The 55,130-nt window shown below is 74.4% G+C and carries 56 protein-coding genes and 1 pseudogene (2 of these 57 only partly in view); 18 read left to right on the top strand and 39 right to left on the bottom strand.

Going from position 1 to position 55,130, the window contains the following annotated elements; translation table 11 throughout:
- From hppD to hisC, 3 genes are all read left to right on the top strand, one after another.
- A protein-coding gene (gene hppD, locus OG994_RS27070; protein ID WP_328851405.1) for a 4-hydroxyphenylpyruvate dioxygenase crosses the window boundary here: on the top strand, positions 1-835 show its 3' portion. The gene continues 371 nt to the left of window position 1, outside the view; 835 of the gene's 1,206 nt are visible here — the last part of the coding sequence; its start codon lies beyond the left edge, outside the window; it ends in the stop codon at positions 833-835.
- 136 nt (positions 836-971) lie between these two features.
- Positions 972-1,910 (top strand): RDD family protein, encoded by a 939-nt coding sequence (locus tag OG994_RS27065; RefSeq protein ID WP_120329903.1) that lies wholly within the window; start codon positions 972-974, stop codon positions 1,908-1,910.
- A complete protein-coding gene (gene hisC, locus OG994_RS27060; RefSeq protein WP_120329902.1) occupies positions 1,907-3,010 on the top strand; it encodes a histidinol-phosphate transaminase in 1,104 nt (367 codons plus the stop codon). The genes OG994_RS27065 and hisC overlap by 4 nt, the downstream gene beginning before the upstream one ends.
- Before the next feature lie 130 nt (positions 3,011-3,140).
- On the opposite strand, the gene OG994_RS27055 is transcribed toward hisC, so the two are convergent.
- The 6 genes and pseudogenes from OG994_RS27055 to OG994_RS27030 all read right to left on the bottom strand — a co-directional run.
- Positions 3,141-3,308 carry a hypothetical protein gene (locus OG994_RS27055; protein WP_158610114.1) on the bottom strand — a complete coding sequence of 56 codons (168 nt, stop codon included), beginning with the start codon at positions 3,306-3,308 and terminating at the stop codon, positions 3,141-3,143.
- Between the two features lie 78 nt (positions 3,309-3,386).
- Entirely contained in the window at positions 3,387-4,640 is a 1,254-nt protein-coding gene (locus OG994_RS27050; RefSeq protein ID WP_328851404.1) for an outer membrane protein assembly factor BamB family protein, read from the bottom strand.
- 59 nt (positions 4,641-4,699) lie between these two features.
- Positions 4,700-5,176, bottom strand: a complete 477-nt coding sequence (locus OG994_RS27045) for an SRPBCC family protein (RefSeq protein WP_120329900.1) — start codon at positions 5,174-5,176, stop codon at positions 4,700-4,702.
- 113 nt (positions 5,177-5,289) lie between these two features.
- On the bottom strand, positions 5,290-5,499 hold the full coding sequence (locus OG994_RS27040; protein WP_120329899.1) for a DUF397 domain-containing protein: 210 nt from the start codon (positions 5,497-5,499) through the stop codon (positions 5,290-5,292).
- A gap of 196 nt (positions 5,500-5,695) precedes the next feature.
- Positions 5,696-6,892: a fumarylacetoacetase gene (fahA, locus tag OG994_RS27035; protein ID WP_328851403.1), complete on the bottom strand. Its 1,197-nt coding sequence runs from the start codon at positions 6,890-6,892 to the stop codon at positions 5,696-5,698.
- A gap of 125 nt (positions 6,893-7,017) precedes the next feature.
- Positions 7,018-7,872: pseudogene (locus OG994_RS27030) on the bottom strand (hypothetical protein); the annotation flags it as partial.
- Between the two features lie 94 nt (positions 7,873-7,966).
- On the opposite strand from OG994_RS27030, the gene OG994_RS27025 reads away from it, so the two are divergent.
- The gene (locus OG994_RS27025; protein ID WP_328851402.1) at positions 7,967-9,133 is read left to right on the top strand and encodes a homogentisate 1,2-dioxygenase; all 1,167 of its coding nucleotides are present in this window, start codon (positions 7,967-7,969) and stop codon (positions 9,131-9,133) included.
- A 111-nt stretch (positions 9,134-9,244) separates the two neighbouring features.
- On the opposite strand, the gene OG994_RS27020 is transcribed toward OG994_RS27025, so the two are convergent.
- Genes OG994_RS27020 through OG994_RS27005 form a run of 4 tightly spaced genes read right to left on the bottom strand, consistent with a single transcriptional unit; the run spans position 9,245 to position 12,017 of the window.
- Complete coding sequence (locus OG994_RS27020; protein ID WP_328851401.1) at positions 9,245-10,270, bottom strand: tetratricopeptide repeat protein; 1,026 nt, start codon at positions 10,268-10,270, stop codon at positions 9,245-9,247.
- 10 nt (positions 10,271-10,280) lie between these two features.
- Positions 10,281-10,763 carry a 2-C-methyl-D-erythritol 2,4-cyclodiphosphate synthase gene (ispF, locus tag OG994_RS27015; RefSeq protein ID WP_120329895.1) on the bottom strand — a complete coding sequence of 161 codons (483 nt, stop codon included), beginning with the start codon at positions 10,761-10,763 and terminating at the stop codon, positions 10,281-10,283.
- A 16-nt stretch (positions 10,764-10,779) separates the two neighbouring features.
- A complete protein-coding gene (gene ispD / locus OG994_RS27010; RefSeq protein ID WP_328851400.1) occupies positions 10,780-11,475 on the bottom strand; it encodes a 2-C-methyl-D-erythritol 4-phosphate cytidylyltransferase in 696 nt (231 codons plus the stop codon).
- A gap of 56 nt (positions 11,476-11,531) precedes the next feature.
- Complete coding sequence (locus tag OG994_RS27005) at positions 11,532-12,017, bottom strand: CarD family transcriptional regulator (protein WP_012015454.1); 486 nt, start codon at positions 12,015-12,017, stop codon at positions 11,532-11,534.
- Positions 12,018-12,346: 329 nt separating this feature from the next.
- Between OG994_RS27005 and OG994_RS27000 the strand changes: the two genes are divergently transcribed.
- Positions 12,347-13,045: a hypothetical protein gene (locus OG994_RS27000; RefSeq protein ID WP_120329893.1), complete on the top strand. Its 699-nt coding sequence runs from the start codon at positions 12,347-12,349 to the stop codon at positions 13,043-13,045.
- 81 nt (positions 13,046-13,126) lie between these two features.
- Here OG994_RS27000 and OG994_RS26995 read toward each other — a convergent pair whose 3' ends face one another.
- The 4 genes from OG994_RS26995 to OG994_RS26980 form a co-directional block, all read right to left on the bottom strand.
- Entirely contained in the window at positions 13,127-13,759 is a 633-nt protein-coding gene (locus OG994_RS26995) for a hypothetical protein (RefSeq protein ID WP_328851399.1), read from the bottom strand.
- 23 nt (positions 13,760-13,782) lie between these two features.
- A complete protein-coding gene (locus tag OG994_RS26990; protein WP_120329891.1) occupies positions 13,783-14,841 on the bottom strand; it encodes a type III polyketide synthase in 1,059 nt (352 codons plus the stop codon).
- 66 nt (positions 14,842-14,907) lie between these two features.
- Positions 14,908-16,074, bottom strand: coding sequence for an acyl-CoA dehydrogenase family protein (locus OG994_RS26985; protein WP_328851398.1), 1,167 nt, complete (start codon positions 16,072-16,074; stop codon positions 14,908-14,910).
- Positions 16,075-16,115: 41 nt separating this feature from the next.
- Positions 16,116-16,877 carry a class I SAM-dependent methyltransferase gene (locus tag OG994_RS26980; protein WP_328851397.1) on the bottom strand — a complete coding sequence of 254 codons (762 nt, stop codon included), beginning with the start codon at positions 16,875-16,877 and terminating at the stop codon, positions 16,116-16,118.
- Between OG994_RS26980 and OG994_RS26975 the strand changes: the two genes are divergently transcribed.
- The 4 genes from OG994_RS26975 (at position 16,876) to disA (ending at position 21,537) form a co-directional block, all read left to right on the top strand.
- Positions 16,876-17,763 carry a UbiA family prenyltransferase gene (locus OG994_RS26975; protein WP_407942550.1) on the top strand — a complete coding sequence of 296 codons (888 nt, stop codon included), beginning with the start codon at positions 16,876-16,878 and terminating at the stop codon, positions 17,761-17,763. The two genes, OG994_RS26980 and OG994_RS26975, sit on opposite strands and share 2 nt — an antisense overlap.
- A 139-nt stretch (positions 17,764-17,902) precedes the next feature.
- Entirely contained in the window at positions 17,903-18,634 is a 732-nt protein-coding gene (locus tag OG994_RS26970; RefSeq protein WP_328851395.1) for a hypothetical protein, read from the top strand.
- A gap of 123 nt (positions 18,635-18,757) precedes the next feature.
- On the top strand, positions 18,758-20,230 hold the full coding sequence (gene radA, locus OG994_RS26965) for a DNA repair protein RadA (RefSeq protein WP_328851394.1): 1,473 nt from the start codon (positions 18,758-18,760) through the stop codon (positions 20,228-20,230).
- A 131-nt stretch (positions 20,231-20,361) separates the two neighbouring features.
- Entirely contained in the window at positions 20,362-21,537 is a 1,176-nt protein-coding gene (gene disA / locus OG994_RS26960) for a DNA integrity scanning diadenylate cyclase DisA (RefSeq protein ID WP_120329939.1), read from the top strand.
- Positions 21,538-21,577: 40 nt separating this feature from the next.
- Here the strand turns inward: disA and OG994_RS26955 are convergent, their stop codons facing one another.
- From OG994_RS26955 to OG994_RS26945, 3 genes are all read right to left on the bottom strand, one after another.
- On the bottom strand, positions 21,578-22,297 hold the full coding sequence (locus tag OG994_RS26955; protein WP_120329885.1) for a hypothetical protein: 720 nt from the start codon (positions 22,295-22,297) through the stop codon (positions 21,578-21,580).
- Positions 22,298-22,460: 163 nt separating this feature from the next.
- Entirely contained in the window at positions 22,461-23,057 is a 597-nt protein-coding gene (locus OG994_RS26950; protein WP_328851393.1) for a peptide deformylase, read from the bottom strand.
- Positions 23,054-23,566, bottom strand: a complete 513-nt coding sequence (locus OG994_RS26945) for a glycine cleavage system protein R (protein WP_328851392.1) — start codon at positions 23,564-23,566, stop codon at positions 23,054-23,056. Before OG994_RS26945 ends, OG994_RS26950 begins: the two co-directional genes overlap by 4 nt.
- Positions 23,567-23,661: 95 nt before the next feature.
- Here OG994_RS26945 and OG994_RS26940 point away from each other — a divergent pair, with 95 nt between their 5' ends.
- Positions 23,662-24,582, top strand: a complete 921-nt coding sequence (locus tag OG994_RS26940) for an HhH-GPD family protein (RefSeq protein ID WP_328851391.1) — start codon at positions 23,662-23,664, stop codon at positions 24,580-24,582.
- Between the two features lie 118 nt (positions 24,583-24,700).
- Here the strand turns inward: OG994_RS26940 and OG994_RS26935 are convergent, their stop codons facing one another.
- From OG994_RS26935 to lysS, 3 genes are all read right to left on the bottom strand, one after another.
- Positions 24,701-27,238: an ATP-dependent Clp protease ATP-binding subunit gene (locus OG994_RS26935; protein WP_120329881.1), complete on the bottom strand. Its 2,538-nt coding sequence runs from the start codon at positions 27,236-27,238 to the stop codon at positions 24,701-24,703.
- 464 nt (positions 27,239-27,702) lie between these two features.
- Positions 27,703-28,047 (bottom strand): histone-like nucleoid-structuring protein Lsr2, encoded by a 345-nt coding sequence (locus tag OG994_RS26930; protein WP_192902198.1) that lies wholly within the window; start codon positions 28,045-28,047, stop codon positions 27,703-27,705.
- 111 nt (positions 28,048-28,158) lie between these two features.
- Entirely contained in the window at positions 28,159-29,667 is a 1,509-nt protein-coding gene (gene lysS, locus OG994_RS26925) for a lysine--tRNA ligase (RefSeq protein ID WP_328851390.1), read from the bottom strand.
- An 88-nt stretch (positions 29,668-29,755) separates the two neighbouring features.
- Between lysS and OG994_RS26920 the strand changes: the two genes are divergently transcribed.
- A complete protein-coding gene (locus OG994_RS26920) occupies positions 29,756-30,499 on the top strand; it encodes a class I SAM-dependent methyltransferase (protein WP_328851389.1) in 744 nt (247 codons plus the stop codon).
- Between the two features lie 21 nt (positions 30,500-30,520).
- On the opposite strand, the gene OG994_RS26915 is transcribed toward OG994_RS26920, so the two are convergent.
- Entirely contained in the window at positions 30,521-31,279 is a 759-nt protein-coding gene (locus OG994_RS26915) for a type III pantothenate kinase (RefSeq protein ID WP_120329877.1), read from the bottom strand.
- A gap of 117 nt (positions 31,280-31,396) precedes the next feature.
- On the opposite strand from OG994_RS26915, the gene OG994_RS26910 reads away from it, so the two are divergent.
- Positions 31,397-32,488, top strand: a complete 1,092-nt coding sequence (locus OG994_RS26910) for a hypothetical protein (protein WP_328851388.1) — start codon at positions 31,397-31,399, stop codon at positions 32,486-32,488.
- A 25-nt stretch (positions 32,489-32,513) separates the two neighbouring features.
- On the opposite strand, the gene nadC is transcribed toward OG994_RS26910, so the two are convergent.
- The 7 genes from nadC to OG994_RS26875 form a co-directional block, all read right to left on the bottom strand.
- The gene (nadC, locus tag OG994_RS26905; protein ID WP_328851387.1) at positions 32,514-33,410 is read right to left on the bottom strand and encodes a carboxylating nicotinate-nucleotide diphosphorylase; all 897 of its coding nucleotides are present in this window, start codon (positions 33,408-33,410) and stop codon (positions 32,514-32,516) included.
- Positions 33,407-35,101: an L-aspartate oxidase gene (locus OG994_RS26900; protein ID WP_328851386.1), complete on the bottom strand. Its 1,695-nt coding sequence runs from the start codon at positions 35,099-35,101 to the stop codon at positions 33,407-33,409. Before OG994_RS26900 ends, nadC begins: the two co-directional genes overlap by 4 nt.
- A gap of 115 nt (positions 35,102-35,216) precedes the next feature.
- Positions 35,217-36,107, bottom strand: a complete 891-nt coding sequence (locus tag OG994_RS26895; protein ID WP_328851385.1) for a septum formation family protein — start codon at positions 36,105-36,107, stop codon at positions 35,217-35,219.
- Between the two features lie 176 nt (positions 36,108-36,283).
- On the bottom strand, positions 36,284-36,706 hold the full coding sequence (panD, locus tag OG994_RS26890) for an aspartate 1-decarboxylase (protein WP_328851384.1): 423 nt from the start codon (positions 36,704-36,706) through the stop codon (positions 36,284-36,286).
- A gap of 29 nt (positions 36,707-36,735) precedes the next feature.
- Positions 36,736-37,581: a pantoate--beta-alanine ligase gene (gene panC, locus OG994_RS26885; protein WP_120329871.1), complete on the bottom strand. Its 846-nt coding sequence runs from the start codon at positions 37,579-37,581 to the stop codon at positions 36,736-36,738.
- Positions 37,582-37,636: 55 nt separating this feature from the next.
- The gene (locus tag OG994_RS26880; RefSeq protein WP_328851383.1) at positions 37,637-38,614 is read right to left on the bottom strand and encodes a Rossmann-like and DUF2520 domain-containing protein; all 978 of its coding nucleotides are present in this window, start codon (positions 38,612-38,614) and stop codon (positions 37,637-37,639) included.
- A 162-nt stretch (positions 38,615-38,776) separates the two neighbouring features.
- On the bottom strand, positions 38,777-40,063 hold the full coding sequence (locus tag OG994_RS26875) for a phytase (protein ID WP_328851382.1): 1,287 nt from the start codon (positions 40,061-40,063) through the stop codon (positions 38,777-38,779).
- Positions 40,064-40,117: 54 nt separating this feature from the next.
- Here OG994_RS26875 and OG994_RS26870 point away from each other — a divergent pair, with 54 nt between their 5' ends.
- Together OG994_RS26870 and OG994_RS26865 are read left to right on the top strand one after the other, a co-directional pair.
- Entirely contained in the window at positions 40,118-41,335 is a 1,218-nt protein-coding gene (locus OG994_RS26870) for an SAM-dependent methyltransferase (protein WP_328851381.1), read from the top strand.
- Positions 41,332-42,519, top strand: a complete 1,188-nt coding sequence (locus OG994_RS26865) for an NADH-quinone oxidoreductase subunit D (protein WP_192902197.1) — start codon at positions 41,332-41,334, stop codon at positions 42,517-42,519. Before OG994_RS26870 ends, OG994_RS26865 begins: the two co-directional genes overlap by 4 nt.
- A gap of 62 nt (positions 42,520-42,581) precedes the next feature.
- Here the strand turns inward: OG994_RS26865 and OG994_RS26860 are convergent, their stop codons facing one another.
- The 4 genes from OG994_RS26860 to OG994_RS26845 form a co-directional block, all read right to left on the bottom strand.
- The gene (locus OG994_RS26860) at positions 42,582-44,333 is read right to left on the bottom strand and encodes a hypothetical protein (RefSeq protein ID WP_328851380.1); all 1,752 of its coding nucleotides are present in this window, start codon (positions 44,331-44,333) and stop codon (positions 42,582-42,584) included.
- Positions 44,334-44,495: 162 nt separating this feature from the next.
- Positions 44,496-45,500 carry a glycine betaine ABC transporter substrate-binding protein gene (locus tag OG994_RS26855; RefSeq protein ID WP_328851379.1) on the bottom strand — a complete coding sequence of 335 codons (1,005 nt, stop codon included), beginning with the start codon at positions 45,498-45,500 and terminating at the stop codon, positions 44,496-44,498.
- A 199-nt stretch (positions 45,501-45,699) separates the two neighbouring features.
- Complete coding sequence (locus OG994_RS26850) at positions 45,700-46,422, bottom strand: ABC transporter permease (RefSeq protein WP_328851378.1); 723 nt, start codon at positions 46,420-46,422, stop codon at positions 45,700-45,702.
- A complete protein-coding gene (locus OG994_RS26845; protein ID WP_328851377.1) occupies positions 46,419-47,105 on the bottom strand; it encodes an ABC transporter permease in 687 nt (228 codons plus the stop codon). Before OG994_RS26845 ends, OG994_RS26850 begins: the two co-directional genes overlap by 4 nt.
- Positions 47,106-47,107: 2 nt before the next feature.
- Here OG994_RS26845 and OG994_RS26840 point away from each other — a divergent pair, with 2 nt between their 5' ends.
- Positions 47,108-48,115 (top strand): ABC transporter ATP-binding protein, encoded by a 1,008-nt coding sequence (locus tag OG994_RS26840; protein WP_328851376.1) that lies wholly within the window; start codon positions 47,108-47,110, stop codon positions 48,113-48,115.
- 95 nt (positions 48,116-48,210) lie between these two features.
- Here the strand turns inward: OG994_RS26840 and OG994_RS26835 are convergent, their stop codons facing one another.
- From OG994_RS26835 to folP, 7 genes are all read right to left on the bottom strand, one after another.
- On the bottom strand, positions 48,211-48,711 hold the full coding sequence (locus tag OG994_RS26835; RefSeq protein WP_328851375.1) for a hypothetical protein: 501 nt from the start codon (positions 48,709-48,711) through the stop codon (positions 48,211-48,213).
- 58 nt (positions 48,712-48,769) lie between these two features.
- Positions 48,770-49,078 carry a hypothetical protein gene (locus OG994_RS26830; RefSeq protein ID WP_120329861.1) on the bottom strand — a complete coding sequence of 103 codons (309 nt, stop codon included), beginning with the start codon at positions 49,076-49,078 and terminating at the stop codon, positions 48,770-48,772.
- A 55-nt stretch (positions 49,079-49,133) separates the two neighbouring features.
- Positions 49,134-50,345: an ABC transporter permease gene (locus OG994_RS26825; RefSeq protein WP_328851374.1), complete on the bottom strand. Its 1,212-nt coding sequence runs from the start codon at positions 50,343-50,345 to the stop codon at positions 49,134-49,136.
- 139 nt (positions 50,346-50,484) lie between these two features.
- Complete coding sequence (locus OG994_RS26820; RefSeq protein ID WP_120329859.1) at positions 50,485-51,024, bottom strand: DUF3180 domain-containing protein; 540 nt, start codon at positions 51,022-51,024, stop codon at positions 50,485-50,487.
- 19 nt (positions 51,025-51,043) lie between these two features.
- The gene (folK, locus tag OG994_RS26815; RefSeq protein WP_120329858.1) at positions 51,044-51,571 is read right to left on the bottom strand and encodes a 2-amino-4-hydroxy-6-hydroxymethyldihydropteridine diphosphokinase; all 528 of its coding nucleotides are present in this window, start codon (positions 51,569-51,571) and stop codon (positions 51,044-51,046) included.
- Entirely contained in the window at positions 51,568-51,933 is a 366-nt protein-coding gene (gene folB, locus OG994_RS26810) for a dihydroneopterin aldolase (protein WP_328851373.1), read from the bottom strand. The genes folK and folB overlap by 4 nt, the downstream gene beginning before the upstream one ends.
- Positions 51,930-52,811 carry a dihydropteroate synthase gene (gene folP / locus OG994_RS26805; protein WP_328851372.1) on the bottom strand — a complete coding sequence of 294 codons (882 nt, stop codon included), beginning with the start codon at positions 52,809-52,811 and terminating at the stop codon, positions 51,930-51,932. Before folP ends, folB begins: the two co-directional genes overlap by 4 nt.
- Positions 52,812-53,167: 356 nt before the next feature.
- Between folP and OG994_RS26800 the strand changes: the two genes are divergently transcribed.
- The 3 genes in view from OG994_RS26800 to OG994_RS26790 are tightly spaced (at most 49 nt apart) and all read left to right on the top strand, a layout consistent with a single transcriptional unit that may run on beyond the window.
- Positions 53,168-53,482: a hypothetical protein gene (locus tag OG994_RS26800; protein WP_120329855.1), complete on the top strand. Its 315-nt coding sequence runs from the start codon at positions 53,168-53,170 to the stop codon at positions 53,480-53,482.
- Between the two features lie 14 nt (positions 53,483-53,496).
- The gene (locus OG994_RS26795) at positions 53,497-53,859 is read left to right on the top strand and encodes a hypothetical protein (protein ID WP_328851371.1); all 363 of its coding nucleotides are present in this window, start codon (positions 53,497-53,499) and stop codon (positions 53,857-53,859) included.
- A gap of 49 nt (positions 53,860-53,908) precedes the next feature.
- Positions 53,909-55,130, top strand: the 5' portion of a protein-coding gene (locus tag OG994_RS26790) for an ATP-binding protein (protein WP_328851370.1). Its footprint extends 2,096 nt past the window's final position; the window shows 1,222 of its 3,318 coding nt (coding positions 1-1,222); the start codon lies at positions 53,909-53,911; the stop codon falls past the right edge of the window.

Below are 55,130 nucleotides of genomic sequence, written 5' to 3'. Positions count from 1 at the left end.
CGCGCACGCCACCGCCCAGGGCGCCACGGGCCTGGTCGAGCCGCACGACGTCAGCGACGAGCACGGCACCGTCCGGATGGCGGCCATCGCCACGTACGGCGAGACCCGGCACACCCTCGTCGACCGGTCGCGCTACACCGGGCCGTTCCTGCCCGGGTTCGTGGCCCGCGAGCCGATCGTGGACCGGCAGCCGATGATCGACGCCGGCATCCAGCCGAAGCGCTTCTTCCAGGCCATCGACCACATCGTCGGCAACGTCGAGCTCGGCCGGATGGACGAGTGGGTCGAGTTCTACAAGCGCGTCATGGGCTTCACCAACATGGCGGAGTTCATCGGCGACGACATCGCCACCGACTACTCGGCCCTCATGAGCAAGGTGGTCGCCAACGGCACCCGACGCGTGAAGTTCCCGCTCAACGAGCCGGCGATCGCCCGCAAGAAGTCGCAGATCGACGAGTACCTGGAGTTCTACCAGGGCCCGGGTGCCCAGCACATCGCGGTGGCCACCAACGACATCCTGGCCAGCGTCGACGCGATGCGGGCGGCCGGCGTCGAGTTCCTCGACACCCCGGACTCGTACTACGACGACCCGGAGCTGCGCGCCCGCATCGGTGAGGTGCGGGTGCCGATCGAGGAGCTGAAGGCCCGCAAGATCCTCGTCGACCGCGACGAGGACGGCTACCTGCTCCAGATCTTCACCAAGCCGGTGCAGGACCGCCCGACGGTCTTCTTCGAGCTGATCGAGCGGCACGGCTCGCTCGGCTTCGGCAAGGGCAACTTCAAGGCCCTGTTCGAGGCGATCGAACGTGAGCAGGAGAAGCGCGGCAACCTGTAACACTTGCGAGCGTGATCTCACCCTCGTACCCGACGCCGCCGGCCGGTGGGCCCCCGCCCACCGCCGGCGGCTTCGCTTCCCCGCCGGCCCCGCCTCACCACGGGTTCGCGGAAACGGTCGTCGTTAAGGTGTCTGCGTGAGCGTGCAACCCGGCTGGTACGTCGACCCCGCCGATCCCGAGACCCGGCGGTACTGGGACGGCGAGGGCTGGATCGGTGCGCCCATCCCCGTGGACGCCACCCCACCGGAGGGTCCGCCACCGGTGGAGGCGCCCCCGCCCGCCCCTGTGCCGCAGCCCGTCACCTCGCCCGGGGCTCCGCCGGCACCGGCGCCGCCCGGCGCTCCCGCGTCGGCCCCGCCCGCCGTGCCCGGCTCCGCGCCACCGGCCGCCGGGCCGCCGCCCGGCTGGCAACCCCCGCCGGGGTACGGCCACCCGGGCCTGCCTCCCGGCTGGACGCCCCCGGGCTGGGCGGCGCGCATGCCCGAGCCCCGACCGCACGGCCTCCCGCTGGCGGGCCTCGGTGCCCGGCTCATCGCCCGGCTCATCGACTTCGGCATCGTCCTCGCGCTGAACGTCGTGGTGAACGGCTGGTTCGTCTGGCGGCTCGTGCAGGAGATGGCCCCGTACTGGCGGGAGGTGTTCCGGCGGGCGATGGCCGGCAACTCCTCGACCGAGGGGTTGCCGCAGATCGGTGAACAGGCCGGCGGCCTCCAGGTGGCCATCCTGCTGATCGCCACCGCGCTCTGGCTCGCCTACGAGGTGCCGACCATGGCGTCGAGCGGCCAGACGTTCGGCAAGCGGGTGATGGGGATCAGGGCCGTGCCGCTGACCGCGGACCAGCCCCTCGGGTTCGGCCGGGCGCTACGCCGGTGGAACACGCTCGGCCTGCCGACCCTGCTCTGGTACTGCTGCGGCCTGGGCCTGCTGCTCCAGCTCATCGACGCGATCTCCCCCCTCTTCGACCACCCGCTGCGCCAGGCGCTGCACGACAAGCGTGCCCAGACCGTCGTCGTGCAGGTGCCCCGCCACACCCCCACCGCCACCCGTTCCGAACCCCCGGGAGACACCCCATGACCGACACCGGACGACCCGACCCGGCGGTGCGGCTCACCCGCGCCGACCTCGACGCCCTGCCCAGCTACGTGCCCGGCCGCAGCCCCGCCGACCTGGCCCGGGAACTCGGGCTCCCCGAGGCGATCAAGCTGGCCAGCAACGAGGTGCCGTACGGGCCGCTGCCCGGCGTCGTGGAGGCGGTCGCCGAGGCCGCCGCCGGGGTGCACCGCTACCCGGACATGGGCGTCGTCGCGCTCCGCGACGCGCTGGCGCAGCGGTACGGGGTGGACGCCGACCGCATCGCCACCGGCTGCGGCTCAGTGGCGCTCGCCGAGCACCTGGTCCGGGCCACCTCGCTACCCGGCGACGAGGTCGTCTACTCGTGGCGCTCGTTCGAGGCGTACCCGATCATCGCGGCGACCAGCGGCGCGACCAGCGTGCGGGTGCCGAACGACCCCGGCCACGGGCACGACCTCACGGCCATGGCGGCGGCGGTGACCGAACGGACCCGGCTGGTGCTGGTCTGCAACCCCAACAACCCGACGGGCACGGCCGTACGCCGGGCCGAGCTGGACCGGTTCCTGGACGCCATGCCCGACGACGTGCTCGTGGTGATCGACGAGGCGTACCGGGAGTTCGTCACCGACCCGGAGGTGCCCGACGGGCTGACCTACCTCGACCGGCCGAACGTGGCGGTGCTCCGCACCCTGTCGAAGGCGTGGGGCCTCGCCGGGCTCCGCGTCGGCTTCCTGGTCGCCCAGCCCGAGGTGGCGGCCGCGGTCCGCAAGGTGGTCACCCCGTTCTCCACGAGCATGGTGGCCCAGGCCGCCGCGCTCGCCGCGCTCGCACAGGCCGACGAGGTGGAGCGGCGGTGCGCCCTCGTCGTCGCCGAGCGGGACCGGGTCACCGAGGCGCTGCGCAAGTTCGTCCCGGACGTCCCCGCGAGCCAGGCGAACTTCGTCTGGCTGCCGCTGGGCGACCGGGCGGTGGAGTTCGGCAAGGCGTGCGAGTCGCGCGGCGTCATCGTCCGGCCGTTCGCCGGTGACGGCGTACGCGTCACCATCGGCACCCCGGCCGAGAACGACGCCTTCCTGGCCGCCGCCGAGGCGGCGCTGGCCTGACGGAGTGTCCGGTCCGGTCCGCCTTCCCCGTCGTGAGCGGACCGGACCGGACGATCAGGTGGCCGGCGCGGGACGCCGGACCCGGGCGCTGTGCCAGGCAGCCTGGCAGCCAGACCTCCGGGCCGGTCGCTCAGCGGGCGAACGTACCGCCGGCCGCCAGGTTCACCGCGGCCGGCACGGTGATGTCGACGCCGGGCGTCCGGGCCACCTGGAAGGTCCGGTGGGCCGGCGCCGCGTCGGCCGGAGCGGGGCTCATCAGGATGACGATCACGCCCACGAGGGCTGCCACAAGTCGCACAGGAGTGACTATAAGTAACTTATGTCCGATTTGTCGAGGCTGCTGCGAGGCGTGTCGACGGCTCGGGTCGGACGCGACTCAGGTCGCCGCGAGGACCACGGGCTCGGCGGACAGGAAGTAGCCCTGGTCGTCCGCATCCGGGTCGACCGGCCGGCGCAACCGTTCGACGGCCACGTAGCCACCCGACGCGTACACCGCCCCCGGCGCGTAGCCCGTGCCGTCCCTGCCGACGGTCAGCGGGAAGCGGGACCGCTCCGCGCCGGTCACGGGATCGAGCGTGACCAGCTCGTTGGCGTCGGTCAGCAGGTGCACGCGGTCGGGCTGGACGGCGATCACCCGTCCCGGCCCGAGGTCGGGGCGGCGCCACGACTCGGCGCCGGTGCGTGCGGAGCGCCCGACGAGCACGCCCCCGACGACCCCGACCGCCTGCTCACCGGCGAGCTGGGTGTCGAGCCGGTCGAGCGCTGGCGCGGCCACCGGCGCCCCGGGGCCGACCAGCCAGCCCCGGCCCGCCGCGTCACCGGGCCCCGCCGTACGCAGGGCGGAGCACTCCGACCGCCCGCTCCGGCAGCCCACCGGGGTGACCACCACGTCGTCACCGGCGCCGGGCGGCCGCCAGCGGTCGGTCACCGCGCCCGTCGCCACGTCCCGGAACTCGACCGCCGCCGGGCCGGCGCAGCGGTCCACACCCACCAGCCGCCCCGTCGAGGTGGTGCCGACGTCGCCGCGGCAGTCGCCGCCCAGCGGGACGCGCCAGAGTTCGCGTCCGGCGGCCAGGTCGACGCCCCGCGCCTCGCCGGCGCCGGTCGCCACCAGCACGTCCCGGCCGTCGCCGGTGCGGGCGAGGTAGAGCCCCGGCGGGTCCCATACGATCGCCGCTCCGGTGCGCCGGGCGTCCGGCTTCCGCGCCGGCTCCGGTCCGTCGGCGCGCCAGGCCACCCGCCCGTCCCGCGCGTCCAGCGCCACGAGCCGGCCGTCCGACCAGCGGCTCACCACGGTCGTACCGCTCGCCACCACGCCGACCAGTTCGGCCGGCCAGCGGCGGTACGACCAGAACGGCGTGGTGCGGTACCGCCCGTCGACCGGTCGGTCCGCGTACACCTGGCGGTGGCCCGCGTACACCCGCAGCCGGTCGTCCACGACGAGCGGGGCCACGGGCAGCCGCCCGATCACGCCGGCGGGTGGATCGGCGGGGGTCGGGTACGCGGCACGCGCGACAGTGCTGACCTCGGCGGGGGCGAGCACGCGGTAGACGATCGTCGCCACCGTGGCGACGGCGAGCAGGACCGCGACGACCAGCACGACCCGCCGCCGGCCGTTACGGAACCCCATGCGCACCTCCGCCCGGCACCCTACCCAGCGGCGCTCGGCGGGTGTCAGGTGGCGGGTGCTCAGGCCGCCCGGGCCGTCGGGCCCTCGACGGCGGCGGCGAGGTCCGCGAGGTCGCCCCGGAGGGCACGCTCCACGGCGCGGGCGGCCAGACCGCCGAGGAGCAGCGCGACCACCCGGCCGGACGCGGAGGACGGCAGCGCCTCCAGGCTGACGGTGACGGCCGTGCCGCCCGGGTGCCGGCGCGGCGCGCCACGCAGCGTCCAGGTGATCCGGTGGTCGACGGCGTCGCCGGGCGAGCAGAGCACGAGGCGGCGCGGTGGTATCGCCTCCACCACCCAGAACTCCTCCACGAGGACGGCGCCGTCCGGCCGCCTGCGGGGCTCGCTCCAGGCGGTGCCCGGGCCGAAGGGGCCGGAGGTGAGCAGTTCGAGCGGGCCGGCCAGGGCCCGCCCCGCCCGGCTGAGGGGATCGGTCAGGAGCCGCCAGACGTCCACGGCGGACGCCTCGATGAAACCGGAAACCGCCACCGTCGACATGCCACCTCCCGTGGCCTCGACGGTACGCGGCGTGAACACGGAGCGGGGGTCTCCGGGCGGAATTTCCACCGGAGACCCCGATCGGTGCGTCTGTGCCGGGGTTGGTCCGGCGGTCAGCGGTCGAACTGGCCCGCGCGGATCGCGTCGACGAAGGCCGTCCACCCCGGCGGGCTGACGGCGAGCGTGGGGCCCGCCGGGTCCTTCGAGTCGCGGACCGCGACGACGCCGATGACGTCGACCAGGTTGTCGGCCACCTCGACGCAGAGGCCCTGGTCGTTGGAACGGCTGCTGGTACGCCAGACGGCGCCGGCAAGATCGTGCATTGACTACCTCCCTGTGCGTTGGGACGCCCCGCCGGGACCGGCCGGGACCGGTCACGGGCCCGTCCGGCGCGACGGGGCGTCGGAATCCGGAGCGATCAACGCGGGAGGGTACGGGGGCGATCGCACAGATGGTGCGATCGGCTGATCACGATCGTCGGCGGCCGGTGACGCACCGGCCGCCGGGCATCGGCGCTGGTCAGCGGGCGGGCAGAATGGTGCCGGTGACCTCGCCGAGGGCGACGGTGGTGCCGTCGGGGCCGGGAGCGGTCGCCGTGATGGTGACCGTGTCGCCGTCCTCCAGGAAGGTGCGCGTACCGCCGTCGAGCTTCACCGGCTCGGCCCCGCCCCAGGTGAGTTCCAGGAACGAGCCGACCTGCCCGCGCTCCGGCCCCGAGACGGTGCCGGAGGCGTAGAGGTCCCCGGTCCGCAGCGAGGCTCCGTTGACGGTCAGGTGGGCGAGCTGCTGGGCCGGCGTCCAGTACATGGTGGCGAACGGCGGCTCGCTGACCCGCTCGCCGTTCCACTCGACCTGGAGCCGCAGGTCCAGCCCGAGGTGCGGCACGTCGCGCAGGTAGTCGGCGACCGGCGGGTCCTGCTTGGGGCCCGGCCGGAACGCGTCGGCGAGGGCGTCCAGCGGGGTCACCCACGCCGAGACCGAGGTGGCGAACGACTTGCCGAGGAACGGCCCGAGCGGCTGGTACTCCCAGGCCTGGATGTCGCGGGCCGACCAGTCGTTGACCAGCACCACGCCGAAGACGTGGTCGGCGAAGTCGTCGACGGAGACCCGGGAGCCCAGCGGGCTGGGTACGCCCACCACGAAGCCGACCTCGGCCTCGATGTCCAGCCGGGCCGACGGGCCGTACGTGGGGCCCTCGGGGCCCGGCCGCTGCCCGCAGGGGCGGGTCACCGGGGTGCCGGAGACGACCACCGTGCCGGCTCGGCCGTGGTAGCCGATCGGCAGGTGCCGCCAGTTGGGCAGCAGCGGCGGCTGCCCCGGTCGGAAGATCTGCCCGACGTTGGCCGCGTGGTGCTCGGACGAGTAGAAGTCGACGTAGTCGGCCACCTCGAACGGCAGCAGCAGCCGGACCTCGCCGAGCGGCACCAGCAGCGGTTCCACGGCGGCCCGGTGCGCCGGGTCGGTGAGCAGCTCGGTGAGGCGCTGCCGCACGGCCGTCCACTGCGGACGCCCGAGCGCCATGAACGCGTTGAGGGTGGGCCGGCCCAGCGCCCCGGCGGCCAGCACCAGACCGGCGGCCTCGGCGCCGGCCAGGTCGAGCACGAAGTCACCGACGCGTACGCCGATGCGCGGCTCCCGCTCGCCGTGCACGAACACCCCGTACGGCAGGTTCGTCACCCCGTACGCCGATCCGTCGGCACCCGTCACCCAGGTCATACGCCCTCGCCCCCGTCGGAGTCGTCGGTCCGGTTCCCGCCCTCGTGCCGCTCGACGCCGGTCCCGCCGCGTACGGCGACCGGATCCACGCCGGTCCCCTCGCGTACGGCGACCGGGTCGTCGCGTGTCGGCCCGGTCAGCAGGCCGAGGCGGACCAGGTCGGTCAGTGGTTCCCCGATGCTGCACGAGCCGTAGCCCACCCAGAGCGGGCGCGGCGTCTCCAGCCGGCCCTCGACCCAGCTCAGGAGCGGCCGCGGGTCGGCGGCCGTGAGCAGTTCGGTGACGCCCTCCCGGTCCGCGCCCGCCGCCGCGGCGAGCGTGGCGGCCAGCACGTTCACGAAGCCGTGGTGGGTGAACCCGGTCTCCGGGTCGAGGTGGCGGACCGCGTGGTGCAGCCCGGCGGTCAGCTTGAAGGGCAGGTCACGGTCCCGGCAGGCGCAGATCACGGCGGCCAGCTCGGCCGGCGTCGGGAACAGCTCGGCGGCCAGCCCGCCGGTGCGGAACTTCGCGGCGACCGGCGCCCCGTCGGCCCGGGCCGCGGCGAGCCGGTCCAGCGCGCCCATGAGCCCGAACGTCAGCGGGACCTCGGCGTAGACGGCGTCGACGCCGGCCAGGGTCGACTCCAGCAGGCCGGCGATCCCGGGCAGGGGGTCCTCACCCCGCTTCGCGACGGCCACCTCGACCTGCCGGGCCGTCACGCCGCGGGATGCCAGGACCGACAGCGCGGACGGCAGCCCCGGCACCCCGGTGTCGCCGATGACACCGACCACGAAGCCCTCGGCGGGGTCGACGAGGCCGTTGAGACGGCCCGCCACGACGGCCGAGGCCGGGACCAGGAGCGGCCCGACGAGGTCGGCGTACCAGGCACGGCGGTGACCGCGGTGCGCGACGACCGCGTCCGGGAGGGCGGCGCTGCCGGGCGGGAAGACGGCGGCGTCGTCCACCAGACCGTCGAGGAGCGCGGGCACCTGCGTTGACACGGAACAAGAATCTACGGGACGCTACGTGGAGCGGACAACAGCGTCCGATTATCGGACGTCATCGGCCGGTGACCGGGACCTATCGGGAGGCGAGATGCCGTACTACCGCAGCGTCGGCGAGGTGCCGCGCAAACGCCACACCCAGTTCCGTCAGCCCGACGGCAGCCTCTACGCCGAGGAACTCATGGGCCAGGAGGGCTTCTCCTCCGACTCGTCCCTGCTCTACCACCGCCACGCCCCCACGGCGATCGTGGCGGCCGAGGAGTTCACGCCGCCCGCCGTCACGCGGGTGCCGAACCTGCCGCTCAAGCCGCGGCACCTGCGCACGCACAAGCTCGACGGCGCCGGGGCCGATCCGGTGCTCGGCCGGCAGTACCTGCTCGCCAACGACGACGTGCGGATCGCGTACGTGCTCGCCGACCGCCCGTCCCCGCTCTTCCGCGACGCCACCGGCGACCACTGCCTCTACGTCGAGTCCGGCAGCATGCGGGTCGAGTCGACGTTCGGGGCGCTCGACGCGGTCGCCGGCGACTACGTCATCATCCCCACCTCGACCATCCACCGCCTCGTGCCGACCAGCGACGAGCCCGTCCGGCTGCTCGCCATCGAGGCGGCCGGCCACATCGGCCCACCCAAGCGCTACCTGTCCGTACGCGGCCAGTTCCTGGAGCACTCGCCGTACTGCGAACGCGACCTGCGCGGGCCGGACACGCCGCTGCTCATCGACGGCGAGGACGTCGACGTGCTCGTGCGGCACCGTCGCGGTTGGACCCGCTTCACGTACGCCCACCACCCGTTCGACGTGGTGGGCTGGGACGGGCACCTCTACCCGTGGGCGTTCTCCATCCACGACTTCGAGCCGATCACCGGCCGGATCCACCAGCCGCCGCCGGTGCACCAGACCTTCCAGGGCCCGAACTTCGTGATCTGCTCGTTCGTGCCGCGCAAGGTCGACTACCACCCGGACGCCATCCCGGTGCCGTACAACCACCACAACGTCGACTCCGACGAGATGCTCTTCTACACCGGCGGCAACTACGAGGCGCGGCGCGGCTCCGGCATCGAGCAGGGTTCGATCTCGCTGCACCCGTCCGGGTTCACCCACGGCCCCCAGCCGGGCGCCGCCGAACGCGCGATCGGGGTCGACTTCTTCGACGAGCTGGCCGTCATGGTCGACACGTTCCGCCCGCTCGACCTGTGCGACGCGGCGGCCGCCTGCGAGGACCCGGGGTACGCCTGGACCTGGGCACGCCGGGCCTGATCGCCCTGGGGCTCGCCGGGGCCCGCCCCGCCCCGAGCGGGTCGGGCTCCGGCGGGGCCCCGAGCTTGCCGGGCCGCGCTACGCCGTCGGATCCTGGGTGAGTTTCCCGCCTCACGCCGTCGTGCGGAACAGTGCGGTCATCTCGGCCATGGCGGCCACCGCGATGGCGAGCACCAGCGGCCACGCGGTGCCGACGAGGGCGTAGAGCAGGATCAGCACCGGTGCGGCGGCCGCCGCGTACACGGCCAGGGCCAGGGCGCGGTCGGACCGCAGCAGGGCCGGCAGGACCGTCCTCGCCAGGCCCGGCATCCGTGCGCCGAACCGCCACAGCACCAGCGCGCCGCCGAGAGCGGCGACCACGGCGGCGCCCCGGGAGAGCCCGGCGCTGGCGGGGGCGACGCAGGCGATCAGCACAGCGGTGATCATCGACCAGCCCGCGCCGAAGAGCACCAGCTGCCGCAGGCCGGCCGAGATCGTCCGGCGCGAGTCGATCCGTCCCGGATCCGCGGCGGCGGCCTCGGCGAGGTGCTCCAGCGCCTCGCTCCACCGCCGCTGCTCCAACCGGATGACACCGATGTCGTGCCGCGCCTCGGCGAGCTGCGGGTCCAGCCGCAGCGCCTCGCGGTAGGCCCGCTCGGCCAGGTCGAACATCTGCATGTTCGCGGCCACCAGCCCAAGCACCAGGTGCGCCTCGGGCTCCTCGGGCGCCAGTTGCACCCCGCGCCACGCCGCGTTGAGCGCCGTCTGGCCGTTGCGCGAGCCGGCCAGGATCGCCGCGGCGTTCCGCTGGGCGTACGCGTCGTCGGGGCCGACCGCCAGGATCTCGTCGGCGGTGCGGGCGGCCTCGGCGTACCGCTCCAGGTCGGCGAGGGCCATGCCCCGGGCCAGCAGCGGCGCCACGATGCCCGGAGCGGCGGCGATCGCCGCGTCGGCGGCGGTGAGCGCCTCGGCCGGTCGCCCGGCGGCCAGGTGCAGGCGGGAGAGCAGGGTCAGCGCCCCCGCGTTGGCCGGTTCCAGCGCCACGGCGTACGACACCTCGGCGGCGGCCTCGTCGTAGCGGCCGAGTTCGGCCAGCAGCTTCGCCCGCTGGACGTAGCCGTCGGCGGAGGACTGCTCGGGGGTGGCGTCGCTGGACATCCCGGCGAGCCTAGGCGGCCGGTGCCTCGTACACCAGGGCCACGGCGATGCCGGCGAGCCCCTCGCCGCGCCCGGTGAAGCCGAGCCCGTCGGTGGTGGCCGCGGACACGGTGACCGGCGCGTCGATCGCGGTGGAGAGGACGCGCTCGGCTTCCGCCCGGCGCGGCCCGATCTTGGGCCGGTTGCCGACCACCTGGACCGACACGTTGCCGATCGTGAACCCGGCGGCGCGGACCCGGCGGGCCGTCTCGGTGAGCAGCGCCACCCCGGAGGCGCCGGCCCACTCCGGCTGGTCGACACCGAAGTTCGCGCCCAGGTCACCGAGGCCGGCCGCGGAGAGCAGCGCGTTGCAGGCGGCGTGGGCCACCACGTCGGCGTCGGAGTGCCCGGCGAGGCCGTCCTGGTCGGGCCAGAGCAGGCCGGCCACCCAGCAGGGCCGGCCGGCGGCGAACGCGTGCACGTCGGTGCCGATGGCGACGCGGGGAACGATCATGAGCAGAGGGTACGCGTCAACCGCCGGCGGCCAGCAGATGCTCGGCGAGCGCCAGGTCGAACGGGCGAGTGATCTTGAGTGCGTACTCGGAGCCCGGCACGCAGGACACCGGGACGCCCTGCTTCTCCACCAAGCCGGCGTCGTCGGTGAGCGCGTCACCGGCCGCGGCGTGCGCGGCGGCGAGCACCGAGCGGCGGAAGCCCTGCGGCGTCTGCACGATCCGCAGCACGGAACGGTCGACCGTGCCGAGCACCGTCTCCTCGGCGCCGACCTCCTTGATCGTGTCGACCACCGGAAGCACCGGGATCACGGCCGGCCGGCCCGCGCGGACCGCCGCCGCGACGGCCTCCACCAGCTCGGGCGGGGTCAGTGCCCGCGCGGCGTCGTGCACGAGGACGATCTCGGGGCCGGGCGGCACCGCGGCGAGCGCCGCCGCCACCGACGCCTGACGCTCGGCGCCTCCGGGCACCACCGTCACGGGGGCCACCGGGGCGAGCAGGTCGCGGACCGCGTCGAGCTCGGCCAAGGGAGCGGCCACCACGATCGTGCGCACGCTCGGGGCCGCGGCGAGCCGGCGCACCGCGTGCACCAGCAGGGGTTCCCCCGCGAGCAGGCGCAGCGCCTTGGGTCGGCCCGGGCCGAGCCGTACGCCGGCCCCCGCCGCAGGGACGAGGACCGCGACGTCACCGCGCGGATTGAGCTGCGCGGTCACGTCGCGGTCCTCGGTGGTTTCTTCGCTACGAACTGGGTACGTCGATGCTGTGCGGACTAGGCCTCGGTCAGCACCTTGTCGAGCAGCGTCTCCGCCTCGTCCTTGGTGCTCTTCTCCGCCAGCGCGACCTCGCCGACGAGAATGTCGCGAGCCTTGGCGAGCATGCGCTTCTCGCCCGCGGACAGACCCCGCTCCCGCTCCCGGCGCCACAGGTCGCGGACGACCTCGGCGACCTTCAGCGGGTTACCGGAGGCCAGCTTCTCCAGATTCGCCTTGTAACGCCGCGACCAGTTGGTCGGCTCCTCGGTGTGCGGGGCACGGAGCACGTCGAAGACCTTGCCCAGGCCCTCTTCGCCGACCACCTCGCGCACACCCACGATCTCGGCGTTCTCGGCGGGCACCCGGACCGTGAGGTCACCCTGCGCGACCCTCAGGACGAGATACTGCTTCTCCTCGCCCTTGATGACCCGAGTCTCGATTGCCTCGATGAGTGCGGCCCCGTGGTGGGGGTAAACAACGGTCTCGCCGACACTGAAAACCATAGGTTCGAAACCCCTTTCGCTGTGTCTAGGGTAACACGCTCAGGCACCGATGTCTCACCGCTGTCCTGACCGTTGGCGCAGCTCAGGGGCCCTGTGAGAGGTATTTCTTCGACTTGACAGGCCGTCAAACCGATGGTTCGAACACGCTCCGTAACCTCCGGATGACACCCCGGTAGGAGTGAACGGAACGCCGAGATCAAGGGCTATGCGCTCGTTACATGGTATCCCGACGAGGGCTGCCGCGCCCACGTCTAGCGGGAGCCGCCCCCGGTGCGCGAGGCTGGTAGGCGAGCCGCTGTCGGCTCTCGAAGACGGTTCCAGGGGGTCCGATGAGCATGCCGGACGCAGACGGGCACGGGCCGTCCGAGGGGCTGCCCGACCTCCCGCCGGAGTGGGGTCGGGTGGTGATCCCCGACGACGCCTCGGCGCTCGCGCAGGAGGCCGCGCAGGTGCGCCGCGAGTTGCGCGAGGCCGCACGCCGCGCGGCGCGGGCCCGCCTGTCGGCCCTCAAGCTGCCCCTGCTCGTCCTGCTGGTGGCCATCGTCACGACACTCGCCGGCCTGGCCGCCGTCACCTGGCCGCGCCCGCCGCGCTCCGCGGACCGGTCCACGCCGGCCCCGGAACCGCCACCCGCCGCGCTGACCGGCCGGCCGCTGCCCGCCCTCGACCTGGTCGACGCCGGGCAGTCCCCGGTGCCGCTGCGCGGCCTGGCCCCCGCCATGATCATCCTGGTGGACGCCTGCGCCTGCGTCGCCGAGGTCACGCAGGCCGCCGCGGCCGCGCCGCCCGAGGTGAACGTGGTGACCGTCACCGGCGAGCGGAGCGTGCCGACCGCGCCGACCCGCGGGCCGGGTGTGCGTACGCTCGCCGATCCCGCCGGTGGACTGCGCTCGTTCCTGCACCTGCCACCGCACCCGGACCAGGCGGTGGCCGTGCTCGTGGACCGGGCCGGCGTGGTGGTCCGGGTGCTGCCCGACCTCGGCCCGGCCGAGACGTACCGCGCCGACCTGGCCCGCCTCGCCGCCTGACCGCCGCGGCGACCTGGCCCGCCTCGCTGCCCGACCGCCGGCCGCGACGTCCGGGCCGGCGGCGGGAACCGACGCGGCCGGTCAGCCCGCCGGCACCAGCTGTACGGCGACCCGTACCCACTCGGTGCCGGCGCTCGCGAGCCAGACGCGCAGCGGTCCGCCCGTCCCGACGACCACGAGCGCGCGGATCGCGCCGTCGCAGACCGCCGGGGCGCGGTTGACGACCCGGCCGCCCGTGATCGAGACCCGCAACGTCCCCGGCCCCGTGCACCGGTACTGGAGCAGGTACGCGGCGGGCGGCGTGTCCTCGCCGCCGACCTGCTGCGAGACGGTCCGCTGACGGGTGAGCGTCACGGCGTCGTGCCAGAGCGCGTCCGGATCCCGCGGCAGGACGAGGCCCTGCGTCATGGTCCCGGGTTCGGCACGGCGGCGGGGACCGGGGTCGACCGGGAGGGCGGCGTCGCCCTCGGTCACGAGGACAGCGGCCCCCGTGGCCGGATCCACCCGGACGACCGCTCCCGCCCGCCCGTCGGCCGGGCCGAGTCGCACCGGATCGGTCCCGCCGACCGGGGCGGCAGCCACGTCGCGCGGCGAGCCGGCCCGGGTGCCGTCCGGGGCGTTCGCCCGCCACCACCAGCCCCCGGCCACCAGCACGAGCACGGTCGCGCCGGCCAGCACCCCGCGGCGCAACCGGTCATCCGCCTCGACGCCCATGCGCCGAGCCTAGGCGTGACCGCTCAACCCTGTCGATCGAGCAGTACGGCGTAGAGGGTGAGGCCCGGGCCGAACGCGAGCATGAGGATCCGCTCCGGCGGCGTGGCGGCGCGGCGCAGCCGGTCCAGGATCAGCAGCACCGTCGGCGAGGAGCAGTTGCCGTGCTCGTCCAGCGTCGCCCGGGACGACGCGAGCGCGTCCGGGGGAAGACCCAGCTCACGCTCCACCACGTTGAGGATGCGCGGCCCGCCGGGGTGCACCGCCCAGCCGTCCAGCTCGGCGACCGCGGTGCCGTGCCGGGCCAGCAGGTCGTCGACCAGGCCGCGGACGTGTGTGGACAGCACCTGCGGCACCTTGGGCGACAGTCCCATCCGGAAACCGGCGTCGGTGACGTCCCACGTCATGTGGTCGGCCGTGGAGGTGTCGGTGACCGACGTGACCTCCCGCAGCGCGTACCCCGGGCCGCCGGGAAGCACCACGGCGGCGACCGCCGCGTCCGAGAAGAGCGCGTGCGAGACGATCTGCTGGGTGTCCACCCGCGCCGTGGAGGGCTGGATGTGCAGGCTCGTCAGCTCTGCGCAGAGCAGCAGCGCCGGACGGCCCCGCGCGGTCACGAAGTCGCTCGCCGCGCCGAGCCCGGGCAGCGCCGCGTAGCAGCCCATGTGGCCCACGAACATCCGCTGCGTGGTGGGCGCCATGCCGAGGTCACGGGCGAGCAGGATGTCCAGCCCGGGGGTGGCGTACCCGGTGCACGAGCAGACGATGAACAGCCCGATGTCGACGGCGTCGAGGCCGGCCGCCGTCAGTGCCCGGCCCACCGCCTCCTTGCCCAGCGGCAGCGCCTCGACCAGGTAGCGGCGCATCCGCCGCTCGGTCGGCCAGTCGGAGACGTCCTCCAGCAGCGGGTTCACCGCGGCCTGGCGGGTGCTGACCCCCGAGTTCGCGAAGATCCGCTGCGCCAACGACCGGGTGGCGCCCGAGAAGTGCCGGGAGAAGAAGCCCTCCCACAACTCGTCCTGCCGGGCCGACGGCGGCTGTGCCGTCCCGAGGCCCGCGATCACTGGTACCGACACGATCCCCACCTCTCGTCCGACGCCGCCCTCCCCAGAACCGCCCCTCGACCGGGACGGCCCCGGGCGGCCCCACGCTCACCAACGAGGCGCCGAGCCGTCGCGGTCCGGGTCACCGCCCAACGCGGCGATGCCGAGCCAGTCGGCGCAGACGTCCGAGGTGGCCGGATGCAGTGACCCGCAGCGGGCGTCCCGATAGAGCCGCTCCAGGGGATGGCCGCGGCGCGTCGCCGACGTGCCGGCGGCCTCCAGCATCGACGCGGCCACGTCGGCCGCGGTCGTGCCGGCGAGCAGCTTGGCCCGCCACACCCAGCGGTTGGTCTCGGCGTCGCCCGGCGCCTCGTCCACCCGCCGCGCGGCCTCGGCCACCACCAGCTCGGCGGCCGCCACGGCGGCGTCGGCCCGACCCAGCCGCGCCCGGACCGCCGGCAGACCGGCGAGGTTGCGGGCGTTCAGGTGCTCGGCCGCCGCCTCGACCGCCGCCCGGGCCACCCCCACGTAGACGGCCGCGTAGCTGGCCACGAGCCAGTGCGGCATGAGCTGCGCGACCACCAGGGCGAGACCCTCCACCCCGCCGAGCAGCCGGTCGGCCGGCACGGTCACATCCAGGTGCAGGTCGTGCGAGGCCGTGGCGCGCATGCCCAGCGAGTCCCAGGTCGGCTCGACGGTGACGCCGTCGCCGGCCGGCACGAGGAACTGGGACACCACCGACTGGTCGGCGGCGCTGCGGGCGGCGACCAGGTAGCCGTCCGGGTGCCCGGCGCCCGAGCAGAACGTCTTGCTGCCCTTGATGTGCCAGCCACCCTCGACCGGCTCGTAGACGGTGCTGAGCTGGGACAGCCGGGCGCCGGCGCCGCGTTCGCTCATCGCCACCGCGTACCAGGCGCCGTCGGCCGCCGCCCGGAGCAGCCGGTCGCGGGCCGCGAGGGCCTCGTCCGGTACGCCGAGCGCCTCGGCCAGTTCCTCGGTGACCGCGCCCAGCGCGCCGGTGACCGAGGCGTGCATGTTGAACACCAGCGCGGTCGCGCCGTTCCCCTTGGCCAGCTCCGTGGCGACCGCCGCGTACTCGGCGAACGTGGCGCCGAACCCGCCGAGGTCGCGGGGCACCATCAGCCCGAAGAGCCCGGCCTCCCGCAGGTCCTCGAAGTCCTCGGCCGGGAAGGAGCCGTCCCGGTCGTGCTCGGCCGCCCGGGCGGCGAATCGCGGCGCCAACCTGCGGGCCGCCTCCAACGCGTGCACGGTCACTTGCGCCCCCTCCTCGGCGTCCTTACCCCGCCGGGCCCGAACTATCCTTTCCGGACCCCCCAGCCCTGGTACAGCACCGCGGTCGAGCGCGTCGGCACGATCCGCGGGGCGCGGCCCGCCGGCGCGGCGCCGGAGGCACCCCGTACGCGCCGGAACAGCCACCCGAGCAGCCCGCGCACCTCCGGCCGGACGCCGCGCAGCCGCAGCGCGACGCCGTGCCGGGCGGCCTCGGCCACCAGCGCCCGGGCGTCCACGAACAACCGTGGATCGTGGATCCCGCGCGGCACGGTCGGCAGCCGCTCGCCGACGTGGACCGCCACGACGCGGCTCAGCACAGTGTCGTTCAGGGTGTCCAGCACCAGCAGGCCACCGGGCCGCAGCAGCCGGCACGCCTCGGCCAGCGCCCGCCGCCAGTCCGGCACGTGCTCCAGCACCTCACCGGCGGCCACCACGTCCGCGCAGCCGTCGGCCAGCGGCACGGCGGTGACGTCCCCGTTCACGGGGGTGACCCCGTGCGCGGCGGCCTGGGCCAGCGCCGAGCGGGTCAGGTCGACACCCACGTGCCGGTAGCCCTTCCCGGCCAGGTGCGGCGCGAGCAGCCCGGCACCGCATCCGAGGTCCACGAGCAGCGCGTCGGGGCGCTCGGCGGGCGGCACGAGAGCCGCCCGCGCCTCGGCGAGCCAGTGCAGCATCGCGAAGGCGCCGTCCGGCCGCCACCACTCGTCGGCGAGGTCGTCGTACTGGCGCGGATCGTTGCGCGGCAGCACCCGCGACCGGGTGGGCGCCGCAGCGACGTCTCGCATGGAACCGAGCGTGGCACGACTCCCGGGTAACAACCAGACTTCCCTTATGTCGACTTCGGTGTTAGGGCTGGTCAGGGCGAGCCATCCGGAACCGGCGGCGGCGGTGACCGTCGTGGCCGGCCTGCTGGCCGTCGGCGTGGGGCACCGCCCGCCCGGGGTGGCCGCCGTCGTCCTCACCGTGCTGGCCAGCCAGCTCGCCGTGGGCTGGGCGAACGACGCCATCGACGCCGACCGCGACGCCGCCGTGGGGCGTACCGACAAGCCGGTCCCGGCCGGCGCGGTCCGCCGCCGCACCGTGGCCGTGGGCGCCGCGGTGGCCGCGCTCGCCACCCCGGCGCTGGGGCTGACCACGACCCCCGCCGCGGCGTTCTGGGTCACCCTCGGGCTCGTCTCCGCCCTCCTCTACGACTGGCCCCTCAAGTCCACGCCGGTGTCCGTGCTGCCCTACGCGGTCTCCTTCGGGACGCTGCCCGCCTTCGTGGTGCTGGCCCTGCCCGGCGCGCCGGCGCCGCCGGCCTGGCTCGTCGTCGCGGCGGCCTGCCTCGGCGCCGGGGCGCACTTCGCCAACGTCCTGCCGGACCTCGTCGACGACGCCCGGACCGGGGTCCGGGGCCTTCCGCACCGGTTCGGCGCCGCCGGCAGCCGGGCCGCCGCCGCCGTGCTGCTGCTCGCGGCGACCGGTGTCCTGGTGTTCGGGCCGCCCGGACCGCCGTCCGGGGTCGGGCTCGCCGCGGTCGTGGCCGCCGTCGTGGTGCCGCCGCTGAGCTGGTACGGCGGGCGTGGCGCCGCCCGCGCCGGACGCCGTCCGGTGGCGGCCTTCCGCGCCGTGATGCTCGTGGCGCTCATCGACGTGGTGCTGCTGGTCACCAGCGGTCGGGTGGCCTGATCGTCACCCCGCGAGGTGGCATCCCCGGGTCGGAGTGCGGCCCTCGATCAGGCCCAACTACCCTGGAGCGCGGTCTGCGCGGGCATGGCCACCGTGCCCGGCGTACGCACCGGGTGTGATCGTGACGAGGAGGACCGACGTGACGCGCTCGATCAGGGGTTCCCGGCGGGCGGCCCTGCTGCTGTCCGGGGTGGCGGCGGCGACCAGCCTGCTGCTGTCCGGGTGCGGCGCAGGACAGATCTCGGAGACGGCCAACAAGGTGCCGTCGGTCCAGGGCGTCAACATCTCGACCGAGAACGGCGAACTGGCGGTGCGCGGCCTGCTGGTGGAGTTCCCCGGCGTGGAGGGCTACAAGGCCGGCGAGGACGCCCTGCTCAACGCGGTGATCTACAACGACTCGAAGAACCCGGTCACGGTCACCGTCACGAGCCAGGACGCCCGGGACGTCGTGGTCACCAGCGTGGGCGCGTCGGCCAGCCCGTCGCCGTCGCCGTCCGGGTCCCCCTCCGGTTCGCCGTCGGCGACCCCCACGGACTCGGCCTCGCCCGGCGGCTCCGCCTCGGCCACCCCGTCGGACACCGCCAGCCCGTCGGCTCCCGCCGGGGAGCCCGCCCGGATCGAGATCGCCCCGCTGAGCTACGTGCAGCTGAACCAGCAGTCCGGCCGCATGCTCCAGCTGGTCGGCCTCAACGAGGCGCTCCGCTCCGGCCAGAACGTCTTCGTCACGTTCGACTTCGGCAACGGCAACACCATCACGGGTCCCGCCCCGATCGCCGTCCCGTTCACCCCGCCCGCCCCGCCCTCGCCGATCGTCGAGCGTGAGGGCGGCTACGAGGGTGGCGACGAGGGCGGCGCCGGGCACGGCGGCTGAGCCTCCCCGACCTACCGCGGACACCGCCGGCGTGCACCACGCCGGCGGTGTTTCGTCGTACGGCCCGGTCGTCCTCCGGCGGGGGCGCCGCGTCCGGTCGTACCCCCGAGCTAGCGTGCTGGTGTGACGACCTCCCGATCGACGACCTCCCGAGCCCCGTCAGCCCGCGGCGGCGCGGCGACCGGCGGGCGGGGCCGCGCCACCGGCCGTGATCCCCGACCGGCCTACGAGTGCGACGCCTGCGGCCACCAGCCGCCCAAGTGGGTGGGCCGCTGCCCGGAGTGCGGCGAGTGGGGCTCCGTGGTCGAGTCGACGATCACCGGGCCCACGGTCTCCGGCCGGGTGGTCAGCTCCCGCATGCCGGCCGAGCCGGCCCGGCCCATCGCCACCATCAGCGCCGCGCCCGCCCGGGCCCGGCCGACGGGGGTGAGCGAGCTCGACCGCGTGCTCGGCGGCGGCCTGGTGCCCGGCGCCGTGGTGCTGCTGGCCGGCGAACCGGGCGTCGGCAAGTCCACCCTGCTGCTCGACGTGGCCCAGCAGTGGGCCGCCGGCGGCGGCAGCCCGTCGCTGGTGGTCAGCGGCGAGGAGTCGGTCAGCCAGGTGCGCCTGCGCGCCGAGCGGATGGGCGCCCTGCACGACCAGCTCTACCTGGCCGCCGAGAGCGACCTGTCGGCGGTGCTCGGCCACCTCGACGCGGTCAAGCCGGGGCTGCTGGTGCTGGACTCGGTGCAGACCATCTCCACCCCCGGCACCGAGGGCGTCCCCGGTGGGGTGACCCAGGTGCGGGCGGTCACCGCCGCCCTGGTGTCGGTGGCCAAGGAACGGAACATCGCCACCGTGCTGGTGGGTCACGTCACCAAGGACGGGCAGGTGGCCGGTCCCCGGGTGCTCGAGCACCTGGTCGACGTGGTGCTGCACTTCGAGGGCGACAAGCACTCCTCGCTGCGCATGGTGCGCGGCGTCAAGAACCGGTTCGGCGCGGCCGACGAGGTGGGCTGCTTCGAGATGCACGAGGGCGGCATCACCAGCCTGGCCGACCCGTCGGGGCTCTTCCTGACCCGCTACTCCGAGCCGGTTCCCGGCACCTGCGTCACCGTCGCCATGGAGGGGCGGCGCGCGCTCGTCACCGAGGTGCAGGCGCTGATCGGCGCGACCGTGGCCGGCTCGCCACGGCGTACGGTGTCGGGGCTCGACTCGGCGCGGCTCGCGATGGTGCTGGCCGTGCTCCAGCGCCGGACGGAGCGGCTCACCCTGCACGACCGGGAGGTCTTCGCGGCGACCGTGGGCGGGATCCGGGTGGTGGAGCCGGCCGCCGACCTGGCGGTGGCGCTCGCCGTCGCCTCCGGGGGACTCAACCTGGCCATCGCACCGCACCTGGTGGCGATCGGGGAGGTCGGGCTCACCGGCGAGGTCCGCCGGGTCGGCGCCGTGCCGCGCCGGCTCGCGGAGGCCGCCCGGCTGGGCTTCCGGATCGCCCTCGTCCCCCCGGGATGCGGGCCGGAGTCGACCGGGGTCGTCCCCGAGCAGATGCGGGTGATGGAGGTCACCGACGTCCGGACGGCCCTGCAATGTGCCGCGCGCGCGTCGGCGGAGTGACCCGTCGTGTTCGGCCGACCGGACCGTCGGGCCGATACCGGACACGCCTCCACGGGCCGGACGGAAGGCATCGTGACACATCACAGTAACCACGACAGCACCCACCGCACGGCAGTCCGTAGACTGTGCCCGTGCCGATCGACCGCGATACCACCAAGCCTGCCGGCGCGACGCCCCACGCCCGCACCGGCGCCGTGGGCTCGCCCGCCCGTCCGATCAGCGTGAACGTGGCCGGAGGCGCCGCCGGTGACCCGCTGCGCGCCAACCTGGCGCTCATGGCGCCCGGCACCGCCCTGCGGGACGGCCTCGAACGGATCCTGCGCGGCCGCACCGGCGCGCTGATCGTCCTCGGCTACGACAAGGTCGTCGAAGGGCTCTGCACGGGTGGTTTCCCGCTCGACGTGGAGTTCTCCGCCACCCGCATCCGTGAGCTGTGCAAGATGGACGGCGCCGTGGTGCTCTCCAGCGACGGCACCCGCATCGTCCGGGCGGCGGTGCACCTGATGCCCGACCCGTCCATCCCCACCGAGGAGTCGGGCACCCGGCACCGCACCGCCGAGCGGGTGGCCCGCCAGACCGGTTACCCGGTGATCTCGGTGAGCCAGTCGATGCGGATCATCAGCCTCTACGTCAACGGCCAGCGGCACGTGCTGGACGACTCGGCGGCCATCCTCTCCCGGGCCAACCAGGCCCTGGCCACCCTCGAGCGCTACAAGCTGCGGCTCGACGAGGTCTCCGGCACGCTCTCCGCGCTGGAGATCGAGGATCTGGTCACCGTGCGCGACGCGGTGGCCGTGGTGCAGCGGCTGGAGATGGTCCGCCGCATCGCCGACGAGATCGCCGGCTACGTGGTGGAGCTGGGCACCGACGGGCGGCTGCTGGCGCTCCAGCTCGACGAGCTGATGGCGGGCGTGGACGCCGACCGGACCCTGGTGATCCGGGACTACCTGCCCTCGGGCCGCAAGTCGCGCACCCTCGACGAGGCGCTGGTCGAGCTGGACCTGCTCGGGGCCACCGAGCTGATCGACCTGGTGTCGGTGGCGAAGGCCATCGGCTACCCGGCCGCCTCCGACGCGCTCGACGCGGCCGTGAGCCCGCGCGGCTTCCGGCTGCTCGCCAAGGTGCCGCGGCTGCCGGCCGCGGTGGTCGACCGCCTCGTCGTGCACTTCGGCAGCCTCCAGCGGCTGCTGGGCGCCACGGTGGAGGATCTCCAGGCCGTCGAGGGGGTCGGCGACGCTCGGGCACGCAGCGTGCGCGAGGGCCTGTCCCGGCTCGCCGAGGCGTCCATCCTCGAACGGTACGTCTGACCGCGGTCCCTCACCCGCGCGCGGCCGGCGCCGGCGGGGCTCAGCCCGTGATGGTGAGCTTCACGGGCTCGCTGAGCTTCGTGCCCACCCGTGCGAACACCTGGTAGGTGCCGGGCGGAACCGGCTTCCCGGCGGCCACCCCGTCGGCGCACCGGCTGGCGTCCTGCCCGTTCCAGGTCACCTGGTACATCTGCTCGATGTTCGGCGGGAAGGACTGGACGTTCCGGCCCTTGGCGGTGCCGCAGGTGTCGGAGGACCAGATCTTCTCCGCGCCGGACTTGATGAACAGCTCCTGGAGGTCGGCGCCGACGTCCCGGCTGCACGTCCGGTCGGACTTGTTCTTGATCCTCAGTTGCAGGTCGACCGGTGCACCGCTGCGCACCGTGGCGGGCAGCGCCACCGCCGTCAGGCTGATCTCCGCGTCCGTGCAGCTGCCGTCGTCGGCGGTATCGGCGGCGGGAGCCACCGGCGGACCCTCGCCCTGTGACGCGGGCGGATCGGCCGGCGAGTCACCGGCGGTGGGGCTCTCGGCCGCCTCCGGGGGCGGCGAACCGGTCTTCGGGGTGAGCAACGACGGGCTCGGGCTGGGGCTCACGGAGCCGGTCGGAGTCGACCCGGCCTGCGGCCTCCGGTCACCGGGGTCGTCCGACCCGGTGCACGAGTAGAGCAGGACAATCAGGAAGAGAAGCCCCGCTCCGAGTACGACGGCGCGACGCCGCCAGTAAACGGCGGGTGGCAGGGGGCCGACCGTCAGACGCATGATGCCCCCACCGTAGCGGCGAGCGGCCCCGGCAGTGCGGCGCGACGCGCCGGGAGGTTCGTCGACGCGCGCGACCACACGTCCACTGTGGAGGCTGCGGCCACCGGGCCGGTGTGCCGTGCCCACGGTTCCGGCCGGGCCCGGCGCGGGTGCCGCGGTGCGCTCACAGGTAGACCTTGCGCTGGTAGACGGCGTGCGCCCCCGCCACCCGGTCGAGGAAGAGCAGCCCCGCGCAGTGGTCGATCTCGTGCTGGAGGGCGCGGGCCTCGAAGCCGTCCGTCACCAGCCGTACGGGGGCCCCCGTGCCCGGCAGCTCGCCCTCGACCACCAGCCGGCTGGCCCGCTTGACGTCCCCCGTCAGGTCGGGCACCGACATGCACCCCTCGCGACCGGCCTTCCAGCGGGTCGCCTCGACGACCGTGGCGTTGCAGAGCACGAACGTGCCGTGCACGGTCACCGCCTTCGGGTGCCCGGTCACGTCCACGGCGAACACCCGGGCGCTCACGCCGACCTGCGGGGCGGCCAGGCCGACGCAGCCGGGCGAGACCCGCATGGTGGCGATGAGGTCCGCGGCCAGCCGCACCGTCTCCGCCAACGTCGGATCGACCGCCTCGCCGGCCCGGCTCAGCACCGGGTGCGGCGCCGCCACCACGGGACGGACCGCGCCGGCCACGCCCAGCGCCTCCGGCGTCCAGTCGCCGAGGCCCGCGTACTCCCCGTCGGCGCGGCCGGCCTCCGGCCCCTGTACCTCGCCGCTCACAGCAGGTCCGGATCCGCCGGTCGGAGGGTCACCTCGACACCCAGCTCGGCGGCGACCCGTTCCAGCCGCCCCGCCAGCTCACCGGCGACACCGGGCGGCAGGTCGACCTCGGCCACCACCACGTAGAGCGCGCCGGTGAGCCGGGTGCTCAGGTCGGTGACGTTGCCCCCGGCGTCGGCGAGCACCCGGGTCATCGCCGCGACGATCCCCATCCGGTCCGCGCCGTGCACCGCCATGACGTACGGCTCGCCGCGCGACGCCGTCTCACCGTCGGGGGTGACCGCGCGTACGGTCGCCAGCAGCCGGCCCTCCGCGGCGAGCGGCGCCAGCGCGGCCTCGACCTCGGCGGCCGCCGGGCCCACGCAGATCAGGGTCATGGCGAAGTGTCCACCGAGCCGGGTCATCGTGCTGTCGGTGAGGTTCGCCCCCAGCCGGGAGAGCACCTCGGCGACATCGGCGACGATGCCCGGCCGGTCCCGGCCGATGACGGTGATCGCGAGCTCGTTCATCCGGGCATTCTGCCCGATCCGTCGCCGGCGGCCGCGTCGCCCCGCCAGGCCGCCCACGCTGCGGGATCGCGGCGCGTGACATCATCGGCGGCACCATGACTGAGCCCACGTTCGCCGCCCTGGTCAGCCGCTGGTACACCGAGAACGCCCGGGACCTGCCGTGGCGCGCGCCGGGCGTGAGCCCGTGGGCCGTCCTCGTCAGCGAGGTGATGCTCCAGCAGACACCGGTGGCGCGGGTGCTCCCCGCGTACGAGGCGTGGCTGGCCCGGTGGCCTGTCCCGGCGGCGCTGGCCGAGGCGAGCCCGGCCGAGGCGATCCGGGTGTGGGGGCGGCTCGGCTACCCCCGCCGGGCCGTACGGCTGTGGGAGTGCGCGGTCGCCATCGTCGAGCGGCACGGCGGCAAGGTGCCGGACCGGCTGGAGCAGCTGCTGGCGCTGCCCGGCGTCGGCACGTACACGGCCCGGGCGGTCGCCGCGTTCGCGTACGGGCAGCGCCACCCCGTGGTCGACACCAACGTGCGCCGGGTGGTCTGCCGCGCCGTGGCCGGCCAGCCGGACGCGGGACCGGCGACCCGCCCGGCGGACCTGGTCGCGACCGAGGCGCTGCTGCCGGAGGATCCGGCCGCGGCCGCCCTCGCCAGCGCCGCCTTCATGGAACTCGGCGCGGTCGTCTGCACCGCCCGGTCGCCGCTCTGCCACCGGTGCCCCGTGGAGACGATCTGCGCCTGGCGGGCGTCCGGCCAGGAGGCCCCGGCCGGGCCGACCCGCCGCCCCCAGCGGTACGCGGGCACCGACCGGCAGGTACGCGGACTGCTGCTCGGTGTGCTGCGCGAGGCGACCGGGCCGGTGCCCCGGCAGCGGCTCGACGCCGTCTGGACCGACGACGTCCAGCGCGCCCGCGCCCTCGACGGTCTGGTCCGGGACGGCCTGGTGGAGCCGGTGGACGCCGACTCGTACCGTCTCGTCGGCGACGGCCCGTCCCGACCCGCCGTCCCCCTCCCGGCCCTCCCCGGCTGACCCGCGCCCCGCCCCCGTCCGCGGAGTGAGGGGATGCGGTTCTCGGCGCACGAAGAAGGGGCGGGGCCCCGGCGGCTCACACCACCGGGGCCCCGCCCCTTGTCGCAGTTCTTCGACGTTACGCCGCGTCGTCCGCGCCCGCGGCGGCCGTGCCGCCGAGGTCGGCGGGGACGGCGTCCGGCACGGTGACCGGCTTGTCCGCGCCCCGGAAGACGAGCTTGGACTTGTCGATGTTGTTCGGGTCGCCCTCGCAGTCCACCACCACGATCTGACCCGGGGTCAGCTCGTTGAAGAGGATCCGCTCGGACAGGTTGTCCTCGATGTCGCGCTGGATCGTGCGACGCAGCGGACGCGCGCCGAGAACCGGGTCGAAGCCCTTGGTCGCCAGGTACTTCTTGGCGTTCTCGGTCAGCTCCAGGCCCATGTCCTTGTTCCGCAGCTGGGTCTCGATGCGGGCGACCATGATGTCGACGATCGACAGGATCTCCTGCTGACGCAGCTGGTGGAAGACGATCGTGTCGTCGATCCGGTTCAGGAACTCGGGCCGGAAGTGCTGCTTCAGCTCGTCGTTGACCTTCTGCTTCATCCGGTCGTAGTTGGACTCGGAGTCCTCCGACGCCTGGAAGCCCAGCGACACCGCCTTGGCCACGTCACGCGTGCCGAGGTTGGTGGTCAGGATGATGACCGTGTTCTTGAAGTCCACGATCCGGCCCTGACCGTCGGTGAGCCGACCGTCCTCCAGGATCTGGAGCAGCGTGTTGAACACGTCCGGGTGGGCCTTCTCGATCTCGTCGAAGAGGACCACCGAGAACGGCCGACGCCGCACCTTCTCGGTCAGCTGCCCGCCCTCGTCGTAGCCGACGTAGCCGGGAGGGGCACCCACCAGCCGGGAGACCGTGTACCGGTCGTGGAACTCGGACATGTCCAGCTGGATGAGGGCGTCCTCGCTGCCGAACAGGAACTCGGCCAGCGCCTTGGAGAGCTCGGTCTTACCGACACCGGACGGACCGGCGAAGATGAACGAGCCCGACGGACGCTTCGGGTCCTTGAGGCCGGCCCGGGTACGCCGGATCGCCTTGGACACCGCCTTGACCGCGTCCTCCTGGCCGATGACGCGCTTGTGCAGCTCGTCCTCCATGCGCAGCAGGCGCGAGGTCTCCTCCTCGGTCAGCTTGTAGACCGGGATGCCCGTCCAGTTGCCGAGCACCTCGGCGATCTGCTCGTCGTCGACCTCGCTGACGACGTCCAGGTCACCGGCCTTCCACTCCTTCTCCCGCTGCGCCTTCTGGCCGAGGAGCTGCTTCTCCTTGTCCCGAAGCTGGGCGGCGCGCTCGAAGTCCTGCGCGTCGATCGCGGACTCCTTGTCGCGGCGGACCTGGGCGATCCGCTCGTCGAAGTCGCGCAGGTCTGGCGGCGCGGTCATCCGGCGGATCCGCATCCGGGCACCGGCCTCGTCGATCAGGTCGATCGCCTTGTCCGGCAGGAAGCGGTCGGAGATGTACCGGTCGGCCAGGGTGGCGGCGGCCACCAGGGCGGCGTCGGTGATGCTCACCCGGTGGTGCGCCTCGTAGCGGTCCCGCAGGCCCTTGAGGATCTCGATGGTGTGGGCCAGCGAGGGCTCACCCACCTGGATCGGCTGGAAGCGGCGCTCGAGAGCGGCGTCCTTCTCCAGGTGCTTGCGGTACTCGTCGAGGGTGGTCGCGCCGATGGTCTGCAGCTCGCCACGGGCCAGCATCGGCTTCAGGATGCTCGCCGCGTCGATCGCGCCCTCGGCGGCACCCGCACCCACCAGGGTGTGGATCTCGTCGATGAACAGGATGATGTCGCCCCGCGTGCGGATCTCCTTGAGCACCTTCTTGAGGCGCTCCTCGAAGTCACCGCGGTAGCGGGAACCGGCCACCAGCGCACCGAGGTCGAGCGTGTAGAGCTGCTTGTCCTTCAGCGTCTCGGGCACCTCGCCCTTGATGATCTTCTGGGACAGCCCCTCCACCACGGCCGTCTTGCCGACGCCGGGCTCACCGATCAGGACCGGGTTGTTCTTGGTACGGCGGGAGAGCACCTGCATGACCCGCTCGATTTCCTTCTCGCGCCCGATGACCGGGTCGAGCTTGCCCTCGCGGGCGGCCTGGGTCAGGTTACGGCCGAACTGGTCCAGCACGAGGCTGGTCGACGGCGCGGCCTCGCCCGACGCGGCGCCCGCCGCGGCCGGCTCCTTGCCCTGGTAGCCCGAGAGCAGCTGGATCACCTGCTGGCGGACCCGGTTGAGGTCCGCACCGAGCTTGACCAGCACCTGGGCGGCGACGCCCTCACCCTCGCGGATCAGACCGAGCAGGATGTGCTCCGTGCCGATGTAGTTGTGGCCGAGCTGCAGCGCCTCGCGCAGCGACAGCTCCAGCACCTTCTTGGCCCGCGGCGTGAACGGGATGTGCCCGCTCGGCGCCTGCTGGCCCTGGCCGATGATCTCCTCGACCTGCTGCCGGACGCCCTCCAGCGAGATACCGAGGCTCTCCAGAGCCTTGGCCGCGACGCCCTCGCCCTCGTGGATCAGGCCCAGCAGGATGTGTTCCGTACCGATGTAGTTGTGGTTGAGCATCCGGGCCTCTTCCTGGGCCAGGACGACAACCCGTCGCGCTCGGTCGGTGAACCGCTCGAACATGCCCTCGTGCTCCTCACGTGCCGTGCGCCTTGATGGTCAAAGATCTTGGCGGGGCCGGTGCGCGGACGTCCGGGACGGGCGTCCGTGCCTCATTACTCTATCGCCGCGGACCGACTCAGCTGAGGTCGTGTGTCTCCGGCAGGAGCCGCGTACGCGTCGTTTTGCACAACCGTGCGCGCTCAGGAGGTGTTCCGGTAGCCCCGGCGCTACGCGCAGAGCGAAATTCTCCCCGCCCGTCCGACGGGGTGCTCCGCCACAGGCGCGGGCCGGATCCGCGTCGCCGCGACCCGTCGGTGGGCCGCCGGGAGTCATCCACAGGCTGTGGATGGAATCTCCACCGCCTGTGGACAACGTCGGGGAGGCGTCGCATCTTCCCGGCCCCGGCGACGGATTCCGCCCCGGAAACGCGGCGACGCCGGCCCGGAGGTCGGGCCGGCGTCGGGGCGCCGTGACGATCGTGCCGGTCAGCGCCGGGCGTGGTACTCGTCGACGATCTCCTGGGGGATGCGGCCCCGGTCGGAGATGTCCTTCCCCGCCTTCTTGGCCCACTCCCGGATCGCCCGGTTCTGTTCCCGGTCGGCGGTCGCGCCACCCCGGCCGCGTGCCGCCCGGCCACCGACGACCACGCCGCCCCGGCCGACCTTGGTGCCCGCCGCCACGTACGGCGCGAATACCTCACGCAATTTCTCGGCGTTCGCACTCGACAGGTCGATCTCGTACTGAACGCCGTCCAGCGCGAACTTGACCGTCTCGTCCGCGTCCCCGCCGTCCAGGTCATCGACCAGCTTGTGAATGATCTGCTTGGCCACGTCCCACATTCCTTTCGAGCAGGGTGCTCCTGCAACTGGCAAGCACAATAACCCGTGCGACGCGCGGCGCGTCAATAGGATGGGGTATAACGACCGGACGGCGCTCGGCGACTACTCCGGCCGGACCAACGGGAACAGGATCGTTTCCCGAATTCCCAGTCCCGTCAGCGCCATCAACAGCCGGTCGATTCCCATTCCCATACCGCCGGCGGGAGGCATTCCGTACTCCATGGCGCGGAGAAAGTCCTCGTCGAGCCGCATCGCCTCGTCGTCGCCGCGCGCCGCCAGCTGCGCCTGGGCCACCAGCCGCTCCCGCTGCACCACCGGGTCGACCAGCTCGGAGTACGCGGTGGCCAGCTCGAAGCCGAGGACGTAGAGGTCCCACTTCTCGGCCAGCCCCGGCTCGCTGCGGTGGCCCCTGGTGAGCGGGCTGGTCTCGATCGGGTAGTCCCGGACGAAGGTCGGCGCCTGCAGGCCGGGGACCACCAGTTCCTCGAACAGTTCCTCGGCGAGCTTGCCCGGACCCCACTTCGGGTCCACGTCCAGTCCGACCTTGTCGGCGTACTCCACGAGCCGGGCCCGTTCCGTGGCGACCGTCACCTCCTCGCCCAGGGCCTCGGAAAGCACCCCGAACAACGTGACCGACCGCCACTCGCCGCCGAGGTCGAACTCCCGCCCGTCGGCGTGGGTCACCACGGTCGAGCCGCTCACCGCGACGGCCGCCTGTTGTACGAGATTACGGGTCAGCTCGGCCATCGTGTCGTAGTCGCCGTACGCCTGGTACGCCTCCAGCATCGCGAACTCCGGCGAGTGCGAAGAGTCGACGCCCTCATTCCGGAAGTTGCGGTTGATCTCGAAGACGCGATCGACACCGCCGACCACGGCACGCTTCAGAAACAGTTCCGGCGCGATTCGGAGATACAGATCGGTGTTCAGCGCATTGCTGTGGGTCACGAATGGGCGCGCCGCCGCACCGCCGTGCAGCAACTGGAGCATCGGGGTCTCGACCTCGATGAAGCCCCGATCGTGCAACGAATCACGCAGACTGCGCACGGTCGCCGCCCGCGTCCGGACCATCTGCCGCGCCTGCGGGCGGACGATCAGGTCCACGTAGCGCTGCCGGACGCGCGCCTCCTCGGACAGGGGCTTGTGCGCCACCGGCAGCGGACGCAGCGCCTTCGCGGTGATCGCCCACTCCTCGACCAGCACCGACAGCTCGCCCCGCCGGCTGGTGATCACCTCGCCGGTGACGCCGACGTGGTCGCCGAGGTCGATGAGGCGCTTCCAGTCCTCCAGGCGCTCCGCGCCGACCCGGTCCAGCGAGAGCATGGCCTGCAACTCGGTGCCGTCGCCGTCGCGCAGGGTCGCGAAGCAGAGCTTGCCGGTGTTGCGTACGAAGATCACCCGCCCGGTGACCGACACCCGGTCGCCGGTGGCCGTGTCGGTGGGCAGGTCGCCGTAGCGCGCGCGTACCTCGGCGAGCGTGGCCGTCCGGGGGTAGCCCACCGGGTAGGGCTCGACGCCGTCCGCGAGCATCCGGTCCCGCTTCTCCCGGCGGACCTTCATCTGCTCCGGAAGGTCGTCGGCGGGGTCCACTGGCAGGGCGTTCTGCTCGGTCACGGCATGCTTCCTCGTCGCAGAGATACGGGGGGTCACGCCCGAGCGTACTCAAGGCCCCAGGTGACCGTTACGGGATAACCTCCGCGCCATGGCTGATCACACCCAGGCGCTGTCGTTCGGCGCCGCCGCGGCCGAATACGACCGGTTTCGCCCTCGGTATCCCGAGGCCGCCCTCCGCTGGGCCCTCGACGGCGTCGGCGCGCCTCCCGCCCGGATCGTCGACCTGGGCGCCGGCACGGGGATCCTGACCCGCGGCCTGCTCGCGCTGGGGCACGAGGTGGTGCCGGTCGAGCCCGATCCGGGCATGGGGGCGCGGCTCGCGGCGGCCACACCGGGTACGACGGCGCTCGCCGGCAGCGCCGAGGCCGTGCCGCTGCCGGACGGGGCGGCGGACGCCGTGCTCGCCGGCCAGGCGTACCACTGGTTCGACCGGGACCGCGCCCACGCCGAGGTGGCCCGGCTGCTCCGCCCCGGTGGGGTGTTCGCCCCGGTCTGGAACACCCGTGACGAACGGGTCGCGTGGGTGGCCGAGCTGGGCCGGATCGCCCACCTGGGCGACAACTCCGGAAACGTGGTCGAGAGGTACGCGGACTTCGGCCCGGCGTTCACGGCCGTCGAGGTGGGCGAGTTCCAGCACGCCACCACGCTCACGCCCGACGAGGTCGTCGGGCTGATCCGGACCCGGTCGTACTGGCTCACCGCCTCGCCGGAGGACCAGCGACGGGTCGAGCGGGGCCTGCGGGAGCTGCTGGCCAGCCATCCCGACCTGGCCGGCCGGGAGACCGTCGACCTGCCGTACCGGACGGTGGTCCTCCGCGCCCGACGCCGCTGAGCCGCCGGGAGCGGCCCCGGCTCACACGTTGCGCTCGTACACCATCCGCAGGCCGATCAGGGTGATCATCGGCTCGTGGTGGGTGATCGTCCGGCACTCGTTTATCACGAGCGAGGCGAGGCCGCCGGTCGCGATGACCGCCTTGACCTCGCCGAGTTCCTCGGACATCCGCTCGACGATCCGGTCCACCTGGCCCGCGAAGCCGAAGTACAGGCCGGACTGGAGACACTCCACGGTGTTCTTGCCGATCACCGAGCGCGGCCGCGCGGCCTCGACCTTGCGCAGCTGGGCCGCGCGGGCGGCCAGCGCGTCGAAGGAGATCTCGATGCCCGGCGCGAAGGCGCCGCCGAGGAACTCGCCCCGGCCGCTGATCACGTCGAAGTTGGTGGTGGTGCCGAAGTCGACCACGATCGACGGGCCGCCGTAGAGCGTGTACGCGGCCAGCGTGTTGACCACCCGGTCCGCGCCCACCTCCTTGGGGTTGTCGATGGCCAGCTGCACGCCCGTCCGGACCCCCGGTTCGACGATCACGCTGGGCAGCTCGCCGTAGTAGCGGGCGAGCATGGTGCGCAGTGAGCGCAGCGCCGCCGGCACGGTGGAACAGGCCGCCACTCCGGTGATCTCGACGGCGTCCCCGGCGAGCAGGCCGCGGAACTTCAGGCCCAGCTCGTCCGCGGTGGACCGTGCGTCGGTCTTGATCCGCCAGGAATGCACCAGCTTGTCGCCGTCGAAGGTCGCCAGCACGGTGTTGGTGTTTCCGATGTCGATGCAGAGCAGCACGCACGCAGCCTAGACAACGAGCGCCGGGGCGGACGCGGACCGGCCGTACACCCGTATCCTTGTCACATCGCGGCATGAACATGGGTCGATCCACGACGCGCCGGACGGGGAGCGGACATGTCGGGGATGTGGTGGGCGCGGGGACGCAACACCCTGCGCCGGCGTCGGCGACACGTGCTCGTGCTGGCCGTCCTGGCGGGTGGGGCCGTCTGGATGAGCATCCGCTCGTGGCAGGAGTCCCGACGGGCGGCGGACAGCTTCGCCGGGGAGCTGTACCTCAACGTCGGCGCCGCGCTGATCATGACCCTGCTGACGTACGTCGTGCTCAATCCGCTGTTCCGCGAACTCCAGACGGCGAGCATCATCGAGCACCCCCGGCTCGACCGGGACGCGCTCATCGAGCGGGTGGCCGGCGCCCGCGAGCTGGTCGCGATCCTGGAGACGTGGACCAGCATGCTGGAAGGCCCGTACGCGCGCCGGTTCGTCGCCGCGCTGCGGTCCGCGTTGACCAACGGCGCGACCGTACGGGTGCTGCTGCTGGACCCGGACTCCCCCGCCGTCCGCCTGCGCGGTGAGGAGCTGCGCCGCCGGGACGCCACGGTGGCGATCCTCGGCAACCTCTGGCACCTGGCCCGGCTGCACGAGGAACTGCCGGAGTCCGCCCGGGCCCGGCTCCAGGTGCGCATCTACACGGCCGCCCCCTCGGTGCAGATGTACCGCTGGGACGGCAAGGCGTTCATCTCGTTCTTCCCCGTCCGGGGCAGCACCTTCGACACCCAGCAGATCGAGGCGTACGTCTCGACCCCGCTCGGCGAGTTCGTCGACGACCGCTTCGACGAGCTGTGGGAGACCGCGCCGGTGCGGGACCTGGCGGCGTGCCTCACCCTGCGGCTCTGCCTGCGCCAGGGCGGCCGGGACCTGGAGACCTGCGAGGCGCTCTACGTACGCTCCGACGGCGAGTGGTACATCGCGGGGGCCGACCTGGTCCGCAACGTGGCCCGGCACGGGCTGGGCGGCCTGAGCGTCGTCCTGGACCGGCCGGAGGCCGCCGGCGAGGTCTTCGCCATCGGCGAGGCGGACGAGCTGGCTCCCCCGGTCTACCACCGGGTGCTCGAACTGTTCCGCGCCAAGTACGGGTTCGACGGCCGGCAGGACACCGAGAACCGGGTGATCTTCAACCTGACGAGCACGTCGCTCACCACGGTCTGAGGACCGGCGCGTCGCCGGCCACCCGTCACGCCGTACGCAGGTCCAGCGCGATGTCGAGGATCGGCGAGGAGTGGGTCAGCGCCCCCACCGACAGGAAGTCGACGCCGGTGGCGCCGTACTCGGCCGCCACGCCCAGGGTCAGCCCGCCGGTGGCCTCCAGCTGGGCCCGGTCACCCACCGCCGCGACCACCTCGCGGAGCTGGTCGGGCGTCATGTTGTCCAGCAGCAGGAAGTCGGCCCCCGCCTCGACGGCCTCCACCGCCTCGGCCAGGGTGTCGACCTCCACCTGCACCGCCACGTCGGGGAACGCCTCCCGGACCCGCCGGTAGGCCGCCGCGATGCCGCCGGCCGCCAGCTTGTGGTTGTCCTTGATCATGGCCACGTCGTAGAGGCCGAGCCGCTTGTTGGTGCCGCCGCCGGCCCGCACCGCGTACTTCTCCAGGGCCCGCAGGCCGGGGGTGGTCTTCCGGGTGTCCAGCACCCTCGCCTTCGTGCCGGTCAGGGCGTCGGCCCAGGCCCGGGTGTGCGTCGCCACCCCGGACATCCGGCTGAGCAGGTTGAGCGCCGTCCGCTCGGCGGTGAGCAGCAGCCGCGTCGGCCCGGTCACCGTCGCCAGCACGTCACCGCGGGCCACCCGCTGGCCGTCGTGGGCCACCAGCGACACCTCGACCGTACGGCCGACGCCCGTCACCTCGCCGACCAGCTCGAAGACCGCGGCGGCCACGGGCAGCCCGGCCACCACGCCGTCGGCGCGGGCCACCAGGTCCCCGGTGTCGGTCTGCCCCTCGGGGATCGTGGCGACGCTCGTGACGTCGAGGAAGTCCGGGCCCAGGTCCTCGGTGAGCGCCGAGACGATCACCCGGCGCACCTCACCCGGGTCCAGACCACCGGCCCGCAGCGCCTGCTCCGTCGACTCCCTCATCGTGTCTCCTCCCACTGCTGCGTCACGCGGCCCTGCGCCCCGACCGCCTCGACGAGGTGGCCCAGCCACCGGTCGTCGGCCGCCGGGTAGTCCTCCCGCCAGTGGCACCCGCGGGTCTCCTGCCGGGCGTACGCGGCGGCGACCAGCGCCGACGCCACGGTGATCAGGTTCGTGGCCTCCCAGTCGGCCGTCCGCGGCCGGCCCCGGCCGGTGCCGAGGTCGGTGAGGACGCCGGCCGTACCGGCGAGCGTCTCCGCCGAGCGGAGCACCCCGGCGCCCCGGGTCATGGCCCGCTGCAGCGTGGGCGTCCCCTCCGCGGGCACCACCCAACCCCCGCCGCCGACCCACGCGCCGGTCTCCGCCGGGCGGGCCTGCTCGGGCAGGCCGGCGGCGATGTCCTCGGCGATCCGGCGCGAGAACACCAACCCCTCCAGCAGCGAGTTGCTGGCCAGTCGGTTCGCGCCGTGCACGCCGGTGCAGGCGACCTCGCCGCACGCGTACAGGCCGGGGATCGAGGTGCGGCCCCGCAGGTCGGTGCGGACGCCGCCCGAGGCGTAGTGCGCCGCCGGGGCCACCGGGATCAGTTCGGTCGCCGGGTCGACGCCGATGGCCAGGCAGGACGCCACGATGGTCGGGAAGCGCCGGGCCAGGAAGTCCCCGCCCAGGTGCCGGGCGTCGAGGAAGACGTGGTCGGCGCCGGTGGCGAGCAGTACGCGGTGGATGCCCTTGGCCACCACGTCGCGCGGGGCCAGTTCGGCGAGTTCGTGCTGGCCGACCATGAACCGCTTGCCGTCGCCGTCCACCAGGTGGGCGCCCTCGCCGCGCAGCGCCTCGGAGACGAGCGGCTGCTGGGCGTGCCCGGCGCCGGGCACCCGGGCCTGCTCGGGCACGATCAGCGCGGTCGGGTGGAACTGGACGAACTCGACGTCGGTGACGGACGCTCCGGCCCGCATCGCCAGGGCGACCCCGTCCCCGGTGGAGACGGCCGGGTTCGTGGTGGCCGCGAAGACCTGGCCCATCCCGCCGGTGGCCAGCACCACGGCCCGGGCCAGGATGGCTCCCACCCCGTCCTCGCTGCCCTCGCCGAGCACGTGCAGGGTGATCCCGCAGGCCGGCCCGAGCCCGCCCGGACCGTCGCCGGGGGCGCGCAGCAGATCCAGCACGAGCGCGTGCTCGACCAGCCGGATCCACGGGTCGCGGCGGACGGCGGCGTGCAGCGCCCGCTGCACCTCGGCACCGGTGGCGTCACCCCCGGCGTGCACGATGCGGTCGGCCCGGTGGCCGCCCTCGCGGGTGAGCATCAGCGAGCCGTCGGGGTTCCGGTCGAACTCGGCGCCGATCCGCATGAGTTCGCGCAGCCGGGTCGGCCCCTCCTCGACCAGGGCCCGGACCGCCGCCGGGTCGCACAGCCCCACACCGGCGACCTCGGTGTCGAAGGCGTGCGCCGCCGGGGTGTCCGCCGGGTCGAGCACCGCCGCGATGCCGCCCTGCGCCCACCGGGTCGACCCGTCGTCGATGTTGACCTTGGTGACGACGGTGACGTGCAGGCCCGCCTCGCGCAGGTGCAGCGCCGCGGTGAGCCCGGCCACCCCCGAGCCCACCACGATCACGTCGGTCGTCTCCACCCAGCCGGGTGCGGGTGCGGCCAGCAGGCTGGGCAGGGCCGGCAGGTCGACGGTCGGAAGCTGCATGGACACAGTCAACCCCGAACGGCGCTCACGAGAGGCGGCGGGGGCGGGACGAGTGGTTTCGACTACCTCGTACCGTCGGTCGGCCCGCCAGGCCCGCCTGGGCGTCTCGTCGCCCTCACCTGGTGCGGACCGGTAGCCCGGCCGGGCCGGCCCCCTTGAGCGAGCCCGTCACCGTCCGGTGGCTGAGCCAGAGGTAGCAGCGCACCCCCCGGTCGCCGGCCCGCCAGCGGCCGCCACCGGGCGGACGGACCACCACACCGCTGCGGAAGCGCAGCTCGTCGTCGTCCGGCACGCCCACGTAGCGGCTGAGGACCGACCGACAGCCCGTGTAGAGGGGCACCCAGTCGGCCTGCCGGGTCGGATAGGCACCCTCGGGCGCCCGCCACACCCCGACGAACTCGGCGTCGTGCCGGGTCGCGCAGTCGACCGGCACCAGCGTCTGCACACCCCCGCCCCGACCGCCCCGGGTCTGCTGGCATCCCAGCCGCAGCGGTGACGGCCCCTTCAGCGCGTCCCGCAGGCTGCCCGTCCGGGTGACCACCACGGCCGCCGCCTCGACGCTGTTCACCTCGGCGAGGTCGCAGCGGTACCAGCGGGATCCCGACGACCAGCCCACCGCGGACGGCACCGCCACGGAGAGCCGCAGGCGGCCGGCGCGCCAGTCGTCACCCACGTACCCGCTGGCCCGGGCGTCGCAGTCGGCGAACGCGCCGCGCAGGTCGGCGGAGTCGTTGGCCGGCGGCGCGGGCCGCGCCGGGAACGCGCCGACGTGGACCGTCTCCACCCGGTGCGGCTCGGCGCAGTCGATCGGCTGGTACGCCTCCAGCGTCACCACGTCGGTGGCGTCACCCGCCTGGCACACTCCCGCCGCCGGGGTGAACGCCGCCGCGGCCGGCAGCGTGGGCCAGTCGTCGGTGAGGTCGCCGTCGCCGTCGCCCGACCCGCAACCGGTCGACAGGGCCGCCGTGGCGGCGACCGCGAGCAGGACGGTCATCGAACGGCGCATCGCGGCCTCCCCCAGGCACCGCCCGCCTCCCGGCGGTGTGACAAGGGTAACCATGAATGCGCACTGGGTGACAGACCGCGCGCACCCGCCCCTCATCCCGCGATCTTGCAGTTTCCGCCCCGACAAACGGCACGAAAGCCACGAAACCAGGGCCGGAAGTGCAAGATCGCGGAGGGTCAGACGGCGGCGTACGGGTTGGGGACCGGATCGCCGGCCGTGCCGGGGACCGCCGTGGCGGCGTCCGCCGTCAGGTCCACGATCCGGTTGTCGGCGTCGACGTGCACCACCCGCGACCGGTAGGCGCGCGCCTCGGCGTCGTCCATCTGCCCGTACGCGATGAGGATGACCAGGTCGCCGGGGTGCACCAGGTGCGCGGCCGCGCCGTTGATGCCGATCACGCCGCTGCCCCGCTGGCCCGGGATCACGTACGTCTCCAGCCGGGCCCCGTTGGTGACGTCCACGATCGCCACCTGCTCGCCCGGGAGCAGGTCCGCGGCGTCGAGAAGATCCTCGTCCACCGTGACCGAGCCGACGTAGTGCAGGTCGGCCTGGGTCACCGTGGCGCGGTGGATCTTCGACTTGAGCATGGTTCGCAGCATCGGGATGGCCTTTCGCACGGAAGCGGGGGTCAGGAACGGGGGGCCAGGCGGATCGGCATGTTGTCGATCAGGCGGGTGGTGCCCACCCAGGCGGCGACGAGCAGCCGGGCGGGCCCGCTGACCGGCCCCGGTTCGAGGTCCGGATCGGTCAGCACCAGGTAGTCCAGCCGCGCGCCCGGCGTACCGGCGCCGAAGGCCCCGTGCGCGGCGGCCAGCACGGCGCCCGCGTCCCGCCCCTGCTCGGCGGCCTCGGCACCGGCGCGCAGCGCGGCCGAGAGGCTCAGCGCCGCGGCCCGCTCCTCCGGCGAGAGGTACCGGTTCCGGCTGGACAGCGCCAGCCCGTCCGGCTCCCGTACGGTCGGCACGCCGACCACCCGCACCGGGACGTCCAGGTCGCGGGCCATCCGCCGGACCAGCGTCAGCTGCTGGTAGTCCTTCTCGCCGAAGAACGCCAGGTCGGGGCGCGTGAGCTGGAACAGCTTGAGCACCACCGTGAGCACACCGTGGAAGAAGCCGGGACGGCTCTGCCCCTCCAGCTCGCCACCCAGGCGGCCGGGGTCGACCCGCACCCGGGGCTCGCCGTCGGGGTACATCTCGTCCCGCTCCGGCGCGAAGACCACGTCGGCGCCGGCCCGCCGGCAGACCTCCAGGTCGGCGTCGAGCGTACGGGGATAGCGGTCGAAGTCCTCCGTCGGACCGAACTGCAACGGGTTCACGAAGATCGTCACGAGCACGTGGTCGGCCTGCTCACGGGCCGCCCGCAGCAGCGCCTCGTGCCCGGCGTGCAGCGCCCCCATGGTCATCACCACGCCGACCGTGCCGGTCAGCCCGGCCCGGGCCGTGGTCAGCTCCTCGCGCGTCCTCACCAGCTCCATACCGCGGCCACCTCCCGGACCCTCGTCAGCACCACCGCGCCCGCCGGCATTCCCGTCACGCGGCCACCTCCCGCTGCGTGTCGGCGAGCACCCCGAGCAGCGACGCGGCGTCGGCCGGGCGCAGCCGGCCCGCCGCGATGGCCCGGTCGGCGGTACGCCGGGCCAGCGCCAGGTAGGGGGCGAGCGACTCGGGAGCCGTGGCGGCGAGCCGGGCGAGGTGCCGCTCGACGGTGCCGGCGTCGCCGCGCGAGACCGGACCGGTCAGGGCGTCGTCGCCCAGCCGCAGGGCGTTCTCCAGCGCGGCCCGCAGCAGCGGGGCGAGCACCTTCTCGGGCTGGGTCACCCCCGCGTCGCGGAGCCGGTCGGCCGCCTCGTTGACGAGGGTCACCAGGTGGTTGGCGCCGTGCGCCAGCGCCGCGTGGTACAGGGCGCGGTCCGCCTCACCGATCCACTCCGGCACGCCACCCAGGTCGGCCACGAGCCGGGCGGCCAGCGGTCGCAGGTCCGCGGGGGCCGTCACCCCGTACGAGATGCCGGCGAGCCGGCCGAGGTCGTCCGGCGTACCGGTGAACGTCATGGCCGGGTGCAGCGCCAGCGGGCGGGCGCCGACCGCGGCGGCCGGGTCGAGCACGGCCAGCCCGTGTGCTCCGGAGGTGTGCGCGACGACCTGCCCGGTGTGGAGCGCGCCGCCGTCGGCGAGGGCGGCCACGACACCGGCGAGCGCGTCGTCCGGTACGGCGATCAGCAGCAGGTCGGTGGCCGTCCGGGCCACGTCGGCCGCGGCGCGGGACGGCACGCCGGGCAGCAGCAGGGCCAGGCGGGCGCGGCTCGCACCGGACCCACCGGCGGCGGCCACCACCCGGTGACCCGCGGCGGTGAGGGCGGCGCCCAACAGGGTGCCGACGCGGCCGGCGCCGACGACACCGACTGTCAGGGAACGGGGGGCTGCGGTGGCCGGGGCGCCCGGGCGGGCGGAGCCGACGGTGGCGGCCCGCGGCGGGGCGGCCGGGCGCGGGCGCAGCGGTGCGCTCATCGTGACGATCCAGTCCTCGAGAAGGGGTACCGGTCGATGGCAAGTATGCGCCCGGGCAACCGGATCGAAACCCCGGTTGTGAAAACCTTCACCCGGCCCGCCGCGTCCGGGAAGGGGCCCCTCCGACACGTCGGGGAACGTGCCGGAGGAAGCCCCTCGGGGTCAGCGGTGCGAGGCCAGGAAGCCGGCGTCGAGGAACTTGAAGTTCGTGTCGGGGCGGGCCTCGCCGTCCTCGCCGGGCGTCTCCGGCGTGTTCCGGCCGTCGTGCACCACCAGCAGGCCGCCCGGGTAGCCGGGCAGCGGGGTGGAGACCACGGCAGCGCCGTCGCACTCCTGCGACCCGTCGACCCGCCCGTCGACGACCGCGAACCGACCGGTCGGCCGGTCCGTGCGCCGGTCGTACGTGTAGAAGGTGTCGTCGCCCTGGCTGGAGACGACCAGCGTGCCGGTGGAACGACCGGTGCGGTAGATGGTCAGCCCCTCCACGTCCTGGGCGATCCGGCCGCCGAAGCCCGGGTCGGCCGCGTAGTCGGTCACGCAGTCCTCCTCGTCGGCGTCGTACGCCGCCGGGACGCCGTACTCACGGACCCGCTCGACCGGCTGCGGGGCACCGCGGAAACGCCCGTCGACCAGCCGGATCCGCCACAGGCCGACCTTCTCCTGCGCCAGGTGCACCACGCCGGTGTCCGGGTCGACGACCGTCCCCTCCACCTGCGGCCCGTCACCCGGGTCCGTGCACGGCGACCAGCGGCTGCCGTCCGGCAGGGTGAACGTCGACGGCAGGACCAGCCGGTCGACCCGCCGGTAGGTGACCCGGCCGGCGCGCTCGACGAGCCGGAACACGCCCACCTCCGGGGTGCTGCGTCGGCTCACCACGGCGTACACCGCGCCGTCGGGCGCCGTGTAGGTGCCGAGGCCGTACGCCGTCCGCTGCTCGTTCACCTCGGCCTGGTCCCGGCTGAACGCGAACGGCACGTCCGGGACGGTGACGTCGGTCAGCCGCCGGGACGCCGGATCGATCCGGTAGAAGCGCAACTGGTCGCGGCCCCGGTCGGTGACCACCGCCAGGTCCACCCGGCGACCGCCCAGCCCGAAGCCGGAGACCAGGTCCACGTTGTTGAACCGGCCCGCCTCGTCGTCCGGCCCCGGCGCCGCCGGCGTGCCGATCGACTGCCGCTCCCGCGCGGCGAGGTCGTACACGCGCAGGCCGCCGTTCTTCGCGGTGGCGATGACCAGGCTGCCCGCCCGGTCGGTCGGGTGGATCCAGATCGCCGGGTCGTCGGCGTCCGCGTCGCCGCCGGCCGCGTCGTCGAAGAGGGAGGGGGTCTCGACCGCCGCACGGACCGGACGCGGCACGTCGCCGCCCGGGCGGGTCGGTGCGGCGCCCGCGGGGACGCCGGCCAGCAGCAGCGGTACGACCACCGCGGCGGGGATGAGGAGTCGTCTCATACCGGCTGACCGTAGGGTCGGCACGGTGACGGACCCTGAACCGGAGATGAACTGATGCCGATGCGCTGGCGGGACGCCATGGACCGGGCGCTCTACGGCCCGGGCGGCTTCTTCGTCGCCGGGGCGGGCCCGGCGGGGCACTTCCGCACCTCGGTGCACGCGTCCCCGGCGTTCGCCCGTGCCCTCCTCCGCGTGGTCGAACACGTGGACGCCGCCCTCGGCCGTCCGTCCCGCCTCGACGTGGTCGACGTGGGCGCCGGGCGCGGGGAACTTTTGCGGACACTGGCCGCGCTGGTTTCCGGGTCCGCGGCTGGTCCTGGCCCGGGAGAGGGGTCGGCGGTGGGGGTTTCCGGGGAGCCCACCCGCTCCGGGCGGTCAGGCTTGATCCCTCCGCGGGCGGGCTCCCCGGAAACCCTGACGTCCACGGCCGCCGGCCGCCCGTCGCCCTCCACACAGGTGTCCGGGTCCGTGGGGCCGTCGCCCGCCGTCGCGGTCCCGCTGGCCGGGCGCGTACGGTTCACGGCCGTCGAACTCGCCCCCAGACCGGCGGACCTGCCCGAGCGGATCGCCTGGGTGCACGAGATCCCCTCCGGGATCACCGGGGTTCTCCTGGCCACCGAGTGGCTGGACAACGTGCCCCTCGACATCGCGGTATCCGCCAGCGACGGCTGGCGTTACCTGCTGGTCGACCCGACCACGGGCGAGGAGAGCGTCGGTGAACCGGTCGGCCCCGAGGACGCCGCCTGGCTCGAAACCTGGTGGCCGGTGCCCGACGAATGCCTTGATCCTGACCGGACGGGCGTGACGGGCGTACGGGCGGAGATCGGCAGGAGCCGCGACGAGGCGTGGGCCGACGCGGTCGGCAGGCTCGACCGGGGACTGGCGTTGGCCGTGGACTACGGGCACCTGCGGGACGGGCGGCCCGTGGACGGGACGTTGACCGGGTACCGGGGTGGACGGCAGGTGCCGCCGGTGCCGGACGGCTCGTGCGACGTGACCGCCCACGTCGCCGTGGACTCGGTCGCCTCCGCCGGTGCGCGGGTCGCCGGGTGTGCGTACGCCCTGGGGTCGCAGCGGGAGGCGATGCGGGCGCTCGGGGCCGACGGCGGCCGACCGCCGCTGAGCCTGGCCGCGAGCGACCCCGCCGGGTACGTCCGGGCGCTCGCCGCGGCGTCCCTGGTGGCCGAGCTGACCGACCCGGCCGGCCTCGGCGGGCACTGGTGGCTGCGGCAACCGGTCGGCGTCGCGGTCGATCCGCTCGTGGCACGATGACGGGCATGACCACCGACGCCCGGGATCTCCGCGAGCTGACCGTCGGCACCGGGGCCGGCCTGGTGGCGGGCACCGGCGGTGAGCAGCTCGGCACGGACATGGTGCTCAACATCGGCCCCCAGCACCCGTCCACGCACGGCGTGCTCCGGCTCAAGCTGGTGCTCGACGGCGAGCGGGTGGTGTCGGCCGAACCGATCATCGGCTACATGCACCGGGGCGCCGAGAAGCTGTTCGAGGTGCGCGACTACCGGCAGATCATCGTGCTGGCCAACCGGCACGACTGGCTGTCGGCGTTCTCGAACGAGCTGGGTGTGGTGCTCGCCGTCGAGCGGCTCATGGGCCTCGAGGTGCCGGAGCGGGCGATCTGGCTGCGGATGGCCCTCGCGGAGCTGAACCGGGTGCTCAACCACCTGATGTTCCTCGGCTCCTACCCGCTGGAGATCGGCGCCATCACGCCGATGTTCTACGCGTTCCGGGAGCGGGAGACCCTCCAGGCGGTCATGGAGGAGGTCTCCGGTGGCCGGATCCACTACATGTTCAACCGGGTCGGCGGGCTGAAGGAGGAGGTGCCGTACGGGTGGACCGGCCGGGCGCGCGCCGCCATCGGCGAGGTGCGCCGGCGGTTGCCCGACCTGGACAACCTGATCCGGCGCAACGACATCTTCCTGGCCCGCACCGTCGGGGTCGGGGTGCTCTCCGCGGCCGACGCCGCCGCCTTCGGGGCGTCCGGCCCGGTCGCCCGCGCCTCCGGGCTCGACTTGGACCTGCGCCGCGACGAGCCCTACCTGGCCTACGACGAACTCGACGTGCCGGTGGTGACCCGCACGGCCGGGGACTGCCACGCACGGTTCGAGGTGCTGCTCGACCAGGTGTACGTCTCGCTCGACCTCGCCGAGCGGTGCCTGGAGCGGGTCGACCGGTTGACCGGGCCGGTGAACACCCGGCTGCCGAAGGTGGTCAAGGCCCCCGAGGGGCACACCTACGCGTGGACCGAGAACCCGCTCGGCATCAACGGCTACTACCTGGTCTCGCGCGGCGAGAAGACGCCGTGGCGGCTCAAGCTGCGCACGGCGTCGTACGCCAACGTGCAGGCGCTGGCCACGCTGCTGCCGGGGTGCCTCGTGCCGGACCTGATCGCGATCCTCGGCTCGATGTTCTTCGTGGTCGGCGACATCGACAAGTAGGTCCGGTCACCCCGACGGGCGGCCTCCACGGCGGGCTCCCCGGTCCGGCCCGATGTCCCCGGTCAGCGCCAGCGCGCCCCGCCTCGGGGTGCCTCCTGCGGCGGGTACCCGTGGCGTTCCTCGTCGGCCCGCGGGCGCCGGCCCACCCACTCCGGCTCGGCGTCGGCCGACCGGTGGTCGCGCTGCCGTGGCGGGCGCCACTCGTCCGGCACCGGGACGCCGCCGGAAGGCAGGGCCGGCCGGTCCTCGGGCTCCGCCCAGCCGTCCCGCCGTCCCTCGTCGCCGCGCCCGTACGCCGGGCGTCCCGCGCCCCAGCGGGGCTCGTCCCGGGGCGGCTCGCCCCAGCGGGAGTCCTCCCGGGGCGGCTCGTCGTGCCGCACGGAGGCCCAGCGGTCGGCCACCCGGTACTCGGCGCCGGTGGCGTCCGCGTGCACCTCGGCGCGCCGCTCGCCCATCCGCACCTCCCGGCCCCGGTCGTCGTCGCGGACGGCGGCCCAGCGGTCACCGGCGCGCATCTGCGTCCAGTACTCGCCGGTGTCGTCCGGCCGCGCGGCTGGCCCGCTCCGGGCCGGCTCCGCCGGGTCGGCCCAGCCCCGGTCACCCGGCCCGCCACCGTGGTCCGGCCAGCCGCGCTGGTCGTCCGGAGAGGACCAGGCCGGTTCGTCGCGCCGGCCCGTCCAGGGCCGCTCGTCGCGCGGGGCGTCCCAGCCGGGTTCGTCACGCGGGGCGTCGGACCCGGCCCACGGGCGGTCGTCGCCGTGCCGGGGACGCTCCTCGGGGCCGGCGTGTCCCGGCCAGGGCCGCTCGTCGGGGCCGGCGTGTCCCGGCCAGGGGCGCTCCTCGGGGCCGGCCCACCGGTCGTCGGCTCCGGCCCAGGGCCGCTCCTCGGCGGGTGGCGACCAACCGCCGGCGTACCCGCCGTAGCGGCCGCCGGTCGGCTCGGCCGGCGCACCGTCCACGATGGTGTGCCGGGTGGTGACGTGGACGGTCTCGGTGTGCCGGACCAGTCCGATCGGTCGGGGCGCCGGCTCCCGGTCGTGGTCGCCGGGGCGCGCGCCGTAGAGGCCGGGCTGCGCCGCCGGCGGGCGGTCACCGCCGTAGACACCGGATCCCGCACGGTCGCCGTACGTTCCGCCGGCCGGGCGGTCACCGCCGTACACACCCGAGCCCGCGCGGTCCCCGTACGTCCCGGCAGCCGGACGCTCCGCCCCGTACGTCCCGGCGGGCGGGCGCTCCGCGCCGTGCCGGCCGGCGGCGGGGCGGTCTCCGTGGGCCGGGCCACGACTCGGCACCGGTTCGTCGTCCCGGTCGTCGCGCCCCCAGCGCGGTGCGTCGTCCTCCCGGGCCGCCGCACGGCCCCGCCCCGGCGGGACGTCCTCGTCCACCTCGGCGGCGGGCACCCGGGCCCGACCGGCTCCGGCCGGCTCCTCGGCCGCCCCCACGAGGGCGGCACCGGTGGCGTCGAGCCGCCGGCGGATCGCGGCCACCGCCTCCTGGGCCCGCTGGGCCTGGTCGAGCGCCTGGTTGCCCCGCTGGGCGGCGGCCACGATCTCGCCGCGCAACTCCCGGCGGAGTTGCTCCATCTCGTCGAGCACTTCCTCGACGCGGGCCTGGCCGCCCTCGCCGTCGGCCCGCAGCGCGATCGACAGACCGATCAGCACCACGGCCAGGATGGCGAGCACCGCGGCGAAGCGCAGCGGACCGTTGCCGTCCGCCACGAGCAGGATCAACGCCGCCACCGGCGCCAGCCCGACGCCGATCCAGAAGAGCACCGTCAGCACCGTGCGACTGGGTCGGGTTTCGGGGGCGGGCATGGCTGTGCAGCCTACCGAGAGTTGCGCCGCGTGGGAACGGGCCCAGTGAGGGTGGGCTGCCCCGACATCCGGCTGTGGCCCGCATGCCACCTGCCGGTCACCACACCGCGTCACCGGCGGGCCCCGACCGTGCGGCGCAGGTCGGGGCCCGCCGGTGAGGGCTCAGCTGGCGGCCAGCGCGCCGTCGGAGGAGAGGACCAGCCCCACGCTGGCGCTCCCGGTCTTCAGCGCGTTCTTGGTCTGCGGGCCGCCCGCGTCCAGCGAGCTGAACGAGCCGGCCGTGAAGCGGTAGACCTCGACGAGGCCGGCCTGGCACTTCGGACGCTGCGGGCACTCCGGCGGCCCGGCCAGCACCGTCGCCTGACCCGAGCACTTGGCGGCCAGATCCGACAGGGTGCGGACGCCGTACTTGTCGGCGAACGCCGTGGTGACCGCGAACGCGTTCTGGTCCTGCGCGGCCGAGGGCGTGCCGAACGTGATGCCCACCTTGTCGCCGGTCGCCTTCAGCGCCGCCACGGTCTTCTCCAGGTCGGGCGAGGAGACCGGTGCCGCACCCTGGCCGTTGACCTTGGTGTTGAGGAACTCCGCCATCGTCGCCGCGTACTCCGGGACGACCTGGATCTCGCCCTTCTCCAGGGCCGGCTCGTAGAGCTCCCGGTTGCCGATCTGCTGCACCCGCACCTGGTAGCCGGCGGCGGTGAGCGCGATCCGGTAGAGCTCGGCGAGCGTCTCGCTCTCGCTGAAGTTGCCCGCGCCGACCACGATCTCACCGCCGGGGCCCTTCGCGATCCCAGACGTGAGGCCGGCGGCCGAGGCGAACTCCTCGGCGGCCGCCTTCGGCGTCTTGCGGTCGACGTCGACCGCCTTGTTGAGCTGGATGAGCTTGGGCGTGTCCAGCGCCGCGGAGACCTTGTCGAGCGCGGCGATCACCTGTGGCTGCGCCGCGTCGACGTTGACCGCCGGGATGATGTTGTCGCTGTTCTGGAGCTTCTTGTCGTCCTCGAGGACCACCAGTTGGTCACCGGCGACGGGCGCGCAGCCCGCCCCGCTCGCCGCCTGCTGCGGTGCCTCGGTGCCCGAGGAGCCCGCGTCGCCGCAGCCGGTCAGCAGCCCGGCGGCGGTGAGGGCCGCCGCCGCGCCGACGGCCAGCCGTGTACGTGCGTGCATCGTGCCCGCCTTCCGTGTCCCGGCGCGACCCGTTCCGGGCCGGCCGCGTGTCCGACGGGCGATCCTGTGATCGGCCGCCCGCGATTTCCCACCCAACATCCTCCAGAGGGGTACGACAACCGCTGGGGAGCTTCGTCACCGGATCGTCATGGCGTACGTCACTTCCGGTGGGCGCGGCCCGACCGGCGCACCTGGGCCCTCAGCCCCCGGTCACCGCGTCGGCGGCCCGGCGGTTCGCACCCCGGCGGGCGGCACGCAGCGGACGCGGCGTGACGAGCCGTTCGACCAGCGCCAGCACGATCTCGACCAGCACGGCGAGCCCGGCCACGAGCACGCCACCGGCGAGGATCTGCCCGCCACCGGCCGCGATGTCCAGCCCGAACCCGGCCCGGATGATCTGGCCCAGCCCGCCGCCGTTGACGAACGACGCGAGCGCCGCGGTCGCCACCACCTGCACGGCGGCCGTACGGAACCCGGCCGCCAGGTACGGCACGGCCAGCGGCAGTTCCACCCGGCGCAGCACCTGCCGGCCGGACAGCCCCATCCCCCGCGCGGCGTCCCGGGCCTCGGGGTCCGCCTGACGCACCCCCGTGTACGCGTTGGCGAGCAGCGGCGGCACCGCGAAGACGGCCAGCGCCACGATCACCGAGGGCCGGCCGAAGCCGAGGAAGGTCAGCGGAAGGATGGTCAGCAGCGCCAGCGTCGGGATGGCGAGCGTGACGTTCGCCACCATGACCACCAGCCCGCCGCCCCGCCCGGTGTGGCCGAGCCAGAGGCCGATCGGCCAGGCGACCAGGCAGCCCAACGCCACGGCGGCGGCGCTGAGGACGAGGTGCTCGCCGAGCCGGTCGAGGATGCCGCCCGGGTTGGTCCAGTTCAGCGGGTCGTTGAGCCAGACGATCGCCTGCCCGATCACACTCACGACGACCTCCGGGCGAGCCACGGGGTGAGCAGCCGGCCGACCCCCGCGAGGACCAGGTCCAGCACGAGGGCCAGCAGGACGCAGAGCAGCGTCCCCGTCATGATCTGCGCCTTGTAGAAGTTGTTCTGGAAGCCCGCGAAGATCAACTGGCCGAGCCCGCCGCGACCGATGACGACGCCGACCGTGACGAGCGCCACGGTCGAGACGGTGGCCAGCCGCAGACCGGTGAGGATGCCCGGCAGGGCGAGCGGGAGGTCGATCCGGAACAGCCGCGCCCACCGGCCGTACCCCATGCCCTCCGCCGCCTCCCGGACCTCGGGAGGCACCTGGGTCAACCCGGCGATCGCGTTGCGGACGATCACCAGCAGGGCGTAGAGCACCACCACGCTGAGCACGGTGACCGCGCCGATGCCCAGGTAGGGTGCGATGAACGCGAAGAGGGCCAGCGACGGGATGGTGTAGAACACGCCCGTGATCGCGAGGATCGGGCCGGCGAGCGGGCGGAACCAGTACGCCGCCACCGCCAGCGGCACCGCGATGAGGGCGGCGATCAGCACGGCGCGGGCGGTCAGCCAGGTGTGCTCGCGCAGCGCGGCGAGGAGCGTGTCAGAGTTGTCCCGCACGTACTGCCAGGAGAACCAGGGATTGCCCGGGTCGGCCCGGTAGCTCAGGCGGAAGGACATACGTGGACGTTACCCCGGAGGCCCCCGGCACCGGCGGGCGCGCGACCGGCGGTGAGCGGCGCGCGGCGTCGATCGCGCTGGAGGGCGTACGCAAGCGCTACCCGGACGGGACCGAGGCCGTACGCGAGCTGAGCCTCGACGTCAAGGCCGGCGAGCTGGTCGTGCTGATCGGCCCGTCCGGCTGCGGCAAGTCCACGGTGCTCCGGATGATCAACCGGATGATCGAGCCCACCGGGGGCCGGATCCTCCTCGGCGACGAGGACGTGACCCGCGTCGACCCGGTACGCCTGCGGCGGCGCATCGGCTACGTCATCCAGAACGTCGGCCTCTTCCCGCACCAGACCGTCCGGGCCAACGTCGCGACCGTCCCCCGGCTGGTCGGCTGGTCCCGCGACCGCGTACGCGGGCGGGTGGACGAGCTGCTGGAGCTCGTCGGCCTCGACCCGGGCACGTTCGCCGGCCGCTACCCGCACGAGCTGTCCGGCGGGCAGCGGCAGCGGGTCGGCGTGGCCCGGGCGCTCGCCGCCGACCCGGTGGTGCTGCTGATGGACGAGCCGTTCTCGGCCGTCGACCCGATCGTCCGCACCCGGTTGCAGGAGGAGTTCCTGCGGTTGCAGGCCGAGGTGCGCAAGACGATCGTGCTGGTCACCCACGACCTCGACGAGGCGGTGCGGCTCGGCGACCGGATCGCGGTGCTCTCCGAGGGCGGCCACCTGGAGCAGTACGACACCCCGGCCGCCGTGCTGGGCGCGCCGGCCACCCCGTTCGTCCGCGAGTTCGTCGGCGCGGACCGCGGCATCCGCCGGCTGGTGGTCACGCCGCTGCGCCGGGAGATGCTCGAACCGGTGCCCGCGCACGACGCGCCGGCCGGCCCGGCCGTGCCCCTGGGCGGCTCGGCGTACGACGCGCTCGCCGCGCTGCTCACCTCGGACGCGCAGCGGGTGGTGGTGACCGACGGCGGCCAGCCGGTCGGGACGCTCGACCGGCAGCGCCTGTTCGAACTCATGTGAGCGGGGGGCGGTTGCTTCTCCGGTCGCGGAGGAGCGGCCGCCGGTGCGTCAGCTCAGGTGCGACGGTTCGGGCGCGGCGGCGCAGGTGTGGCGGCTCAGGCGCGGCCGCCGAGGCTGGCGGTGCCGACGACCCAGCCCGTGAGGAGGCCGTAGCTGCCGCCCTTCCCGGCCGTCTGCAACGCGCCGAGCATCGACGGCTCCGGCCCGAGCACCACGGCGACCAGGCCCGCGAGGCCGCCGGCCAGCACGTACGCCGCCCAGCCGGAGAAGAACTGGCTGAGCCCTCCCGGCACCCGGGCCGCCTGCCCGGCGGGCAGCAGGTAGAGCAGGGCCGCCGCGAAGATCACCAGCAGGATGGCCCGCAGGTCGGCCGCGAGCACCCCGCCGGCCTGGTCGGCGGCGTCGAACCGCCAGGCCGGCCAGGCGAGCACCCGCAGGTACCAGCCGCCGGCGGAGTTCGGGTCGGTGTGGGTGCCGGCCCAGCCGACGTACGCCGGGCAGCCGCCGACGGCGACGAGCACGAACGCGGCGAGCGCCCCCGTGCCGGCGGCCGTGCCGTACCGGCGGAGCGCACCCGTGGTGTTGGTGGGCGCCATGATGCTGTCCGTTCCCGGCCCGCCGTGGCGGCGGGCGGATGTGCGTGTGCCGGCCCGGTCAGTGCTTCATGAGGTAGTCGATGAAGGCGGCCCGCAGCAGCGGCGCCGACTCCTCGTAGCCGTGACCGGTCAGCTCCCGCCACAGGGCGGCGGCCTCGTCGACGGTCGGCCCGACGGAGTTCGGGGCGCCGTCGAGCACCGTGGCCTCGTCGGCGTTCGGCAGGTGCCGGAGCACCGACCAGAAGAAGCCCACGTCGCGCCGCTCCCGGGCCAGCGCGAAGGCCCGCTCCCGCAGTTCCTCGGTGGAGAGGGCGTCCAGCTCCTCGAACGATCGGCCGCCGGCGGGGGTGGCAGGTGTCTCGGTCATGCCGCCGAGCCTAACCGTCGAGATCACTCCCGGCCCGTCGGACGTGGCGTCGGACTCACCGGCCGTCGTCCCAGCGGCGCGGCTCGGTCTCCCAGCGGGACGACCGCCACGGGTCCATCGGGGAGTCGGTGGCGGGCGTGGGCAGCGTGGGCGGCCAGTCCTCGACCGGTCCGGACCCGTGCACCGCCCAGCCGGAGCTGAGCGGACCGTCGCCGGCCGGCTCCGGGGCCTCCGGCGCCGGGGATCCCGGGCGCCCGAACCGCTCGACCAGCCGGGTAACCACCAGCCCTACCCCGAGCGCCACGGCGCCGACCGCCCAGCGGCTCACCGTCCAGTCCCGCGCCTGCGCGTACGCGAGGAACGCCGACGTCAGGCCGACCGCGAACAGGGTGCCGAAGATCCCGCCGCGGCGGCCGTACGCGCTCGTGCCCGCGAGCAGCGCCACGCCGACGGCGAGCACCGTCCAGTCGAGGCCGGCGGTGGGGGCCACCGGCCCGGTGCCGTTCGCCGCGATGAGCACCCCGGCCAGCATGGCGAGCACGGTCGAGCCGACGAGCGCGGCCGAGGTGACCACCGCGGCCACCGCCCCTCGCCGCCGGGCCGGGTCGGCGACCGGGCGGAACCGGCCGACGAGCCGCCGGACGGCACGGATGGCGCCGAACAGGCCGCCGAGCACGGCCACCGCCGCGAATCCGGCGCAGAGGTAGTACGCGTGCCGGCGCGGGTCGTACTCGCCCTGGACGAGGACCGGTTCGGCGCGGCGTTCGATGTACACGACGACGCCGGCCGCCCCGGCCAGGCTGGCCGCCCAGCCGGGCACGTGCAGCACCACGACGGCCAGCGCCAGCAGCAGCCCGGCCACGGCGGCGACCAGGGCCGCCGGGGCGACGGCGGCCACCACGCCACGGTCACCCTGCTCGGCGAAGTGCAGCGCCGCCGCGACGGCGACCGGCCCGATCGCCAGGTTCACGGCGGCGGTGCGCAGGCTCAGCCCGGCGGCGAGGACGAGCAGACCGAGCGCGACGACGTCGACCAGGAGCGACCGCAGGCCGGCGCCGCGCAGGACGTCCGGCGCGTCCCGCCAGAGCAGCCAGCCGAGTACGGCGAGGCCCACCAGCAGCACGACCTCCCAGCCGATGTGCACGCCGACGCGGTCCCGGCCCGGCTCACCGTGGTTCGGGTCGTCGAAGACGTTCTCGAGGACGGCGGCGGGTACCCCGGACGAGGGCTCGACGGACGTGTTCCGGCCCGGTTCGTCGTACCCCATGGCGCCTCCCCTGGCCGGCCGTCCAGGTCCGACGTTCGGCGGACCGACGGGGGCCGATGCTCTCCGGTCGGAGGCACGGTACTCGCGTGGCGAGCCGCACGTAACCCCCTGGCCAGCGCCGTGCCCCTCCCGGAGGCGGTCAGCGCTGGCCCGGGCGGCTCTCCCGGTCCTCGGGCTCGCGCTCGTCCTCCGGGCGTTCCGGCACCCGGCAGGACCGTTCGAGCCACAGGGCGGCGGCGACCAGTGCCAGCGACGCGAGCAGGCCGGCGCCCGCGGGCACCCGGTCCTCGGTGGCGGCGCGGGTGGACTCGACGAAGAGCCAGGCGGTCAACCCCGCGTAGAACCCGGCGAAGATGGCGCCGGCCAGCGAGGACGCCTTGGCGAGCACCACGAACCGGGCGACCATCAGCGGGTTGACGGCGGGACGCCCGGGCCGGCGCTCGATGCGCCCGCGGGTGTTGACCGCCGCGTACCCCTCGAGCACGGCGAGCCCGGCCAGCGTGACCACGGGCAGCCAGGGAAGCCGGGGGATGCCGGAGTAGTAGAAGCTGCTGATGAGCAACCAGGCCGCCGCGGCGGCGGCCAGACCGGCCACCACGAGGGTGGAGATCCGGGTCGGGCCCATCCGCGCGCGGTCCGGGCCCGTCCCGCCCGGGGGCGGGGACTGCGCCTGCGTCATGCCGGCCGGCTCCGCTGGGTCATGCCGTCGACTCTATCTCCAGATCCGGACGGGGGCGCAGTTCCTGCGCGTCGGCGGCCACCGGGCCGGCGACCAGCAGGTCGGTGAGCCAGCCGTGGCCGGGCAGCCGGCCGTACGGCTGGATGTCGATCCACGGCCGCAGCACGAACGCCCGCAGGTGGGCGCGGGGGTGCGGGAGGGTCAGCTCGGGGTCGTCGCTCCGCACCGGCTGGTCGTCGTCCCCCCAGACCGCGATGACGTCCACGTCGAGGGTGCGCGGCCCGTACCGTCGCTCCGGGTCGCGGGTCCGGCCGGCCGCGCGCTCCGCGGCCCGCGCCCGCTCCAGCCAGTCGTACGGCGTCGCGGCGGGGTCCTCGGCGAGCACCACGGCGTTGAGGTACGCGGGCTGGTCCGGGTCGCCCCACGGCGGCGTCTCGTACACACCGGACACGAGCCGCACGGTGTCGCCCAGCACGGCGACCGCGGAGCGCAGGTGGGCCAACCGGTCGCCGAGGTTGCTGCCGAGGGAGAGGACGGCGCGGGTCACCGGGCACGCGTCCGGGTCATGGTGACGGCCACGTCGGTGAAGGTGTGCGGCACCGGCGCCTCCGGCTTGTGCACGGTGACCGTGGCGCTCACCACCCGGGGGTCGGCGAGGCAGACGTCGAGCAGCCGGTCGGCGAGCGTCTCGATGAGGTTGACCGGCTCGCCGCCGACCACGGCGACGAGGTGCTCGGCCAGTTCGCCGTAGTGGACGGTGTCGGCCACGTCGTCCGAGCGCGCGGCGGGGCCGAGGTCCAGGTCGAGCGCCACGTCCACGACGAAGTCCTGTCCGTTCACGCGTTCGAAGTCGTACACCCCGTGCCGTCCCCGCACCCGCAGGCCGGTCAGGGTGATCCGGTCGGTCACGCCTCCCCCTTCCGTACGGCCGCGCCGGCGGTGGCCGCCGGGACGAGGCGCGGGCTGCCCGTGGCCCGCCAGACGGCGAGCGCGTCGACCGTGGCGCGGACGTCGTGCACGCGTACGCCCCAGGCGCCGGCGGCCACGGCGAGCACGCTGGTGGCCACGGTGGCCGCCTCCCGCCCGTCGGTCGGTCGCGGTGTCCCGTCGGGCGCGGCGAGCAGCCGCCCCAGGTACGACTTGCGGCTCGCGCCGAACAGCAGCGGGTAGCCGAGGTCGAGCAACTCGGGCAGGCGGGCGCTGAGCTGCCAGTTGTGCTCGGCGGTCTTGGCGAAGCCGAGCCCCGGGTCGACGACGATGCGGTCGGCGGACACCCCCGCGCGGAGCGCGTCGTCGACGCGCTGGGCCAGTTCGGCCCGGACGTCGGTGACCACGTCGCCGTAGACGGCCAGCTCGCGCATGGCACGCGAGTGCCCGCGCCAGTGCATGAGCACCCACGGGCAGCCGGCGTCACGCACGACCCGGGCCATGTCCGGGTCGGCCAGCCCGCCGGAGACGTCGTTGACCACCGCCGCACCGGCGGCCAGGGCCGCCTCGGCGACCCGGGCCCGGGTCGTGTCGATGCTGACCGGCACGCCCGCGGCGGCCAGCTCGCGGATGACCGGGAGCACCCGGCCGATCTCGGTGTCGGCGTCCACCCGGTCCGCGCCCGGCCGGGTGGACTCGCCTCCCACGTCGACGAGCTGCGCGCCGTCGTCGCGCAGACGGACGCCGTGTCCGACGGCGGCGTCGAGGTCGGCGTACCGTCCGCCGTCGGAGAAGGAGTCGGGCGTGACGTTGAGGACGCCCATCACCACCGGGGCCGGGGCCCGTACCAGATCGGTCACGACTAGACCGTACCGGTCCTCGTCGGGGCCTCCCGCGTCCCGGGTGGCGCCCGACCACAACGCCCCTGACATGCGGATTGGAACAGGTGTACGATCGGTCGTCCAGGTCGGATCGGGCAGTCTCTTCGCGGCTTGTCGCATTCCGGGGCGGCCCGTACGCTGTGGAATTGCCCAGCATCGAGATGGCGAGGTGTGGAGGGAGGGCCGAAGCGGGAACAATCCGCCCAAATCTCACCACCCTCCGTGGTGAGTAACGAACGCAGGGTCAAGACGCTGCGCCCGAACACGCACATTTCCCGCCACGCTCACCCACTGCACCGCCGCGGCGCCGCCGGCCGCGATTTGGGGAGGTTTCAGTGATCGCCATCGAGCTCATGGAGACGGCGTCGTCCGGCGTCGCCCACGCGCTCTCGACCCTGGCGTCGACTCCACTCGCCGAGCCGGCGCCGAAGGGCATCGACACCGAGGGTGTCGTCACGTTCTTCGCCAGCAAGATCGCGCCGATCCTGCTCGCCGTCCTCGGCGTCATCTTCATCGGCCGAGCCAGCCGCGGCGAGATCTCCAAGGTGTTGACCAGCTCCGCCATCGCGATCGTCGGGCTGGCCTTCATCGCCGGCGCGGCGACACTGTTCTTCGTCGGCGACTACCTGATCGACCTGATCTTCGAATAGGGCGCGGGCACGACATGCGGCTGCGCACCGACGACGACATCTACCGGGCACGCCTGGTCTACCTCGGGCCGCCCGGCTACACCCTTCCCGTCCACCTCCCGTACGCCCAGTACGGGCTCTTCATGCTGCTCGTCCCCCTCTACATGTTCATCCACTGGCTGTTCACGTTCCAGGTCGAGCTCTTCCCCGCGTGGGAGATCGCGCTCGCCATCGTGACCACGTCATTCGTCTTCCGGCACGTCGACCCGGACCGGCCGGCGCGGGCGGTCATCCGCACCGCGCTGACCGACTGGCGACGCACCCGGGAGCCCGCCACCGAGCAGCGCGACCCCCGCCTGGCCGGCAGCGGGATCAGGATCCGGGAGGAACTGGCATGACCGGGCGTACGCCGACGGGGCGGTCACACGACGCGGGTGAGGCGGTCGCATGAGTCGCTCTTCCACGCCGGGTTCCCCGGCCGGCCGTCCGGCCGCGCCGGGTGGTCACCGAGCGCGTTCGTTTGACTACGCAGAAGCCGACGAGCTGGACGAGGCGACCCTCGACCCGGCCCTCGCCACCTCGCCCGGGCACGGCGGGGTGGGGGTCTTCCAGGCGCCCCGGCCGGTCGTGCGACGCACCCCGCCGGGCGCACCGTCGTCGCGCCTGCCGGACCAGACCTCGACGGGTACGGAGAGCCACGACATCGACTCGCCGTTCCTCGACCTCTTCGGATCCCCGCGCCCCGGCTCGGCCCGTCCGCTCGCGCCACCGCGCGACGCCGAGCGCGACCACCCGTCCATCCCGCAGCAGCCGGCCGCGGTCGACCCGCCGTCCGCCGCCGGGCCGGCCGCCCCGCGCCTGCCCACGGCCGGCCGTGAGCGGCCCCCGGCGGCGCCGCCGGCGCTCGGCCCGGCTCCCGAGCACGCCGAGCCCACCGTGCGGTCGCGGGTGCCCCACCAGGCCGGTGACCGGCTGCCGGTGCGGCGGCCCCCGGTCGACCCCGAGCCGGTCGCGCCGTCGCGGAGCACGCCGGCACCGGCCGGTCCGCCCGTCACCGAGGCCGAGCCGGTGCCCGAACTCCGGCGGCCGGTGGAACGCGAACCGGCGCGGGCGCCCGGGCGGGAGGTCGTGCCACCCCGGCAGCGCGCCGTGGAGCGGCGGAACAAGCCGGTCAAGCCGGTCCGGGTGAAGCCACCGAAGATCAAGTTCGGCGACCGCGACCCGTCCGTCGAACTGGCGATCACCGAGATCGCCGGCCACCTGACCTTCACCCCGAACACCGTCACCGCCTGGTACTGGCTGCCCGAGGTGCGGTGGGCGTTCCGGCCGGACGCCGAGCGCGAGGCCCTGCTGTCGGCGATCGCCGAACAGTATGCGGGCCTCGCCGGCTTCCGGCTGCACCTGCGGCGCACCACCCGGCCGTTCCCCGCCGACGAGTGGGCCCGCACCCTCGACGCGCACACCGTCGCCCCGCTGCCCGACGTGCCCGGCACACCGAGCTGGGCCGACCACCTGGTCGCCGCACAACGGCACCTGATGTCGGTGAACCACGCCGAAGGGCAGACGTACCTCGGTGTCACCTTCGCCCGCCGCTCCCTCGGCGACTCGCTGAGCGAGCGGCTGCTCCGCGTGTTCGGCCGCGGAGTGGCCGAGGCCGAGCGCCGCCGGT

This window comes from Micromonospora globbae (genome assembly GCF_036184225.1).
Classification (GTDB): Bacteria; Actinomycetota; Actinomycetes; order Mycobacteriales; family Micromonosporaceae; genus Micromonospora; species Micromonospora globbae.
This window is presented reverse-complemented; position numbering and strand designations above follow the sequence as displayed.

Bases quoted from the DNA above. Each gene is read 5' to 3' on its own strand.
- hisC (WP_120329902.1), top strand. From the start codon at position 1,907: ATGACCGACACCGGACGACCCGACCCGGCGGTGCGGCTCACCCGCGCC.
- OG994_RS27050 (WP_328851404.1), bottom strand. From the start codon at position 4,640: ATGGGGTTCCGTAACGGCCGGCGGCGGGTCGTGCTGGTCGTCGCGGTC.
- OG994_RS27045 (WP_120329900.1), bottom strand. From the start codon at position 5,176: ATGTCGACGGTGGCGGTTTCCGGTTTCATCGAGGCGTCCGCCGTGGAC.
- OG994_RS27040 (WP_120329899.1), bottom strand. From the start codon at position 5,499: ATGCACGATCTTGCCGGCGCCGTCTGGCGTACCAGCAGCCGTTCCAAC.
- fahA (WP_328851403.1), bottom strand. From the start codon at position 6,892: ATGACCTGGGTGACGGGTGCCGACGGATCGGCGTACGGGGTGACGAAC.
- OG994_RS27025 (WP_328851402.1), top strand. From the start codon at position 7,967: ATGCCGTACTACCGCAGCGTCGGCGAGGTGCCGCGCAAACGCCACACC.
- OG994_RS27020 (WP_328851401.1), bottom strand. From the start codon at position 10,270: ATGTCCAGCGACGCCACCCCCGAGCAGTCCTCCGCCGACGGCTACGTC.
- ispF (WP_120329895.1), bottom strand. From the start codon at position 10,763: ATGATCGTTCCCCGCGTCGCCATCGGCACCGACGTGCACGCGTTCGCC.
- OG994_RS27005 (WP_012015454.1), bottom strand. From the start codon at position 12,017: ATGGTTTTCAGTGTCGGCGAGACCGTTGTTTACCCCCACCACGGGGCC.
- OG994_RS27000 (WP_120329893.1), top strand. From the start codon at position 12,347: ATGAGCATGCCGGACGCAGACGGGCACGGGCCGTCCGAGGGGCTGCCC.
- OG994_RS26995 (WP_328851399.1), bottom strand. From the start codon at position 13,759: ATGGGCGTCGAGGCGGATGACCGGTTGCGCCGCGGGGTGCTGGCCGGC.
- OG994_RS26975 (WP_407942550.1), top strand. From the start codon at position 16,876: ATGGAACCGAGCGTGGCACGACTCCCGGGTAACAACCAGACTTCCCTT.
- OG994_RS26980 (WP_328851397.1), bottom strand. From the start codon at position 16,877: ATGCGAGACGTCGCTGCGGCGCCCACCCGGTCGCGGGTGCTGCCGCGC.
- OG994_RS26955 (WP_120329885.1), bottom strand. From the start codon at position 22,297: ATGCGTCTGACGGTCGGCCCCCTGCCACCCGCCGTTTACTGGCGGCGT.
- OG994_RS26945 (WP_328851392.1), bottom strand. From the start codon at position 23,566: ATGAACGAGCTCGCGATCACCGTCATCGGCCGGGACCGGCCGGGCATC.
- OG994_RS26940 (WP_328851391.1), top strand. From the start codon at position 23,662: ATGACTGAGCCCACGTTCGCCGCCCTGGTCAGCCGCTGGTACACCGAG.
- OG994_RS26935 (WP_120329881.1), bottom strand. From the start codon at position 27,238: ATGTTCGAGCGGTTCACCGACCGAGCGCGACGGGTTGTCGTCCTGGCC.
- OG994_RS26920 (WP_328851389.1), top strand. From the start codon at position 29,756: ATGGCTGATCACACCCAGGCGCTGTCGTTCGGCGCCGCCGCGGCCGAA.
- OG994_RS26910 (WP_328851388.1), top strand. From the start codon at position 31,397: ATGTCGGGGATGTGGTGGGCGCGGGGACGCAACACCCTGCGCCGGCGT.
- nadC (WP_328851387.1), bottom strand. From the start codon at position 33,410: ATGAGGGAGTCGACGGAGCAGGCGCTGCGGGCCGGTGGTCTGGACCCG.
- OG994_RS26900 (WP_328851386.1), bottom strand. From the start codon at position 35,101: ATGCAGCTTCCGACCGTCGACCTGCCGGCCCTGCCCAGCCTGCTGGCC.
- OG994_RS26895 (WP_328851385.1), bottom strand. From the start codon at position 36,107: ATGCGCCGTTCGATGACCGTCCTGCTCGCGGTCGCCGCCACGGCGGCC.
- panD (WP_328851384.1), bottom strand. From the start codon at position 36,706: ATGCTGCGAACCATGCTCAAGTCGAAGATCCACCGCGCCACGGTGACC.
- panC (WP_120329871.1), bottom strand. From the start codon at position 37,581: ATGGAGCTGGTGAGGACGCGCGAGGAGCTGACCACGGCCCGGGCCGGG.
- OG994_RS26880 (WP_328851383.1), bottom strand. From the start codon at position 38,614: ATGAGCGCACCGCTGCGCCCGCGCCCGGCCGCCCCGCCGCGGGCCGCC.
- OG994_RS26875 (WP_328851382.1), bottom strand. From the start codon at position 40,063: ATGAGACGACTCCTCATCCCCGCCGCGGTGGTCGTACCGCTGCTGCTG.
- OG994_RS26870 (WP_328851381.1), top strand. From the start codon at position 40,118: ATGCCGATGCGCTGGCGGGACGCCATGGACCGGGCGCTCTACGGCCCG.
- OG994_RS26865 (WP_192902197.1), top strand. From the start codon at position 41,332: ATGACGGGCATGACCACCGACGCCCGGGATCTCCGCGAGCTGACCGTC.
- OG994_RS26860 (WP_328851380.1), bottom strand. From the start codon at position 44,333: ATGCCCGCCCCCGAAACCCGACCCAGTCGCACGGTGCTGACGGTGCTC.
- OG994_RS26855 (WP_328851379.1), bottom strand. From the start codon at position 45,500: ATGCACGCACGTACACGGCTGGCCGTCGGCGCGGCGGCGGCCCTCACC.
- OG994_RS26845 (WP_328851377.1), bottom strand. From the start codon at position 47,105: ATGTCCTTCCGCCTGAGCTACCGGGCCGACCCGGGCAATCCCTGGTTC.
- OG994_RS26835 (WP_328851375.1), bottom strand. From the start codon at position 48,711: ATGGCGCCCACCAACACCACGGGTGCGCTCCGCCGGTACGGCACGGCC.
- OG994_RS26830 (WP_120329861.1), bottom strand. From the start codon at position 49,078: ATGACCGAGACACCTGCCACCCCCGCCGGCGGCCGATCGTTCGAGGAG.
- OG994_RS26825 (WP_328851374.1), bottom strand. From the start codon at position 50,345: ATGGGGTACGACGAACCGGGCCGGAACACGTCCGTCGAGCCCTCGTCC.
- OG994_RS26820 (WP_120329859.1), bottom strand. From the start codon at position 51,024: ATGACGCAGGCGCAGTCCCCGCCCCCGGGCGGGACGGGCCCGGACCGC.
- OG994_RS26795 (WP_328851371.1), top strand. From the start codon at position 53,497: ATGCGGCTGCGCACCGACGACGACATCTACCGGGCACGCCTGGTCTAC.